48 protein-coding genes (1 of these 48 cut by a window edge) are annotated in these 57,671 nt (G+C 56.7%); 21 read left to right on the top strand and 27 right to left on the bottom strand.

Translation table 11 applies throughout. The features are described from left to right. The 13 genes from leuA to V1603_RS21675 all read right to left on the bottom strand — a co-directional run. Positions 1 to 464, bottom strand: partial view of a 2-isopropylmalate synthase gene (gene leuA / locus V1603_RS21735; protein WP_395313257.1) — the 5' end (the start) only. Its footprint begins 1,192 nt before the window's first position; the window shows 464 of its 1,656 coding nt (coding positions 1-464); its start codon is at positions 462 to 464; its stop codon lies off the left edge, out of view. Between the two features lie 96 nt (positions 465 to 560). Continuing rightward, entirely contained in the window at positions 561 to 2,108 is a 1,548-nt protein-coding gene (gene emrB, locus V1603_RS21730) for a multidrug efflux MFS transporter permease subunit EmrB (protein ID WP_163330118.1), read from the bottom strand. Between the two features lie 16 nt (positions 2,109 to 2,124). Further along, a complete protein-coding gene (emrA, locus tag V1603_RS21725) occupies positions 2,125 to 3,297 on the bottom strand; it encodes a multidrug efflux MFS transporter periplasmic adaptor subunit EmrA (protein ID WP_395313256.1) in 1,173 nt (390 codons plus the stop codon). A gap of 128 nt (positions 3,298 to 3,425) precedes the next feature. Then, positions 3,426 to 3,956 carry a transcriptional repressor MprA gene (gene mprA / locus V1603_RS21720; RefSeq protein ID WP_061099626.1) on the bottom strand — a complete coding sequence of 177 codons (531 nt, stop codon included), beginning with the start codon at positions 3,954 to 3,956 and terminating at the stop codon, positions 3,426 to 3,428. 315 nt (positions 3,957 to 4,271) lie between these two features. Beyond that, on the bottom strand, positions 4,272 to 5,456 hold the full coding sequence (locus V1603_RS21715) for an MFS transporter (RefSeq protein ID WP_192984389.1): 1,185 nt from the start codon (positions 5,454 to 5,456) through the stop codon (positions 4,272 to 4,274). Positions 5,457 to 5,633: 177 nt separating this feature from the next. Next, positions 5,634 to 6,629 carry a glycine betaine/L-proline ABC transporter substrate-binding protein ProX gene (proX, locus tag V1603_RS21710; protein WP_139784221.1) on the bottom strand — a complete coding sequence of 332 codons (996 nt, stop codon included), beginning with the start codon at positions 6,627 to 6,629 and terminating at the stop codon, positions 5,634 to 5,636. A gap of 9 nt (positions 6,630 to 6,638) precedes the next feature. After that, on the bottom strand, positions 6,639 to 7,703 hold the full coding sequence (gene proW, locus V1603_RS21705) for a glycine betaine/L-proline ABC transporter permease ProW (protein WP_119916181.1): 1,065 nt from the start codon (positions 7,701 to 7,703) through the stop codon (positions 6,639 to 6,641). Further along, a complete protein-coding gene (gene proV / locus V1603_RS21700; protein WP_395313255.1) occupies positions 7,687 to 8,898 on the bottom strand; it encodes a glycine betaine/L-proline ABC transporter ATP-binding protein ProV in 1,212 nt (403 codons plus the stop codon). Before proV ends, proW begins: the two co-directional genes overlap by 17 nt. A gap of 331 nt (positions 8,899 to 9,229) precedes the next feature. After that, positions 9,230 to 10,189, bottom strand: coding sequence for a class 1b ribonucleoside-diphosphate reductase subunit beta (gene nrdF, locus V1603_RS21695; protein ID WP_395313254.1), 960 nt, complete (start codon positions 10,187 to 10,189; stop codon positions 9,230 to 9,232). Positions 10,190 to 10,198: 9 nt separating this feature from the next. Beyond that, entirely contained in the window at positions 10,199 to 12,343 is a 2,145-nt protein-coding gene (gene nrdE / locus V1603_RS21690; protein WP_395313253.1) for a class 1b ribonucleoside-diphosphate reductase subunit alpha, read from the bottom strand. Next, positions 12,316 to 12,726 carry a class Ib ribonucleoside-diphosphate reductase assembly flavoprotein NrdI gene (gene nrdI, locus V1603_RS21685; RefSeq protein WP_116343825.1) on the bottom strand — a complete coding sequence of 137 codons (411 nt, stop codon included), beginning with the start codon at positions 12,724 to 12,726 and terminating at the stop codon, positions 12,316 to 12,318. The genes nrdE and nrdI overlap by 28 nt, the downstream gene beginning before the upstream one ends. Further along, positions 12,723 to 12,962, bottom strand: a complete 240-nt coding sequence (gene nrdH / locus V1603_RS21680; RefSeq protein ID WP_116343824.1) for a glutaredoxin-like protein NrdH — start codon at positions 12,960 to 12,962, stop codon at positions 12,723 to 12,725. Before nrdH ends, nrdI begins: the two co-directional genes overlap by 4 nt. Positions 12,963 to 13,205: 243 nt before the next feature. Then, positions 13,206 to 13,532: a DUF883 domain-containing protein gene (locus tag V1603_RS21675; RefSeq protein ID WP_032642961.1), complete on the bottom strand. Its 327-nt coding sequence runs from the start codon at positions 13,530 to 13,532 to the stop codon at positions 13,206 to 13,208. A 160-nt stretch (positions 13,533 to 13,692) separates the two neighbouring features. On the opposite strand from V1603_RS21675, the gene V1603_RS21670 reads away from it, so the two are divergent. Continuing rightward, a complete protein-coding gene (locus tag V1603_RS21670; protein ID WP_023308923.1) occupies positions 13,693 to 14,037 on the top strand; it encodes a DUF2002 family protein in 345 nt (114 codons plus the stop codon). Positions 14,038 to 14,069: 32 nt separating this feature from the next. Here the strand turns inward: V1603_RS21670 and alaE are convergent, their stop codons facing one another. Continuing rightward, complete coding sequence (gene alaE, locus V1603_RS21665) at positions 14,070 to 14,519, bottom strand: L-alanine exporter AlaE (RefSeq protein ID WP_116343823.1); 450 nt, start codon at positions 14,517 to 14,519, stop codon at positions 14,070 to 14,072. A gap of 494 nt (positions 14,520 to 15,013) precedes the next feature. On the opposite strand from alaE, the gene stpA reads away from it, so the two are divergent. Then, entirely contained in the window at positions 15,014 to 15,418 is a 405-nt protein-coding gene (stpA, locus tag V1603_RS21660; RefSeq protein WP_116343822.1) for a DNA-binding protein StpA, read from the top strand. Between the two features lie 38 nt (positions 15,419 to 15,456). Here the strand turns inward: stpA and V1603_RS21655 are convergent, their stop codons facing one another. Both V1603_RS21655 and V1603_RS21650 read right to left on the bottom strand, forming a co-directional pair. Further along, entirely contained in the window at positions 15,457 to 15,636 is a 180-nt protein-coding gene (locus V1603_RS21655) for a hypothetical protein (protein ID WP_116343821.1), read from the bottom strand. A 79-nt stretch (positions 15,637 to 15,715) separates the two neighbouring features. Continuing rightward, entirely contained in the window at positions 15,716 to 16,237 is a 522-nt protein-coding gene (locus V1603_RS21650) for a rhodanese family protein (protein ID WP_395313252.1), read from the bottom strand. A gap of 178 nt (positions 16,238 to 16,415) precedes the next feature. On the opposite strand from V1603_RS21650, the gene V1603_RS21645 reads away from it, so the two are divergent. After that, complete coding sequence (locus V1603_RS21645; protein WP_116343819.1) at positions 16,416 to 16,574, top strand: YqaE/Pmp3 family membrane protein; 159 nt, start codon at positions 16,416 to 16,418, stop codon at positions 16,572 to 16,574. Here the strand turns inward: V1603_RS21645 and V1603_RS21640 are convergent. Further along, positions 16,571 to 17,500, bottom strand: coding sequence for a LysR substrate-binding domain-containing protein (locus V1603_RS21640; protein ID WP_061097308.1), 930 nt, complete (start codon positions 17,498 to 17,500; stop codon positions 16,571 to 16,573). The two genes, V1603_RS21645 and V1603_RS21640, sit on opposite strands and share 4 nt — an antisense overlap. Positions 17,501 to 17,819: 319 nt before the next feature. Here V1603_RS21640 and V1603_RS21635 point away from each other — a divergent pair, with 319 nt between their 5' ends. From V1603_RS21635 to V1603_RS21610, 6 genes are all read left to right on the top strand, one after another. Next, entirely contained in the window at positions 17,820 to 18,425 is a 606-nt protein-coding gene (locus tag V1603_RS21635) for an ankyrin repeat domain-containing protein (protein ID WP_116343818.1), read from the top strand. Between the two features lie 108 nt (positions 18,426 to 18,533). Further along, positions 18,534 to 20,075, top strand: a complete 1,542-nt coding sequence (gene fdrA / locus V1603_RS21630) for an acyl-CoA synthetase FdrA (RefSeq protein WP_395313251.1) — start codon at positions 18,534 to 18,536, stop codon at positions 20,073 to 20,075. Continuing rightward, positions 20,075 to 21,490 carry a DUF1116 domain-containing protein gene (locus V1603_RS21625; protein WP_233003275.1) on the top strand — a complete coding sequence of 472 codons (1,416 nt, stop codon included), beginning with the start codon at positions 20,075 to 20,077 and terminating at the stop codon, positions 21,488 to 21,490. Before fdrA ends, V1603_RS21625 begins: the two co-directional genes overlap by 1 nt. 11 nt (positions 21,491 to 21,501) lie before the next feature. Beyond that, positions 21,502 to 23,046: a xanthine permease gene (locus tag V1603_RS21620; protein WP_320721095.1), complete on the top strand. Its 1,545-nt coding sequence runs from the start codon at positions 21,502 to 21,504 to the stop codon at positions 23,044 to 23,046. A 120-nt stretch (positions 23,047 to 23,166) separates the two neighbouring features. Next, entirely contained in the window at positions 23,167 to 24,123 is a 957-nt protein-coding gene (locus V1603_RS21615) for a carbamate kinase family protein (protein WP_395313250.1), read from the top strand. A 1-nt stretch (position 24,124) separates the two neighbouring features. After that, on the top strand, positions 24,125 to 25,504 hold the full coding sequence (locus V1603_RS21610) for an amidohydrolase family protein (RefSeq protein WP_395313249.1): 1,380 nt from the start codon (positions 24,125 to 24,127) through the stop codon (positions 25,502 to 25,504). A gap of 18 nt (positions 25,505 to 25,522) precedes the next feature. Here the strand turns inward: V1603_RS21610 and V1603_RS21605 are convergent, their stop codons facing one another. Continuing rightward, positions 25,523 to 26,443 carry a LysR substrate-binding domain-containing protein gene (locus V1603_RS21605; protein WP_023323646.1) on the bottom strand — a complete coding sequence of 307 codons (921 nt, stop codon included), beginning with the start codon at positions 26,441 to 26,443 and terminating at the stop codon, positions 25,523 to 25,525. Between the two features lie 215 nt (positions 26,444 to 26,658). On the opposite strand from V1603_RS21605, the gene V1603_RS21600 reads away from it, so the two are divergent. The 5 genes from V1603_RS21600 to V1603_RS21580 all read left to right on the top strand — a co-directional run bounded on the left by V1603_RS21600 (position 26,659) and on the right by V1603_RS21580 (position 31,441). Beyond that, positions 26,659 to 27,990 carry an MFS transporter gene (locus V1603_RS21600; protein WP_395313248.1) on the top strand — a complete coding sequence of 444 codons (1,332 nt, stop codon included), beginning with the start codon at positions 26,659 to 26,661 and terminating at the stop codon, positions 27,988 to 27,990. Positions 27,991 to 28,026: 36 nt separating this feature from the next. Next, on the top strand, positions 28,027 to 28,776 hold the full coding sequence (locus V1603_RS21595; protein ID WP_395313247.1) for an SDR family NAD(P)-dependent oxidoreductase: 750 nt from the start codon (positions 28,027 to 28,029) through the stop codon (positions 28,774 to 28,776). A 12-nt stretch (positions 28,777 to 28,788) separates the two neighbouring features. Then, on the top strand, positions 28,789 to 29,634 hold the full coding sequence (locus tag V1603_RS21590) for a transketolase (protein WP_233003280.1): 846 nt from the start codon (positions 28,789 to 28,791) through the stop codon (positions 29,632 to 29,634). Continuing rightward, positions 29,634 to 30,632 carry a transketolase family protein gene (locus V1603_RS21585; RefSeq protein WP_166712139.1) on the top strand — a complete coding sequence of 333 codons (999 nt, stop codon included), beginning with the start codon at positions 29,634 to 29,636 and terminating at the stop codon, positions 30,630 to 30,632. The genes V1603_RS21590 and V1603_RS21585 overlap by 1 nt, the downstream gene beginning before the upstream one ends. Before the next feature lie 74 nt (positions 30,633 to 30,706). Further along, complete coding sequence (locus V1603_RS21580) at positions 30,707 to 31,441, top strand: class I SAM-dependent methyltransferase (protein ID WP_395313246.1); 735 nt, start codon at positions 30,707 to 30,709, stop codon at positions 31,439 to 31,441. Here the strand turns inward: V1603_RS21580 and V1603_RS21575 are convergent. Continuing rightward, positions 31,435 to 32,037: a short chain dehydrogenase gene (locus V1603_RS21575; RefSeq protein WP_116343812.1), complete on the bottom strand. Its 603-nt coding sequence runs from the start codon at positions 32,035 to 32,037 to the stop codon at positions 31,435 to 31,437. The genes V1603_RS21580 and V1603_RS21575 overlap by 7 nt on opposite strands. A gap of 97 nt (positions 32,038 to 32,134) precedes the next feature. Here V1603_RS21575 and V1603_RS21570 point away from each other — a divergent pair, with 97 nt between their 5' ends. Continuing rightward, complete coding sequence (locus V1603_RS21570) at positions 32,135 to 33,022, top strand: LysR family transcriptional regulator (RefSeq protein ID WP_116343811.1); 888 nt, start codon at positions 32,135 to 32,137, stop codon at positions 33,020 to 33,022. Positions 33,023 to 33,042: 20 nt separating this feature from the next. Then, positions 33,043 to 34,224 carry a PLP-dependent aminotransferase family protein gene (locus V1603_RS21565; protein WP_116343810.1) on the top strand — a complete coding sequence of 394 codons (1,182 nt, stop codon included), beginning with the start codon at positions 33,043 to 33,045 and terminating at the stop codon, positions 34,222 to 34,224. Positions 34,225 to 34,278: 54 nt separating this feature from the next. Here the strand turns inward: V1603_RS21565 and V1603_RS21560 are convergent, their stop codons facing one another. Further along, positions 34,279 to 34,698 carry a nuclear transport factor 2 family protein gene (locus V1603_RS21560; protein WP_395313245.1) on the bottom strand — a complete coding sequence of 140 codons (420 nt, stop codon included), beginning with the start codon at positions 34,696 to 34,698 and terminating at the stop codon, positions 34,279 to 34,281. 97 nt (positions 34,699 to 34,795) lie between these two features. On the opposite strand from V1603_RS21560, the gene V1603_RS21555 reads away from it, so the two are divergent. Then, a complete protein-coding gene (locus V1603_RS21555) occupies positions 34,796 to 35,527 on the top strand; it encodes a helix-turn-helix domain-containing protein (protein ID WP_233003284.1) in 732 nt (243 codons plus the stop codon). On the opposite strand, the gene nudI is transcribed toward V1603_RS21555, so the two are convergent. The 7 genes from nudI to V1603_RS21520 all read right to left on the bottom strand — a co-directional run bounded on the left by nudI (position 35,499) and on the right by V1603_RS21520 (position 53,026). Beyond that, a complete protein-coding gene (nudI, locus tag V1603_RS21550; RefSeq protein WP_395313244.1) occupies positions 35,499 to 35,924 on the bottom strand; it encodes a nucleoside triphosphatase NudI in 426 nt (141 codons plus the stop codon). The two genes, V1603_RS21555 and nudI, sit on opposite strands and share 29 nt — an antisense overlap. 257 nt (positions 35,925 to 36,181) lie before the next feature. Continuing rightward, the gene (locus V1603_RS21545; RefSeq protein ID WP_163330132.1) at positions 36,182 to 36,619 is read right to left on the bottom strand and encodes a hypothetical protein; all 438 of its coding nucleotides are present in this window, start codon (positions 36,617 to 36,619) and stop codon (positions 36,182 to 36,184) included. 323 nt (positions 36,620 to 36,942) lie between these two features. Next, entirely contained in the window at positions 36,943 to 38,112 is a 1,170-nt protein-coding gene (locus V1603_RS21540) for an HlyD family efflux transporter periplasmic adaptor subunit (protein WP_116343831.1), read from the bottom strand. A gap of 10 nt (positions 38,113 to 38,122) precedes the next feature. Beyond that, on the bottom strand, positions 38,123 to 40,318 hold the full coding sequence (locus V1603_RS21535; protein ID WP_116343805.1) for a type I secretion system permease/ATPase: 2,196 nt from the start codon (positions 40,316 to 40,318) through the stop codon (positions 38,123 to 38,125). Continuing rightward, positions 40,315 to 41,718, bottom strand: a complete 1,404-nt coding sequence (locus V1603_RS21530) for a TolC family outer membrane protein (RefSeq protein WP_126326363.1) — start codon at positions 41,716 to 41,718, stop codon at positions 40,315 to 40,317. Before V1603_RS21530 ends, V1603_RS21535 begins: the two co-directional genes overlap by 4 nt. A gap of 82 nt (positions 41,719 to 41,800) precedes the next feature. Further along, complete coding sequence (locus V1603_RS21525) at positions 41,801 to 51,904, bottom strand: BapA/Bap/LapF family large adhesin (RefSeq protein ID WP_395313243.1); 10,104 nt, start codon at positions 51,902 to 51,904, stop codon at positions 41,801 to 41,803. A gap of 765 nt (positions 51,905 to 52,669) precedes the next feature. Next, positions 52,670 to 53,026 (bottom strand): hypothetical protein, encoded by a 357-nt coding sequence (locus tag V1603_RS21520; RefSeq protein WP_395313242.1) that lies wholly within the window; start codon positions 53,024 to 53,026, stop codon positions 52,670 to 52,672. A gap of 485 nt (positions 53,027 to 53,511) precedes the next feature. Here V1603_RS21520 and V1603_RS21515 point away from each other — a divergent pair, with 485 nt between their 5' ends. The 4 genes from V1603_RS21515 to V1603_RS21500 all read left to right on the top strand — a co-directional run bounded on the left by V1603_RS21515 (position 53,512) and on the right by V1603_RS21500 (position 57,554). Next, positions 53,512 to 54,312: a nucleotidyltransferase domain-containing protein gene (locus V1603_RS21515; protein ID WP_395313241.1), complete on the top strand. Its 801-nt coding sequence runs from the start codon at positions 53,512 to 53,514 to the stop codon at positions 54,310 to 54,312. Between the two features lie 244 nt (positions 54,313 to 54,556). Beyond that, the gene (locus V1603_RS21510) at positions 54,557 to 55,072 is read left to right on the top strand and encodes a GNAT family N-acetyltransferase (protein WP_116343801.1); all 516 of its coding nucleotides are present in this window, start codon (positions 54,557 to 54,559) and stop codon (positions 55,070 to 55,072) included. A gap of 663 nt (positions 55,073 to 55,735) precedes the next feature. Further along, positions 55,736 to 56,890: an AAA family ATPase gene (locus V1603_RS21505; protein WP_166712119.1), complete on the top strand. Its 1,155-nt coding sequence runs from the start codon at positions 55,736 to 55,738 to the stop codon at positions 56,888 to 56,890. 1 nt (position 56,891) lies between these two features. After that, on the top strand, positions 56,892 to 57,554 hold the full coding sequence (locus V1603_RS21500; RefSeq protein ID WP_166712117.1) for an HNH endonuclease: 663 nt from the start codon (positions 56,892 to 56,894) through the stop codon (positions 57,552 to 57,554). Positions 57,555 to 57,671 lie beyond the last annotated feature (117 nt).

The following is a 57,671-nucleotide window of genomic DNA, read 5'->3' as shown; positions in this document are numbered from 1 at the left end:
GTGGCGCGCGTGGCCAGCTCGACGATCTGCGCTTTCTCCATGCCGAATACCAGGCGGCGGAACAGCGGGGCGGTGGCGTTATACAGGTGGATGGTCGCCTGCTTCGCGCCACGCAGGGATTCGAAAGTGCGATGAATGAGATCTTCCCGCGCCTGAGTTAACACCTGAATCGTGACGTCATCCGGGATGCGGTTCTCTTCGATCAGCTGGCGCACAAAGTTGAAGTCGGTCTGCGAGGCGGACGGGAAGGCCACCTCAATTTCTTTAAACCCGCAGCCCAGCAGCAGGTCCCAGAACTGCAGCTTGCGCGCGCTGTCCATCGGCTCGGCAAGCGCCTGGTTGCCGTCGCGTAAGTCGGTCGAGAGCCAGCGCGGCGCGCGAGTGATGCGTTGCTCCGGCCAGCGACGGTCGGGCAATGAAACGGTGGAATAGGGTTGGTATTTGTCGGCGGGTGTGTTCAGCATGATGCGCTCCTGTTGTCTTTTCACTATCGTGAATTGATTTCAGGAGCGCTGCTTTATCGAAACTGACAATCGCTGTCGCGTTCTGGACAACGCGAATTAGTGCGCGCCACCGCCGCCGCTACCGGCGCCAAACGGCGGTTTAGCAAACCACACCAGCCCCAGCAGGACGATGAAGATCCCCGCCGATATCCAGAAAATCTCGTTCGCCGAGATAATCAGCCCCTGGTTAGTGATCTGCTGGGCAATCCAGCCGGAGGCCTGCTGCTCCGTCATCCCCATACCCTCAAGCTGGCTGTACATCTGCTGAGCGTTAGGGTTGAACGGGTTCACCGCTTCGGTCAGCTGGGCATGGTGCATCGATTCACGGTTGGTCCACAGCGTGGTGGTGATCGACGTCCCGATAGAGCCCGCCAGCGTACGGGTGAAGTTCGACAGGCTCGATGCCGCCGCCATGCGCTCGGGCGGCAAGCCGGAGAGCGTAATGGTGGTCAGCGGCATAAAGAAGCACGCCACGGCAAAGCCCTGAATGAACTGCGGCCACGCGGAAGCGCCAAAGTCCATTCCCGGTTCGAACGTATACGCGCGCCAGTAGAAGCACACGGCGTACATAATGAAGCTGAACGTCACCAGCCTGCGCATATCGAGCTTATGGGCAAAGCGGCCAATAATCGGCGACAGCAGAACCGGTATTAACCCGACAGGTGCAGACGCCAGCCCCGCCCAGGTCGCGGTATAACCGTACACCTCCTGCAGTAGCTGCGGCAGCAGAACAATCGCGCCGAAGTAGAGCATATAGGCGAGGCTGATACACAGACAGCCGATGGTGAAGTTTCGCGATTTGAAGAGCGAGAGATCGACTATCGGGTTATCGTCCGTCAGCTCCCAGACAATCAGGAAGCTAATGGCGACCACGGCGACCACCGTCAGCACGATGATTTCCGTAGAGGCAAACCAGTCCAGCTCTTTACCGCGGTCGAGCATGATCTGCAGGCTACCGATGCCGACAACCAGCAGCGCCAGCCCGATGCCGTCAATGCGCCGCTGTTCGGTCCGCGTTTCGCGACCGCGCAGAGACTGCAGCGTCATCAGCACCACCAGCGCACCGATGGGCACGTTGATGAAGAAGATCCAGCCCCAGTGGTAGTTATCGCTGATATAGCCGCCGAGGATAGGCCCGCAAATCGGCGCGACAATCACGGTCATCGACCACAGCGCCAGCGCGATGGAGCGTTTGGCAGGCGGATAGTTGTTCAGCAGCAAACTCTGGGACAGCGGGATCAGCGGCCCGGCGACAATCCCCTGAATGACGCGGAAGAAGATCAGCATCGTCAGGCTGCTGGACATGCCGCACGCCCAGGAGGCCAGCACGAACAGGATTGTCGACCAGAGGAACAGCTTCACCTCACCGACGCGCTTCGCCAGCCAGCCGGTGATCGGAATGGAGATGGCGTTTGCCACCCCAAACGAGGTAATGACCCAGGTCCCCTGGCTCAGCGACGAGCCAAGGTTACCGGCGATCGTTGGGATCGCCACGTTTGCGATGGTGGAGTCCAGCACCTGCATGAATGTCGCCAGCGACAGCGCGATGGTCATAATGACCAGCTGCGCGCCTTCCAGCGGTTTTTGCGGCTTTTGCTGTTGCATAACGCTCACCTTCGGATTAACCGGCGTTTGCCTTCACGATGTCATCGATCAGCTTGTTGACCGGATCGAGGCTAATTTCACGGGCGTTACTTTCATAAGCCGGCGTGCTTCGCACCTGGCTTGCGAGGATTTGACCGTCGCGGTTGGCGGTATCGACCGTCACAAGCGTTGAGAGGCCGATACGCAGCGGGTGATCCGCCAGCTGTTTGGCATCCAGTTCGATACGCACGGGCAGACGCTGAACCACTTTGATCCAGTTACCGGTGGCGTTCTGCGCAGGCAGCAGGGAGAAGGCGCTGCCGGTCCCCATATCCAGGCCAACCACTTTCCCGGTGTACTTCACGTCATCGCCGTAGATGTCGCTGACGACCGTCGCGGTCTGGCCGATACGCATATGGGCAAGCTGCGTCTCTTTAAAGTTAGCGTCTACCCACAGGTTGTCTGCCGGCACGACCGCCATCAGCGGCGTGGTTGGGCTAATCTGCGCTCCTGGTTGAACGGAACGGCGGGAGACGTAACCGGTCATCGGGCTGACGATTTTAGTACGCTGCAGGGCAAGCCACGCGTTGCGCACTTCGGTCGCCGCCTGCTGCACGGCGGGCTGGTTTTCCAGGCTGGTGCCGAGCACCATCGCCTGGTTGGCGTTGTACTGCTGAATGGCCACGTCAAGCTGTGCCTGAGCGCTGGCAACCGCGTCGCGCGCGTGCTGCAGCTCTTCACGGCCAATCAGGTTGGCGGTGCCGAGCGGAACGCGGCGGTTCAGGTCGCTCTGCGCCTGCGCCAGCGCGGTTTTCTGCACGTCGATGTTGGCCTGCAGCTGCTTACTGTTGATCATCAGCTGGCGGGTCTGACGGACGCTGGAGGCCAGCGCGGTCTGGGCTTTCTCAAAGGTCTGCTGGGCATCGGTTGGATCGAGGGTCACCAACACATCGCCTTTTTGCACAAAGTCGGTATTGTCAGCCCAGACTTTCGTCACGCTGCCCGACACCTGCGCCATAATCTGTACCTGGTTCCCTGCCACGTATGCGTCGTCAGTCTCTTCTGCATGACGCAATACTAAAAACCAATAGATCCCATATGCCACGGCAATAATAATAAAGAGCAAGGTCAACAGAAGAAGGGCACTTTTACGTTTGCCTTTCTTGTTGGCCGGTTGCTGCGGGGTAGTGCTCTCCGCATTTGCGCTCATTGTTGTTCTCCACGATCTTCTTATTTTCACATCGGCTGAGCCGACCTGTTGTCAGAAAGGCCAGCAGTGTGACGTGCTGGCCTGTCGGTTTTCTTTTATAAATCTGGATTGTTGAGCGTGTCGTCGCGTTAGCGCAGCGCCTCAAGAACTGCGCCTTCTTCATCCATCTGGTCCAGACGGGTGAGCAGCTTGCGAGTGATGTGCTCAAGCTGGTCGCGCTCGGCGGTGCTGAGGGCAGACCAGAGTTTGTGCAGGCAATTGTGCTGAGGTGGCAGCACCTCACGCAGGAACTGGTGACCTTTATCGGTCAATTGCAGATGCAGGCAGCGGCGATCGTTATCGCTTTCACGGCGCTCAATCCAGCCGCGCTTTTCCAGTTCATCAGCAATACGGGTCGCATTGGTACGGGACGATCCCAGCGCGCAGCTCAGCTCAGAAGGCTGAATACTGTGGTTTTCCTGAGACTCCAGCGTAATCAACGCCATAAACAACGTCTCGTTAATCCCTTGAGCTTTCAGCATTTTATTACGATTTTCCAGCAGCTTACCCTGCATGTGCATGCACAGGCGGGTCAGCAGGATCTCCTGATACGGGAAGTCCTCATGACGACTGGCGCGGAATTTAAGCATTTGTTCAATGGGCGTAAACGAACTATCCATTTTGGGCATAACCTCATTAATTACAGCCGATATAGTAACGATGGTGACAAATAATGTAAATGGATTATTTGTGCGGTTATATCCGCCAAATGAATGCCACCATCAGAAAGCGCCGGGTAAGTCCGTGACCCGGTGAGCACAGAAAGCGTAGGGTATGAACCCGCTGAAGAGAGGATGTGAGGACGGGGGTCTGAACTATTCATGCCAATTGTAGATATGTCACCCACATTAAAATTTCTGGGATAAATGATTACGTTTACATTAACAGACTGCCGGGCCCCTTTACACCCTAAGAGGCCCAAAGCAATGTAAAACTTAGTGAATTGCTTCCTGACGATGGTAGCCGCGCCACCACACAACTAGGTTAAGCGCGGCGACGATTGCGCCAATTCCGCACACACCTGACCAGCCGGCGTGCTGCCATGCCGACGCCGAAATTAACGAACCTGCTGCCCCACCAATGAAGTAGCTGGTCATGTATCCGGCCGTGAGGCGGTTACGCGCCTCGGGCTTCACGCGGTAAATCACGGTCTGGTTGGTGATATGCACACCCTGTACGGTGAGATCCAGCACCAGAATACCGACGATCAGCGCCAGCACCGAGACGTGTCCATACCAGATAGCCGCCCAGGAGAGCAGGAGCAAAACCAGTCCGGCGGTCGTGGTGATATGCGATTTGCCTTTGTCGGCCAGCCCGCCTGCCGGGCGCGCGCCCAATGCACCGGCGGCACCGGCCAGGCCGAACAGACCAATCACCCCTTCTGAATAGTTAAACGGCGGTGCGGCGAGCAGAAATGCCATCGACGTCCAGAGAATGCTGAAGTTAGCGAAGGTTAGACACCCCAGCAGAGCGCGGGTGCGCAGCAGTTTATCCTGCGTGAACAGGCTAAACACGGAGGCCAGAAGCTGCGGGTAATTCAGGTGGTTCTCCTGCTTCACCTTCGGTAGCCCGCGCCACAGCGCCAGCGCCATCACCACCATCAATACGCTCGCCACCCAGTAAACGGTGCGCCAGCCGCCGAGGCTTGCCAGCAGCCCGGCAACGGTACGCGCCAGCAGGATCCCGAGCAGTAGGCCGCTCATAATGGTACCCACCACCTTGCCGCGTTTTTCCGGGGAGGCGAGGGTTGCTGCGAGGGGCACCAGAATTTGCGCGACGACGGAAAACAGTCCCGTTAGCGCGGTGCCGACGATCATCATCGTCAGCGACTGGCTGCTGGCGGTGATCAGCATGCCGCCTGCTGCCAGAAGCGTCATCGAAACAATCAGCATCCGGCGTTCAAACATATCGCCGAGCGGCACCAGGAACAGCAGCCCGGCGGCGTAGCCAAGCTGTGCGGCGGTGACGATAAAGCCTGCTGAGCTGGCGGAAAGGTCAAACGCGCGGGCGATAGTATCGAGCAGAGGCTGCGCGTAATAGTTGCTGGCGACTGCCAGACCCGTTGCCACGGACATTAAAAGGATGAGTGCGGGACTAAGCCCCTGAGATGTTTTTGTCATGGGTTTCAGGAATCGTTAGTTAAGTGATTATTTTTCCGGAAACTATAATAACCAATGATTGTGAATGTTGGGGGATTGTTATGTGTGTGTTTGTGCGGTTTGGGTTGGGTGCGGTTTGAGCCCCTCACCCCGGCCCTCTCCCCGAAGGGGAGAGGGTTAGGGTGAGGGGTGTTGTTTTTACTTCTGCGCTTCAAGCGCCTCTTTCACCCAGCCGTCAAACTGCTGCTGGTGAGCTTTGATCCAGCCGTCCACGTGGCCTTTCACATCCGCCTCAGAGGATTTGCCCGCGTGCATCATCGCATTCTGGGCGTTGATGTCCGCCAGCGGCAGCTTCATCACCGAGAACAGCTTCGCCGCCGCCGGGTTTTTCTCCGCCCAGGCTTTATTAGCCACGATATGCATGGTGTTCACCGGGAAGCCGTAGTTCATGCCGTTCGGCAGTTTGGTGTCGATATCTTTCTGCTCGCCCGGCAGGGAGGAGAACGGTACCTGCAGCCACACCACGTCTTTACCCGGCTTCAGCACGTCGCTCACCCAGTACGGTGTCCAGGTGTAGTAGATCACCGGTTTCCCCTCTTTAAAGCGGGCAATGGTGTCGGCCATCATCGCTGAATAGTTGCCGTGGCTCACGTCGACGGTTTTCGCCAGATCGAACGCTTTGTTCTGGTGGTTAATCACCGCTTCACAGCCCCAGCCCGGCGAGCAGCCCATCATGTCGGCCTTGCCGTCACCGTTGGTGTCGAACAGTCTGGCGATCTTCGGATCTTTCAGCTGTTCAATATTGGTGATGTGATACTTATCGGCGGTTTTCTTGTCGATCAGATAACCCTGCGCCGCACCCGTCACGAAGGTCCCTTCGCGATAGAATTTCTTGTCGCCACCGGCGGCAGCATACATGTCGTCGTGCAGCGGCTGCCAGTTCACCGCGGTAAAGGTGGCGTCACCGGAGGCAATCGAGGTGTAGCCCACGTTGTAATCCACTTCGCTCGGCGTGTTGACCGTATAGCCCAGCTTCTCCAGCGCGCGGCTGACGATCAGGGTCTGGAAGCTCTCTTCCGAAATGGTGCTCTGCACCGGCTGCACGGTAATGCCTTTACCCGGCAGGTCAGCCGCAAACGCGCTGGTGGAGACAAGGGTGGCAAACGCTGTAGCAAAAAGTACGCTCTGTCGCATCGTTGTTCCTTATTTTGTAAATGGGCGGGTCAGTAACCCGACGGGGCCGGTGGTATACCAGCGACGGTTGCCGCGACTGCGTGAATCACGACCGACGGCCTGAGTCAGGCGATCGAGAATAATGGCGAGGATCACAATCCCGACGCCGCCAACGGTGGCCAGCCCCATGTCGAGACGGCCAATGCCGCGCAGCACCATCTGGCCCAGTCCGCCAACGGCGATCATCGAGGCGATCACCACCATCGACAGGGCCAGCATCAGCGTCTGGTTAACGCCTGCCATGATGGTCGGCATCGCCAGCGGGAGCTGAACCTTAAACAGCATCTGGCGCGGGCTGGCACCGAACGAGCGCGAGGCCTCAATCAGATCCGCAGGTACCTGGTTAATCCCCAGGATGGTCAGACGAATAATCGGCGGCAGGGCGAAGATAATGGTCACCACCACGCCCGGCACGTTACCGATGCCGAACAGCATCACGATAGGCACCAGATAGACGAACGCCGGCGTGGTCTGCATTGCATCCAGCAGCGGACGAATAATCTTTGCGGCCCGCGGACTGCGCGCCAGCCAGATCCCCATCGGTAGCCCGATGACGATGCAGAAGAGCAGGGCGGTCAGCACCAGCGCCAGCGTGATCATTGCCTGCGACCACGCGCCAATCGCGCCGATGGCAATCAGCGAAATCAGCGTGGCGATGCCCATCCCCGCGCTGCCGAACTGCCAGGCAATCAGGGAGAACAGGATAATGGCCACCGGCGCAGGCATGCCCAGCATCAGCTGCTGGAAGCCGTTCAGGATGTAGTCCACCGGGACGCGGATCCCCTGGAACACCGGACGGAAGTGCGTGACCACCCAGTCGATCCCCTCCGTAACCCAGCTGTCCAGCGGGATCAGGGTTTTATGGAACGGATCCATGATGTTGAAGTGTTCTGGCGCAGGCGCGGGTGCGCTGTTCAGCCAGTCTGCCGCGCCGCCGCCGTCGGCAGGTGCAGGCGTGGAGCCCCATGCGTCGGCGGATTGCGCAGCGCTGTCCGCTGCCTCTGTGGTGCCCCAAGGGTTAGTTTGATCGGTCATTGTTTGCCCCCTCGCGATCTAAAGCCTGCAGCAGCATCCGTTTGGAGATGATGCCGACGTACTGTTGTTCCTCACCCACGACCGGCACGGCGCACGGCGCCTGGCCCACGTGAGAGAGCAACTCGCTGAGCGGCGTTTCGGCGTCCACGGCAAGCGGAGCGTCAATTAACGCCGTATCGATCCCCTGATTTTCGCTAAGCGCGGTTTTCAGAGAGTCGATGGAGACAACGCCGACAAATTTATTGCCGCGTTCAACCAGATACCCGTATTCACGGTCTTCGTCCTGCAGCAGCTTAAGGGCGGAGCGCGGGCCGAAGCCTGGCGTTTTACGGATAATGCCGTTCGGCGTTCGGCGCGCAATATCTTTAGCGCTAAATACCTGGCTAATATCCACGCCGCGGAAGAAGGTTCGCACGTAATCATTCGCCGGATTATTCAGAATTTCATCCGGCGTGCCGACCTGCACCACCTCTCCGTTTTGCATAATGGCAATTCGGTCGCCAATACGCATGGCTTCGTCTAAATCGTGGGAAATAAAGACAATAGTTCGCTGATGTCTGGCCTGTAATTTTACCAGCTCATCCTGCATCTCGGTGCGAATTAACGGATCGAGGGCGGAGAAGGCTTCATCCATTAATAATATGTCTGGATTAATGGCCAACGCGCGGGCTAATCCCACGCGCTGACGCATACCGCCGGAAAGTTCATCCGGATACGCGTGAGCATAATTCTCAAGCCCCACCTGACGTAGGGCATCAAGGGCTTTTTCCTGACGTTCCTGAGCGGGCGTGCCGGCTAATTCCATGCCGAAGGCGGTATTATCCAGCACCGTCATGTGCGGCATCAGCGCGAATGACTGAAACACCATTGCGATCTTCTTTCTGCGCACCTCACGAAGCTCGGCGTCTGATATTCTGGCGATATCCACGCCGTCAATCAGCACCTGCCCGCGGGTGGGTTCAATCAGGCGATTGAGAAGGCGAACCATAGTGGATTTACCCGAACCGGATAACCCCATGATGACAAAAATCTCGCCTTCTTCAATGGCCAGACTGGCGTCTTTAACGCCAAGCGATAGCCCGGTTTTTTCCAGAATTTGCTCTTTCGAAAGGCCTTTCTCAATATATTTGAATGCGCGCTGCGGGTGCTCGCCAAATACTTTATAAAGATTTTTCACTTCTAATTTAATTGCCATGCAATAGAGAGTGTCCTGTTATTTGTTTATGTCGATATGATTACCATGGTAAATTGTTAACGGGCATAACCCTAACATACTCAGAATCTGAGACAACCCTGGGTTTGCTTATGACGTGAATTTTCAGGTAAGCGAAGCGGCTGAATTTCCCATGAATAAAGGGCTGAGGGCAGTTTGAATTTTTCTCATTTTTTTGCTGCGGCATCAGGAAATTTCGCCTGAATCGGAATGATTCAGGCGAATATGACGGGGAAATTACAGTGTAGATGTTTTGTAAATATTAGAGAGAGAATTGTTGGGTTTATATTAAATTAACGAACGTTAGCGTTCATTAAAAATCCCAGTCTTCATCCTCGGTTTCCACCGCTTTACCCATCACGTACGACGAGCCGGACCCGGAGAAGAAGTCGTGGTTTTCATCGGCATTCGGCGACAGCGCCGCCAGAATCGCCGGGTTCACCTCCGTCATCTCCGGCGGGAACAGCGCGTCGTAACCAAGGTTCATCAGCGCTTTGTTCGCGTTGTAGCAGAGAAACGCTTTTACGTCCTCTTCCCAGCCCGTTCCGGCGTACAGTTCTTCGGTATAGCTCAGCTCGTTGTCGTACAGATCCATCAGCAAATCGAGCGCAAAACCTTTGAGCTCCTCGCGTTTCTCCGGACTGACTTTCTCCAGCCCTTTCTGGTATTTATAGCCGATGTAATACCCGTGAACCGCCTCGTCACGAATGATGAGCCGAATCAAATCGGCAGTGTTGGTGAGCTTGCCCCGGCTCGACCAGTACATGGGCAGCCAGAAGCCGGAATAGAAGAGGAAGGATTCCAGGAACACGCTGGCGATCTTCTTCTTCAGCGGCTCGTCGGCGCGGTAATATTTCAGCACCAGCTCCGCCTTTCGCTGCAACGACTCGCTCTCTTCACTCCAGGCGTAGGCCGCGTCCACGTCTTTGGTCTGGCACAGCGTGGAGAAAATCGAGCTGTAGGAGCGGGCATGTACCGCTTCCATAAAGCTGATGTTCGACATCACCGCCTCTTCGTGCGGCGTCAGCGCGTCGCTCATCAATGCGGGGGCACCCACGGTATTCTGAATGGTGTCCAGCAGCGTCAGGCCGGTAAAGACGCGGATCGTCAGCTGCTGTTCGGCGTGGCTCAGCGTCTGCCAGGCCGGAATATCGTTTGAGAGCGGCACCTTTTCCGGCAGCCAGAAGTTGCTGGTCAGGCGGTTCCACACCTCCAGGTCTTTATCATCCTGGATTTTATTCCAGTTAACGGCACTCACGCGTGACAGTTTCATCCTTTCTCCTTACAGCGCGCAGGACACGCAGCCTTCGATTTCGGTACCTTCCAGCGCAAGCTGGCGCAGGCGAATGTAGTAGAGCGTTTTGATGCCTTTCTTCCATGCGTAGATCTGCGCTCTGTTGATATCCCGCGTGGTGGCGGTGTCCGGGAAGAAGAGCGTCAGCGACAGCCCCTGATCCACGTGCTTTGTCGCCTCCGCGTAGGTATCGATGATTTTTTCCGGGCCGATCTCATACGCATCTTGGTAAAGCGCCAGGTTCTCGTTGGTCATAAACGGGGCAGGGTAGTAAACGCGTCCGGTTTTGCCTTCCTTACGAATTTCAATTTTCGACACGATCGGGTGAATGCTCGACGTGGCGTGGTTGATGTAGGAAATCGAACCGGTTGGTGGCACGGCCTGCAGGTTCTGGTTGTAGATGCCGTAGCGCATCACGTCGTCGCGCAGCTGCTGCCACATCTCGCGCGTTGGCAGGGTAATCCCCGCGCGGGCGAACAGTTCGCGCACTTTTTCGGTTTTTGGCTGCCAGTCGCCTTCCAGATACTGGCTGAAATACGCCCCGCTGGCATAGCGCGACTGCTCAAAGCCTGCGAACCGCTGGCTGCGCTCGCGCGCCAGCATCATCGAGGTGTGCAGCGCGTGCCAGGTGACGGTGTAGAAATAGAGGTTGGTGAAATCCAGCCCTTCCGGACTGCCGTAGGCGATACCTTCCCGCGCCAGATAACCGTGCAGGTTCATCTGCCCCAGGCCAATGGCATGCGATGCGGTGTTACCCGCCTCGATGGAGGGCACGCTGCGGATGTGGCTCATGTCTGAGACCGCCGTCAGCCCGCGAATGGCGGTCTCCACCGTGCGGCCAAAATCCGGCGAATCCATGGTGTGAGCAATATTGAGCGACCCGAGGTTACAGGAGATATCTTTGCCGATCTCCGCGTAGTCCAGGTTCTCGTCGTAGGCTGACGCGCTGTTGACCTGCAAGATCTCCGAGCACAGGTTGCTCATGTTGATACGTCCGGCGATCGGGTTCGCGCGGTTCACCGTGTCCTCAAACATGATGTACGGATAGCCGGACTCAAACTGAATTTCGGCCAGCGTCTGGAAGAAATCGCGGGCGTTGATGTATTTTTTACGAATGCGCTCGTCGGCCACCAGCTCGTCGTACAGCTCGCTGATGGCCACGTCGCCAAACGCTTTGCCGTAAATACGCTCAATATCATAGGGCGAGAAGAGCGCCATCTCGGCATTCTCTTTAGCCAGTTTAAAAGTAATATCCGGGATCACCACGCCGAGCGACAGGGTTTTGATGCGGATTTTTTCGTCGGCGTTTTCGCGTTTGGTATCGAGAAAACGCAGAATGTCCGGGTGATGCGCATGCAGGTAAACCGCCCCCGCGCCCTGACGTGCGCCAAGCTGGTTGGCATAGGAGAACGCGTCTTCCAGCATCTTCATCACCGGGATTACCCCGGAGGACTGGTTTTCGATGCGCTTGATCGGCGCACCCGCTTCACGCAGGTTCGAGAGCAGAAACGCCACGCCGCCGCCGCGTTTGGAAAGCTGCAGCGCCGAGTTCACCGCGCGACCAATCGACTCCATATTGTCCTCGATGCGCAGGAGGAAGCAGGAGACCAGCTCGCCGCGCTGGGCTTTACCGCAGTTGAGAAACGTCGGCGTGGCGGGCTGGAAGCGGCCGGAGAGGATCTCCTCCGTCAGCCTTTCAGCCAGCGCTTCGTCGCCCTGGGCCAGCGTCAGCGCCACCATCACGGTGCGATCTTCAAAGCTTTCCAGGTAGCGTTTGCCGTCGAAGGTTTTCAGGGTGTAGCTGGTGTAATACTTCCACGCGCCGAGGAAGGTCTGGAAACGAAAACCGCTGGCATGGGCGCGCTCAAACAGCTTCACCACGAAAGCGCGGTTATAGCGGGCCAGCACGCGCTCCTCGTAATAACCTTCGTTAACCAGGTAGTCGAGACGTTCCTGCTGGCTGCCAAAAGCGACGCTGTTCGGACGGACGTGGGCCGCGAAAAAGGCTTCTACCGCCTCGCGATCTTTGCCAAACTGAATGCGCCCCTCCCGGTCATAGAGGTTAAGCATCGCGTTTAATGCGTGGTAGTCCGGCGTTGCCTGAATTACCCGTTCTGCGGTTGTCGTTGCCAAAATTCGTTCACTCCTTTACGCACGTTTTCTACGTCCTGCTGTGTCCCCATCAGTTCGAAACGATAGAGATACGGCACGCCGCATTTTTGAGAGATGACATCCCCGGCGCGGCCATACGCATCGCCGAAATTACGATTACCTGCCGCGATCACGCCCCGAATCAGCTCCCGGTTATGAGGATCGTTCAGAAAGCGGATCACCTGGCGAGGCACCGCTCCCGCCGTACCGCCCCCGCCATAGCTGGGCACCACCAGAATGTAAGGTTCGTCTACCTGAATACGCTCCCGCTCGTTGAGCGGAATACGCACCGCAGGCAGCCCGAGGCGCTCAATAAAGCGGAGCGTGTTTTCCGAGCTGCTGGAAAAGAAGACCAGCCTGCTCATGCACGCGTGGCCTGAGCGCTCAGGCGGTTAATCATGTCCGGGCGAAAGCCAGACCAGCTGGTGTCACCGGCAACCACCACCGGAAGCTGACGAAATCCCTGCGCGCGCAGGGTATCGGCGGCCTCGGGCTGCTGGTCGATATTCACCATCTCAAACGCCACGCCGCGGCTCTCCATCGCCCGTTTGGTGGCGTGGCACTGAACACAGTCATTACGAGTGTAAATAATAATGCTCATGATTCGTATTTCCATTTAGAATGAGGAAAGGGCGCGAGTTAACGCGTCAGGTAGTGTGTGTCTTTCTAAAGGGAATACTAGATGTAGTTGAGATAAGATTCAACCATACAAGATATGGGAAATTCAGATTGATGTTGCCCTGATGATGAGCACAGCGGGGCAGGGCTGGCTGTACGGGTTTTTCGGGTGTGAAGGCAAAGAAAAGCCCCGGCACCAGAGGCTACCGGGGCGGATAAGTCAGACTTACTTACGCAGGCTGAGCAGGGCACCGACAAAGATGCCGACCGCCGCGACGGTTCCCAGCGTACAAAGTGGTTTTTCACGTACGAAGGTCGTAGCGCAGCTTGCCATGTCGCAGGCCGCCTGTGTGGCGCGTGAACGTCCGTTCATGCGGGCGCGGGTTTCACGGAGCAGAGACTGAGCCTTACGTTTTGCGGCATCCGCTTCGTCCTTCGCGTCAGTACCCCAGGACTTCAGCACCTCTTCCAGCGTGTCCGCTAATTGGCTGACATCATTACGAATATCCTGAGCGTCGTCGTTAATATCGTTTCGGTTCGGTCTGTTAAACATACGATCCTCCGTAATTTTGTGTTCCTGATGAGTTTAGTTCAGAAATTTAATATCTGAAGCGCATCACGCGTTATCCGGCAGTTTATGGACTATTCTGAAAGCCCTGCTAATGCTGAATACTGTAAGGTTGCCGGGCAGGAAAAGATAACGAGGAAAAGATATGTATTTACGACCTGACGAGGTGGCACGCGTTCTTGAAAAAGAGGGATTCACCATGGATGAGGTGACGCCAAAAGCGTATGGATATCGCCGAGGCGAGAATTATGTGTATGTTAATCGTGAAGCCAGGATGGGACGTACCGCACTCATTATTCACCCGACGCTGAAAGACAGAAGTCTGTCATTTGCTGAACCTGCCTCGGATATTAAAACCTGCGATCATTATCAGCAATTTCCGCTCTATTTAGGCGGTGAACGGCATGAGCATTATGGTATTCCGCACGGTTTCAGCTCGCGTATGGCGCTGGAGCGGTTTCTTAAGGGACTGTTTGGCGACGTACAGTAAATCTGCGACTGGCATTCGCCAGTCGCTTCACATTACGCTTTTACCTGGCTGTACTGGCTGACTTTGAACAGACGGCGGCAGTAGTCGAGAAAATAGCCGTATACCGCACCCATCAGCATTGATACCACGATATTCGAACTGACCGCTGCGGCGATCTGGTGCCAGTCCGCGCCCACCGTCAGCAAAATAGCCACGTAGACCGGAGACTGGAACGTGACGTAAGCCAGTACGTCGGCAAGGTTTTTCATCCAGCCCGCCGGGCTGATACGACGCGAGAAGCGCATGACGGCATCGCGGTATAGCCCGTAAGGCCATGCGATAATAATATTGACCGGGATCGCCACCAGGCGAGAAGAAAGTGACTGCTCGAAGGTCATTCCGGAGAGGAATATTTCGATCAGCATGTTCACGACGGAACAGTAAACAACCATCGCGAAAGTATCCGCCACCGCGTGGCGCAGGCGAGATTGCGGCGAGAACATGTCTGAACTCCTTGAGAAGAACACAGTGGAAACGATTTTCCTGCAGCGGTTAGTGCTTTAGGTTGGTTTGCTTGAGGTGTATAGAGTATATCTCTGACTTTGAACTAACAACTAGTGATTAATTTTTATTTAATCACCTTTTGTCCACAAAATTCTCTAAAATTGTGTGATTTTTACTCTGTTCGTTATAATCTGTCTCGTTTGATAATTTTTATAATGTAATCAATCTGTTAGTTTTAATGTTGGTGAGGGTGAAAATCACCGTTATGGTAGCGGCGCAATATGCTGTGATTCGGATTAAAGTTGACCATTTATATGGATGCAGTGATTAGATTCGCCTCTGCCCTGACTGCATCCTGTTCTAATATTAACAGCGTGATTTAGTTATATTTACAATTATGCCCATACGGTCCTTTGGGTAGATATTTCAACTCAAATGAATTATTCTGTCGGCGATTTATCTATTTACCCCAAAGAAAAGGTTTTCAAATAATATGTCTTTGACGTTACAGAATCTTAATAATATCCGAACCCTGCGTGCGATGGCGCGTGAATTATCCCTGGACGTTCTTGAGGAAATGCTGGAAAAGGTCAGGGTCGTTACTGAAGAGAAACGCAGCGAGCTGGCAGAATTAGAGCAGCAGCGTGCCGAGCAGCAGGAAAAAATTAATGCCCTGCTTGAGCTGATGAAAGCCGATGGTATTTCCCCCTCCGATCTGCTGGGTTCAGAACTGGCGCAGGCGGGTAAACCGGCTAAAAAGCGTAAACCGCGTGAAGCGAAATATCGCTTTATTGACCAGAACGGTGAAGAGAAAACGTGGACCGGCCAGGGCCGCACGCCGAAGCCTATTGCCAGCGCGCTGGCAGAGGGTAAATCACTGGATGATTTTCTGATCTAATACGTGGACCGGGCGGAACAAGCCGCCCGGTTGTCTGTTCAGCAGACGCCGAAATCACCTTCCTCGGTATACGGCGCCAGCTCGGCCGCTTTCAGCGTATATTTTTCACCTTGTTCATTGCTGGCCTGTACCGCTACAACGCTTTCACCGTTCACTTCGAGCACCTTCAGTTTCGGGCCGCCTTTAAGCGGTTGCACATAATCACCGACAGAAAACATATAACCTCCTCATCGTTTTAGCGATCTTCACCTTAGCCCACGTCCGGCACCGGGTACAGCGTAATTCATTGATTACTGCTTATGGGGTACGACGGTTCCACGGCATTACCTTCAGCAGCCGCGCCATGCCGCAAAAGCCCGTCACACCGGCGAAAAGCAGCCCGGCGCCGACAAAACCGCTCAGCAGGAAAAAGCCGCTGGAGACGCTATAGCCCAGCACCACGCCGCAGAGGATCAGCAGTCCGGCGGCAATTTGTACCTGCCGCATCAGCGGAAGCGGCTGGGATTTATCTTCAACGGTCAGCAGCCCGGCCTGCTTCCAGCCCTGAATGCCCCCCTCAACCACGAAGGCCTGAGCCGAAGACGCTGCCTGCGCAAGTCGCGCAGCATTGTTTGATGTCCGTGCCCCGGACTGACAGTGAAAAATCACCGTTTCACCAGGGGATGCATTAAGCCCGCCGGGTAAAGAATCCAGCGGTATGGAGTGCGCTGCCGGAATATGCTCGCGGGCATACTCGTCGGGATCGCGAATATCAACCAGTTTTGCGCCTTCTTTAACAAGCGCGTTTGCCTGCTGAGGCGAAATAAGAGAAAGAGACATGGTGTTTCCTTACGGTCAATTTCTGAGTAGTAGAACATTTAAGGAAGGGCTTAAGCCAGTGTAAAGAGGGTAAAGGCAGGTAAAAGCGCGAGAGACGAATGGCGGTAACCCGTAAACTGTCTATGCTTAGAGAGTGTCTCTTTTTAATTTTCAATTGGTTAGCTTGCACGGAGTGATTATGGGTTTTTGGCGCGTTGTTTTTACGATTATTCTCCCGCCGCTGGGCGTGCTGCTTGGCAAGGGACTGGGCTGGGCGTTTATTCTGAACATCCTTCTGACCCTTCTGGGCTACTTCCCGGGTCTTATCCACGCGTTTTGGGTACAAACGAAAAACTAAGTGCGCCACAGTAAGTCACTGTAGATGCCGGTCAATACGCCCTCCGGGCCAAACTGCTGTTTGATCCAGCGCGTCACCTGGCCGGTCGCTGCATGCTGCGTGGCGAGCAGCATGCGCGAATCCTGACGCGGGTTATTAATGCGCCGCGTGATGAGCAGCCCATCTTCCACCGCCTCTCTTGCCATGTATTCCGGCAAAAAGCCAATCCCTTCCCCCAGAATCTGACACTGGCACTTGGTGTTGAAATCCGGCACCAGAATCGCCTCCTGGCCGTGCAGCAGCCAGCCGACCTTCTTGTTGATGGTATGCGCGGTATCTTCCACCATGATGTTGGGATACAGACGCAGCTGGCTCTCCGCTATTGGTTCGGGAACAAAGGCGAGGGGATGTTCCGGCGCGATGGCAAACACCCAGCGGATGGCGCCAATTTCGGTGTAATCAATCCCGCCTCCGTCCAGCAGGGTGTCCGGTGCGCCGATGGCGATGTTGGCCTGGTTGTTGATGATGGAATCCCAGACGCCGTTGTACACCTCGGTGGTGACGGTGATCTGACAGGTGGGAAACTGCTTTTTCAGCACCTGCAGCAGCCGCGCGGTGTGGCGCGGCGTATACAAGAGCTGATTAATGCAGATACGCACCCGCGCCTCAATGCCCTGAGAGATGGTATCTATCCCGCGCTTGATGGCGTGAAAATCGTTCAGCAGGTCAGTGGCCTTACGGTAAAAGTAAAACCCGGATTCGGTCAGCTCGATGCTGCGCGTATTGCGCACAAACAGCACCACGTCCAGCCCGGTCTCCATGCGTTTGATGGTGTAGCTGATGGCGGAGGTCGTCACGCCCAGCTCGGCGGCGGCTTTGCTGAAGCTGCCGAAGCGTGCCGCAGTGGTGAAGGCCAGCAGATTCTCTTCGGTAAAGATGGAATTCATATCACAGCATCCTCAGCCATCAGTTTTGAACATATTTTAACAGCGCCGTTACATCACATTTGAAGTGGGTCACAGTTCTGACTATTTACGCGGAGCCGCGTCATGTAAGGCTTTTACAACCATAAGGATAATGCTGTCTGAGGCGATAAAAAGCGGTAAGCCATAAGAAAAAGGTTGCACAGACGCACGTTTTAGCCTGACTGTTGAATTTAACTCAATAATGAATTGCGTGTCGATGAATCATTTTTAAGCGGATTCTTTTGTGACCAGGCTGTTGCTATTCTCAGGTCATCAGAAGTGAAACATTGGGAGACTGAATATGTCTGCAAACGCACTCGTTACGGAATTTCTGCTGGCGGCAGAAGAGGGCAACATCGACGCGCTAAAAGCCTGCCTGGATAACGGCGTGGATATTAACGCCACCAACCGCCAGAACAGAACCGCCATTATTATTGCCAGCCTGAAAAAGCATTACGCCTGTGTGGAATATTTAATTGCTGCCGGCGCGGATATTGATAAACAGGATCAGACCTGTTTTAACCCCTTCCTGATAAGCTGCCTGACCAATGATTTAACCCTGCTGCGCATTGTCCTTCCGGCGAATCCGGATCTTGACCGCCTGACGCGCTTCGGCGGCGTGGGCATTACCCCTGCCAGTGAAAAAGGCCACGTTGAAATCGTGCGCGAGCTGCTGGCAAAAACCGATATTAACGTCAACCACACCAATTTTGTCGGCTGGACGCCGCTGCTGGAAGCCATTGTGCTGAACGACGGTGGCGCAAAGCAGCAGGAGATTGTGAAGCTGCTGCTGGATCACGGCGCGAACCCGCACATGACCGATAAATACGGTAAAACCCCGCTCGAACTGGCGCGGGAAAAAGGCTTCGATGCAATAGCCGACCTGCTGCTGGCGGCAGGCGCATAACGCATTCGGCCAGCCACTTCAGGCTGGCCGTTAATTCAAAAAAGCATTTTTACCGACGTGCATTCTGCACGACGGCGGCCCCCTTTTATCCGTATTCAGGAGAAAACAATGCCAACCAAAATCGTTATAAAAAAGAACACGTATTTTGATTCGGTTTCACTGATGTCCGTTTCCACCAAAGCCAATAAATTACCGGGCGTCGAGCAGGCGTTTGTGGCCATGGCGACGGAAATGAACAAAGGCGTATTAAAAAACCTCGGGCTGTTAACGCCGGAATTAGCCGACGCCAAAAACGGCGACCTGATGATCGTGATTAAAGGCGCCGCGGCGAATGATGAAACCCTGGCCGCTATTGAGGCGTTATTCACGCGTAAAGAGAGCGGAGGCACCCATGAAGCACGCTACGCGACGATTGCCAGCGCCAAAACCCATCGCCCGGACAGCAACCTTGCGGTGATTTCCGTTAATGGCACCTTCGCCGCACGCGAAGCGCGCCAGGCGCTGGAAAACGATCTTAACGTCATGCTCTTTTCCGATAACGTATCCCTCGACGACGAGCTGGCGCTGAAGCAGCTGGCGCATCAGAAAGGGCTGCTGATGATGGGGCCGGACTGCGGCACCGCCATTATCAACGGCGCGGGGCTGTGCTTCGCCAACGCGGTACGCCGTGGGCTGATTGGCATCGTCGGTGCCTCCGGCACCGGCAGCCAGGAGCTGAGTGTGCGCATTCATGAATTCGGCGGCGGCGTGTCGCAGCTGATCGGCACCGGCGGGCGCGATCTCAGCGAGAAAATCGGCGGCCTGATGATGCTCGACGCCATCGACATGCTCGAAGCCGACGAGGGCACCCGGGTCATTGCGCTCATCTCCAAGCCGCCCGCACCTGCGGTGGCGGAGAAAGTGCTGGCGCGCGCGCGGGCATGCCGCAAGCCTGTCATCGTGTGCTTCCTTGGCCGCAGCGAACCGCCCGCCGATGAAGACGGCCTGCAGTTTGCCCGCGGCACCAAAGAGGCGGCGCTGAAGGCGGTACTGCTCACCGGCATTAAAAAAGAGTCCCTGGATTTACACCCGCTCAACTGGCCGCTGATTGAAGAGGTTCGCGCCCGCCTGACCCCGCAGCAGAAATACATTCGCGGCCTGTTCTGCGGCGGCACCCTGTGCGATGAGGCGATGTTCGCGGCGCTTGCGAAATTCGACGACGTTTACAGCAACATCCAGCCGGATCCAGCTAAGCGCCTGAAAGACATCAGCGTCAGCCAGGCCCACACCTTCCTCGACTTTGGCGACGACGATTTCACCAACGGCAAGCCGCACCCGATGATCGACCCGACCAACCGCATCAGCCGCCTGCTGCAAGAGGCGCGCGATCCGGAGGTGGGCGTTATCGTGATGGACTTCGTGCTCGGCTTTGGCGCGCACGAGGATCCGGTCGGCGTGATGATCGACGCCATCAAGGAGGCGCAGGCGATCGCGAAGGCCGATAACCGTCCGCTGGAGATCCTCGGCTACGTGCTCGGCACCGACCAGGATCCGCAGTCGCTGGCGCAGCAGTGCCAGCTGCTGACCGATGCAGGCGTCATCTGGGCCAGCAGCAGCACCAATACCGGATTATTGGCTCGCGAATTTGTCTGCAAAGGGGAGAAAGCATAATGACGACCTTATTCAACCAGCCGCTGAACGTCATCAACGTCGGCATTGCGATGTTCAGCAACGATCTCAAAAAACAGCACGTCCCCGTCACTCAACTGGACTGGACGCCCCCGGGGCAGGGCAATATGCAGGTGGTGGAGGCGCTCGACCAGCTGGCGGAAAAACCGCTGGCGGAGAAGATCGCCGCCGCGAATAAAATCGCTCTTGAGCGCATTATTCAGTCCCATCCGGTGCTGGTGGGTTTCGAGCAGGCCATTAATGTTGTGCCGGGCATGACCCGCACCACCATTCTGCACGCCGGTCCGCCTGTCGCATGGGAAAACATGTGCGGGGCGATGAAGGGCGCAGTCACCGGGGCGCTGGTGTTTGAAGGGCTGGCGACGGATCTGGAGGATGCCGCAAGGCTCGCCGCTTCAGGCGACATCACCTTCTCGCCGTGCCACGAGCACGACTGCGTGGGTTCGATGGCGGGCGTCACCTCCGCATCAATGTTTATGCACATCGTTGAGAACAAAACCTACGGCAACCGCGCGTTCACCAACCTCAGCGAGCAGATGGCGAAGATCCTGCGCATGGGCGCCAACGACCAGAGCGTGATTGACCGTCTGAACTGGATGCGCGACGTGCTCGGCCCGATGCTGCGCGACGCGATGAAGATCGTCGGCGAAATCGACCTGCGCCTGATGCTGGCCCAGGCGCTGCATATGGGCGACGAGTGCCATAACCGCAACAACGCGGGCACTACGCTGCTGATCCAGGCGCTGACCCCGGGACTGATTCAGGCGGGCTATCCGGTGGAGCAGCAGCGCGAGGTGTTCGAGTTTGTCGCCAGCAGCGACTACTTCTCCGGCCCAACGTGGATGGCGATGTGTAAAGCCGCGCTGGACGCCGCCCACGGCATTGAGTACAGCACCGTCGTCACCACCATGGCGCGCAACGGCTACGAGTTCGGCCTGCGCGTCTCCGGCCTGCCGGGGCAGTGGTTCACCGGCCCGGCGCAGCAGGTGATTGGCCCGATGTTTGCGGGCTATAAGCCGGAAGACTCCGGGCTGGACATCGGCGACAGCGCCATCACCGAAACCTACGGCATCGGCGGCTTTGCGATGGCGACGGCCCCGGCCATCGTTGCGCTGGTGGGCGGCACGGTGGAGGAAGCCATCGACTTCTCCCGCCAGATGCGCGAGATCACCCTCGGCGAAAACCCGAACGTCACCATTCCGCTGCTCTCGTTTATGGGTATCCCGACCGCCATCGACATCACCAGAGTCGCGGGCAGCGGCATTTTGCCGGTCATTAATACCGCCATTGCCCATAAGGACGCGGGCATCGGCATGATTGGGGCGGGCATCGTTCACCCGCCGTTTAGCTGTTTTGAAAAGGCGCTGTTGACCTTCCGCGATCGCTACTTTTTATAAGGCAAGCATCCATGAAAAACATGAAACTGGAGTGGAAAAGAGGTGACTGGGCGGCTTATTTCGGGTTGATGACCAACAACCTGACCAATTTGCTGACCATGATGGGGTTGCTCATTTTTGTCGTCGGCATCCCGAAGGAGATTGTTTATGGACGCATCGCGCCAGCCTTCGGGCTGGCGGTGCTGGTGGCGAGTATTTGCTACGCCTGGTTTGGCCTGCAGATGGCGCGCGCCACCGGGCGTACGGACGTCACCGCGCTGCCGTCTGGCCCGAGCGCGCCGTCGATTTTTACCGTCACCTTCCTCGTACTGATGCCGGTTTATCAGCAAACGGGCGATGCAGATTTCGCAATCCAGATCGGCCTGGTGTGGTGCTTCGTGGAAGCGATGATCCTCGCGGGCGGCTCGTTCCTGGGAGAGACCATCCGCAAGATGATCCCGCGCACCGTGCTGCTGTCGTGCCTGTCCGGACTGGGACTGCTGCTGCTGGCGATGAACCCGATGCTGCAGGCGTTCGAAGCGCCTACCGTGTCGTTCATCGTTCTGCTGCTGATCTTCATCAACTGGTTCGGTAAAAAGCCGATTTTCGCCAAAATCCCGACAGGTCTGCTGTTGCTGATTGCCGGTACGGCATTAGCGTGGATCTCCGGCCTGCAAAGCCCGGAAGCGATCAAAGCGTCCATGTCCTCCTTCGGCTTTAACCCGCCGGAGGTGCACGTGGACAGCTTTATGCAGGGGCTGCCGCACGCGCTGCCGTATCTTGCATCCGCCGTGCCGCTGGGGCTGGCGAACTATATCTTTGACCTGGAGAACATCGAAAGCGCCCATGCGGCGGGGGATGAATACCCTACCCGCAAGGTGATGCTGGCGAACGGCCTGGCGTCGATGCTCGGCTGCCTGATGGGCAACCCGTTCCCGGTGACGGTCTATGTCGGCCACCCTGGCTGGAAAGCGATGGGCGCCAGCATCGGCTACACGCTCGCCTCCGGGGTGACCATGTTCATCGTACCGCTGTTCGGACTGGGGGCGTTTATGCTCGCCATCATTCCGATGACCGCCATCGTGCCGATTCTGGTGTTTATCGGCGTCGTCACCGCCAACCAGGTGGTGAGGGAAACGCCGAAAGTGGAGGTGCCGGTGATCTTTATCTGCCTGTTCCCGTGGATCGCCAACTGGGCGCTGACCATGATGAACAGCGTGATGGGTGCGGCAGGCACCAGCGCGGCGAAAATCGGCACCGATGTGCTGCACAGCAAGGGGATTTACTACGAGGGCCTGGTGCATCTCGGCAACGGTGCGCCGCTCGCCAGCATGCTGTGGGGCTGTATCGCCATTTTCGCCATCATTAACAAACCGCTGCGCGGTGCCGTGGCTGCGGCGGGTGGGGCGTTGCTGGCGCTGTTCGGGGTGATCCATGCCCCGGTAGTGGGCTTTGCCGAAGGCAGTTCGCTGATGTTCGTCACGGCCTACCTGATGATGGGCGGCATGTTTGTGGTGAAGCATTTCCTCGATAGCCGGGAAGTTGCGAGCGCTGCTGCACCAGTATCTGAAGCTTAAGGCATTGCCCCCTCACCCTAACCCTCTCCCCAAAGGGGAGAGGGGACGTTAGCTCCCTCGCCCCTTTGGGGAGAGGGCCGGGGTGAGGGGAACATACTGCACCGTTGCGAAGGAAAACGTATGAAAGAGCTTATGGTCGTCGCCATTGGCGGCAACAGCATTATCAAAGACAACGCCAGCCAGTCGGTTGAACATCAGGCGCAGGCGGTTAAAGCGGTGGCAGACTCCGTGCTCGAAATGCTGGCCTCCGACTATGACATCGTGCTTACCCACGGTAACGGCCCCCAGGTGGGGCTGGATCTGCGCCGCGCTGAGATTGCCCACGAGCGAGAGGGGCTTCCCCTGACCCCGCTGGCGAACTGCGTGGCGGACACCCAGGGCGGCATCGGCTACCTGATCCAGCAGGCGCTCAATAACCGCCTGGCCGCGCGCGGCGAGCAAAAAGCGGTCACGGTCGTCACCCAGGTGGAGGTGGATAAAAACGATCCCGGCTTTACGCACCCGACGAAACCGATCGGTGCGTTTTTCAGCGAGACACAGCGCGACGAGCTGCAGCGCGCGCACCCGGACTGGCATTTTGTTGAGGACTCCGGCCGTGGCTACCGTCGCGTGGTGGCTTCGCCGCAGCCGCTGCGGATTGTTGAGGCCGATGCGATCAAGACATTGACGCAAAAGGGCTTCGTGGTGATCGGCGCGGGCGGCGGCGGTATTCCCGTGGTGCGCTCGGCGCAGGGCGATTACCAGAGCGTCGACGCGGTGATTGATAAAGATCTCTCCACCGCGCTGCTGGCGCGCGAGATCCGCGCCGACGTGCTGGTGATTACCACCGGCGTGGAAAAGGTGTGCGTCAACTTCGGCAAGCCGAACCAGCAGGCGCTGGACACCGTCAGCGTGGCGCAAATGACGCGCTACATGGACGAAGGCCACTTCCCGGCGGGCAGCATGCTGCCCAAAATCGTCGCGTCGCTGGAGTTTTTACGCCACGGTGGCAGGCGCGTGATTATCACCTCGCCGGACTGCCTGCCCGCCGCTCTGCGTGGTGAAACCGGTACCCATATTGTGAATGAAGGAAGATAAGATGAATGAGAATAAAAGCCGCCGTGAGTTTATCAGCCAGAGCGGCAAAATGGTCACCGCCTGCGCGCTGTTTGGCGCAACCGGCTCCGTCGCGTATGCTGCCGACTCTGCAAAACCAACCAGCGAGACGGGCAAGCCGATGAACATCACCGCGAAGCATTACTATCTGGACAACGTGCTGCTCGAAGCCGGGTTTAATTTCGACGGCAGCGTGGCGACGAGCACCCGCACCGAGCTGAAAACGCTGGAGATCAAAGACGGGAAGATTGTCGCCCTGCGCGACAACGGCAGCCACGCCGACGCGACCCTGCCGCGCTACGATGCGGGTAAAAAGCTGATGCTTCCGGCAATGCGCGACATGCACATTCATCTGGATAAAACCTTCTACGGCGGCCCGTGGCGCTCCCTGAACCGCCCTGCAGGCACCACGATTCAGGACATGATCCGCCTTGAGCAGAAGCTGCTGCCGGAACTGCAGCCCTATACCCAGGAACGCGCGGAGGCGCTTATCGACCTTATCCAGTCGAAAGGCTCCACTATCGCCCGCAGTCACTGCAACATTGAGCCGGTCTCCGGCCTGAAAAATCTGGAAAATTTACAGGCGGTCTTATCGCGCCGTAAACCCGGCTTTGACTGCGAAATCGTCGCCTTCCCGCAGCACGGCCTGCTGCTCTCCAACTCTGAAAAACTGATGCGCGAGGCGATGCAGGCCGGGGCGCACTACGTGGGCGGGCTGGACCCGACGAACGTTGACGGTGCCATGGAGAAATCCCTCGATCTGATGTTCCAGATTGCGCTGGACTACGACAAAGGGGTGGATATTCACCTGCATGAAACCAGCCCGGCGGGCGTGGCGGCGGTGAACTATATGGTGGAAACCGTGGAGAGAACGCCGGAGCTGAAGGGCAAGCTGACCATCAGCCACGCCTTCGCGCTGGCGACGCTCAACGAGCAGCAGGTGGATGAGATTGCCACCCGCATGGCAGCGCAGCAGGTGACCATCGCCTCCACCGTGCCGATTGGCACCCTGCACATGCCGCTGAAGCAGCTGCGCGACAAGGGTGTGTTCGTGATGACGGGCACCGACAGCGTAATCGACCACTGGTCGCCGTATGGCCTGGGTGACATGCTGGAGAAGGCGAATCTCTACGCCCAGCTCTACATTCGCCCGAACGAGCAGACGCTCTCCCGCGCGCTCGGTATCGCCACCGGCGACGTGCTGCCGCTGAACGACAAAGGCGAACGGGTGTGGCCAAAAGCGCAGGACGACGCCAGCTTTGTGCTGGTGGATGCCTCCTGCTCCGCCGAAGCGGTGGCGCGCATTTCGCCGCGCACCGCGACGTTCCACAAGGGGGATCTGGTCTGGGGCACGGTCGCCTGACGCCACGTTGGGGTATCGCTACAGGTGATACCCCGACAATCGCAACTCACGGTCAATCCACTCGACGAACTGCTGGATCTTCCACGCGCGTTCGTTCATGTGCGGCATCACCAGATGGTGCGCGTTGATGGCGATACCCATTTCATCAGGCAGCACCTGCACCAGCGAGCCATCCTTCAGGTGATCGGTAGCCATCATTTTGCTCTCCAGAATAAACCCAAGCCCCATGCGCGCCGCTTCAAAGCTCATGTAGGAGCGGTCGAAGCTGAGGCTGAAATTAAGCCAGGGCCTGTCGATATTGTGCCAGGCGAACCATTTTTCCCAGTTCACCAGGGTGCTGGTGGACGAGATAAGCGACTGTTGCAGCAGATCGGCGGGCGTGCTGATGGGATGCTCTTCTGCATAGTCCGGCGAGGCCAATACCACCAGCGTGTCGTTTTTAATGGTCATCACCCGGTAGGCGTCCCAGTCCGGAATACCGTGACGGATATCAATGTCGATATTATCTCTGGCGAACTGCAGGTTCTCATAGGAGCAGGTGAGATTGATGGTGATATCAGGATATTCGGCGCGGAATCTGCCCAGACGGCGCAACAGCCAGGACAGCCCGAAGGTGGGGGAAGAGTGCACGCGAAGCACAGCATTATCTTTTTCTTTCACGATCTGATCGGTGGCGCGCCCGATGGCGCTCATCGCCGCCGAGACCTCCCGCAGATATTTTTCTCCCGTCGGGGTGAGTTGAACCCCTTTGCCGCTGCGGATGAATAACTTCTTGCCCAGCCACGATTCCAGCGACGCGATCTGGTGGCTTACCGCTGACGGCGTGACGTTGAGCTGTTCCGCCGCCTGATGGATGCTCAGGGCGTTAGCAACGGCGATAAACGCCTGCAAATTTCTGAGCGAGGGTAGCGATAACGTCTGGCGATCCTGCGCGGACATGGCCTACTCCTTACACGATAATTGATAAAAAACATAACATTGAGACTGCGCGCGGGCAATTTTATCCCGATGTTATTTTTTTGAGCTGTATCGCGAATCAAATTTATCTCAGCAATAAATGAGCTTTATTGAATGGCGTTTCATGGGTGAGCCGATATATTGACGTTGAACGCAATAATAAAACGACTCACGGTGTTCGAATAATGAGGTAAGTTATGTCTCGTATAGAACAAGCTGTCCCCTACATAAAGACTAAAAAAACCAATTACCGTTTCGTTGTGCTGGCATTAATTTTTATTGTTTATGCCATTAATTATGCTGACCGAACAAATATTGGTGCGGTACTGCCGTTTATCATTGACGAATTTCATATCAATAATTTCGAAGCCGGTGCCATCGCCAGCATGTTTTTTTTGGGATACGCCCTGAGCCAAATTCCTGCGGGCTTTTTTATTGCCAAAAAGGGAATTCGCGGCATGGTGGCACTGTCGATATTCGGCTTCTCTGCCTTTACCTGGCTGATGGGCACCGCAACCTCGGTTCTGGGCCTGAAGTGTATCCGCCTGGGGCTGGGGTTAACAGAGGGGCCGTGCCCGGTCGGGCTGGCCTCCACCATCAATAACTGGTTTCCGCCAAAGGAGAAGGCCACGGCCACGGGCGTCTACATCGCCGCCACCATGTTCGCGCCCATCCTCGTGCCGCCGCTGGCAGTGTGGATCGCCATGACCTGGGGCTGGCGCTGGGTCTTCTTCTCCTTTGCGATCCCCGGTCTGGTCATTGCCGTCCTGTGGTATCTGCTGGTACGCACCAAGCCGTCCGAGAGCGCATTCGTCTCGAAAGCGGAGCTGGAGACCATTACCGCCGGTCAGGAGATCCCGGACGCCAGACGGGAAAACATCGTGATTTCACCGGGCTTTGCACGCCTTGACCGGCTGATCCGCGTGCGGGAATTAGCCCCGGTAAGCACGGTGAAAGGGCTGTTTACGTCAAAGAATATTCTCGGTGACTGCCTGGCCTATTTTATGATGGTCAGCGTGCTGTACGGACTGTTGACGTGGATCCCGCTCTATCTGGTGAAAGAGAAAGGCTTTACGTTTATGAGCATGGGGCTGGTCGCCAGCATGCCGTGCATCGGCGGATTTATCGGTGCGATTTTTGGCGGTTACGTCTCTGATAAGCTGCTCGGCCGCCGACGTAAGCCGACCATGATGTTTACCGCCATCAGCACCGTTTTAATGATGGTCATTATGCTGAATATTCCGCAAAGCACCGTGGCGGTTTGCGTCGGGTTATTTTTTGTCGGCCTCTGTCTGAATATCGGCTGGCCCGCTTTTACGGCTTATGGGATGGCTGTTGCGGACAGTAAAACCTATCCCATTGCCGCGTCCATTATCAATAGCGGCGGTAATCTCGGCGGATTTGTTTCCCCAATGCTGGCAGGTTATCTGCTGGATAAAACAGGCAGTTTTAACTCCGTGTTTATTTATTTCGGTATTTGCGCAGCCATTGGCTTAATTATGATTATGCTGCTGGAAGAGCCGAAGTAAAACATTAAACCCCTCTTGTCCGAATGGAGTAAATATATGCTACTGAAAGATAAAGTCGCCGTTATTACCGGCGCGGCTTCCGTACGCGGTTTGGGTTTCGCTACGGCGAAATTATATGCCGAACAGGGTGCGAAAGTGGTGATTATCGATTTAAACGCTGAAGCCAGCCGGGCTGCCGCCGCGAGCCTGGGCGACCAGCATCTGGGCCTTGCGGCGAACGTCTGCAATGAATTACAGGTTAATGCCGCCATTGAGCAGGTGCTGGGGAAATACGGGCGCATCGATATTCTGGTGAATAACGCCGGCATTACTCAGCCGATCAAGCTGATGGATATCAAACGCGAAAATTACGATGCGGTGCTTGACGTCAGCCTGCGCGGCACGCTGCTAATGTCCCAGGCGGTTATTCCCACTATGCGCGCGCAAAAGTCGGGCAGCATCGTCTGCATTTCATCGGTATCGGCCCAGCGCGGCGGCGGCATCTTCGGCGGCCCACACTACAGCGCTGCAAAAGCGGGCGTGCTGGGACTGGCAAAAGCCATGGCGCGTGAGCTGGGGCCCGACAATGTGCGCGTAAACTGCATCACGCCGGGTCTTATCCAGACGGACATCACCGCAGGCAAGCTGAGCGATGAGATGAAAACGTCCATTCTGGCGGGCATTCCGCTTAACCGCCTCGGAGACGCGCAGGATATTGCCCGCGCCGCGCTGTTTCTCGGAAGCGACCTCTCTTCTTACTCCACCGGTATCACGCTCGACGTGAACGGCGGGATGCTGATCCATTAAGGAGACACGACGATGACGGATACCACAGTTCAACAGGTTGCCGCCGCGGCCTGGCGCATTCGCCGCTACGCGCTGCGCATGGGCGAAGTGCAGGGGCAGGGCTACATCGGGCAGGCGCTGGGCTATGCCGATGTGCTGGCCACCGCGTTTGCCCACGGGATGAACCTTAAGCCGGGCGAGCCGGAATGGGAGGGGCGTGACCGTTTTTTGCTCTCTCACGGCCACTACGCCATTGCCTGTTACGCCGCCCTGATTGAAGCGGGGATCGTTCCTGAAGAGGAGCTGGAGACCTACGGCGCGGACGACAGCCGCCTGCCGATGTCCGGCATGGCAACCTACACGCCGGGCATGGAGATCTCCGGTGGTTCGCTGGGGCAGGGCTTAAGCATTGGCGTTGGCATGGCGCTGGGGCTGAAGCGCAAGCAGAGCGCGGCATGGGTCGTTAACTCCATGTCGGACGGCGAGCTGGACGAAGGGTCAACCTGGGAAGCGGCGATGTCGGCGGCACATCACGGCCTGTCGAACCTGATCGTGCTGGTGGACATTAACCGCCAGCAGGCGGATGGCAACTCGCACGCGATCCTCGGCTTTGAGCCGCTGGAGGATAAATGGACCTCCTTCGGCTGGTACGTGCAGCGCGTCAACGGCAACGATGTCCCTTCACTGGTAACGGCGTTTGATAACGCCAAATGCTACCCGGAAAACCAGCCGCGCGTCATTTTGTGCGACACGCTGATGGGCAAGGGCGTGCCGTTCCTCGAAAAGCGTGACAAGAACCATTTTATTCGCGTGGATGCTGACGAGTGGCAAAAGGCACTCGCCGTGCTGGATGCCAACAAACCTGAAGGAGTGCTGTAATGAGCCAGACCACGGAGAAAAAACCGCGTTTAACCACGTCGGCGATGATTGCCTCTATCGCGGAAGAGGGCCAGGAGACGCGAGCCGCACCGTTCGGCCACGCGCTGGTGAAGCTGGCGGAACAGCGACCGGAGGTCGTCGGCATGACGGCGGATCTGTCGAAGTACACCGATCTGCATATTTTCGCTCAGGCCTACCCGGAACGCTTCTTTCAGATGGGCATGGCCGAGCAGCTGTTAATGGGGGCCGCGGGCGGCATGGCGAAAGAGGGTTTTATTCCTTTCGCCACCACCTATGCCGTCTTCGCCACCCGCCGCGCCTACGATTTTATCCATCAGGTGATCGCTGAAGAGCACCTGAACGTGAAGATCTGCGCGGCGCTGCCGGGGCTAACCACCGGTTACGGGCCGAGCCACCAGGCGACGGAAGATATTGCGATTATGCGCGGTATTCCGGGCATGACGATTATCGATCCCTGTGACGCAATCGACACCGAACAGGCGGTGCCGGCGATGGCAGCGCACGATGGCCCGGTGTATATGCGACTGCTGCGTGGCAAGGTGCCAGTGGTGCTGGACCAGTACAACTACCAGTTTAAGATTGGCAAAGCCGTGCTGCTGGAAGAAGGGCGCGACGTCCTGATCATCGCCTCTGGGCTGATGACCATGCGCGCGCTGGAGGCGGCGAAGCAGCTGCGTAAAGATAACGTCAGTGTGGCGGTGCTGCACTCGCCCACCATTAAGCCGCTGGACGAAGAGACGATCCTGGCACAGGCTGCGAAGCCGGGACGGCTGGTGATTGTGGCGGAAAACCACAGCAGCGTGGGCGGGCTTTGCGAGGCTGTCGCGTCTCTGTTGATGCGCAACCGCGTTAACGTGGATTTCGATACCGTCGCGCTGCCGGACGCGTTCCTGGATGCGGGCGCGCTGCCCACCCTCCATGACCGCTACGGGATCTCAGCCACAGCTATGGTGGAGAAAATCCGTCGCAGGCTGTGATTTATCAGACGGATACGTTGTCAACGGGCGAGGGGTGCTTTACCCTCGCCACTGTTGCGATAAAGGAGTCCGTCATGGCACAAAACATCTACGACAACCCGGCATTTTTTGAAGGCTATGCCCAGCTTCCGCGCTCGGTTCAGGGCCTGGACGGCGCGCCGGAGTGGCCCGCGCTCAAGGCAATGCTGCCAGATTTAACCGGTAAATCGGTTGTCGATCTCGGCTGCGGCTACGGATGGTTCTGTCGCGCAGCGCGCGAGCTGGGCGCGTCTGACGTCACGGGTGTTGATATTTCAGAAAAAATGCTCGCCCGCGCGGCTGAACTGACTGATGACAACCGGATTCACTATCAGCGTAGCGATCTGGAATCTCTGGCGCTGAAAGCGAATAGCCTCGATCTGGTCTACAGCTCGCTGGCGCTGCACTACCTGCCGGAGCTGGACACGCTATTCGCCAACGTTCAGCGCGCGCTCAAACCCGGCGGTAGCCTGGTCTTTTCGATGGAGCACCCGATATACACCTGCGCTACCCGTCAGGGCTGGCTGACCGACGACCGCGGCGAGCGGTTCTGGGGGGTGAACCGCTATCAGGACGAGAGCCAGCGCGTCAGCAACTGGCTGGCGGACGGGGTGATTAAATACCACCGCACGCTGGGCACCACGCTTAACGCACTGATCAAAGCGGGGTTAACGATAAGCGAAGTTAATGAGTGGGGGCCAACGCAGGCGCAGATTGACGCCTGGCCTGCATTGGCCGAAGTGGCGGAGCGCCCGATGCTGGTGCTGATCGCCGCCGGTAAGGATCAATAACCGACTTTATACACCCGCCCGCTCTGCACCCCTTCCACGCTGCGGCGGTAGGCCTGCGCCACGGTCGCGGCGGGAACGCTTTCAAAGCCGGGGAAGAACCCGTCATACGCTTCGGCTGACTCCGTCAGTACCGTTGGGCTAATCAGGTTGATGCGGATCCCGCGCGGCAGTTCGCAGGCTGCGGCGCGGACAAACCCTTCCAGCGCCGCGTTCACCGTGGTGGCATTCACGCCCTGCGCAATCGGCTCGTGCGCCACAATCCCGCTTATCAGCGTAATCGAGCCGCCTTCGTTCAAATAATGCTGGCCGGTCAGCGCCAGACGCACCTGCCCCAGCAGCTTATCCTGCAGGCCCTGGTTGAAGTCGCTGTCTTTCATGGTCGCGAGCGGGCCAAAGTAGAGGCCACCGCTTGCGGAGACAATCGCATCCACCGGGCCGATTTTCTCAAACAGCGCCTGTACACTCGCCTGCGAGGTGATATTCACCTGATAGTCGCCCTGCGTGCGACCGACGCGGATGACCTCGTGACGACGGCTTAATTCTTCGGTTACGGCACGCCCGACAGTACCGCTGGCACCAATAATGACGATTTTCATAGCAGACTCCTTATGTTGTGAGCCCTCATTCTTTAATAAATAAAAAGTCAGATAAACTGGGCTAAAGTTAGATGATTGCTAACCAGAGGTTCGGAATATGGATAAGCTTCGCGGGATGGAGACGTTCATTGCGGTAGTGGAAAGCGGCAGCTTTACCGGGGCGGCGTCCCGGCTGGAGATGTCGGCGGTCATGGTGGGGAAGTATATTGCGCTGCTGGAATCGCAGCTCGGTACGCGGCTGCTGGAGCGCAATACCCGTCGCCAGAGCCTGACCGACGCCGGACGCGTTTATTTCGAAGAGGCCAGGCGGGTGCTGGAGCAGGTCTCGATTGCCGAAAGCGCGGTTGAACGGCTGCGCGCCACACCCGCCGGAACCCTGCGCGTCACGGCACCCACGTCGTTTGGCGGCTGCGTTGTCGCGCCTTTGACCGCCACATTTTTGCAGCGCTACCCGGAGGTGCGCATCGAACTGGATCTCACCAATCGAATGGTCGATCTGGTAGAGGAGGGGGTCGATCTGGCCATCCGCATTGGCGACATCCGCAATGACGATCTGGTGGCGAAATACCTGTGCCCCTACAACATGGTGATCTGCGCCGCGCCGGACTATTTAGCGCGTCACGGCACGCCGCAGACGCCTGCCGATCTGGTGGATCATCTTTGTCTGTCGCACACGGTGTGGACCGCGCGCAACGAGTGGCGGCTGCCGGGCGTGGAAGGGGAGGTGCGCTGGAAGCGGGATGCCATCTTACGGTGTAACGACGGCTACGGGCTACGCATGGCGGCGCGAGCCGGGGCGGGGCTGCTGCTGCAACCGGAGGTGCTGGTGGCGGAAGAGCTGGCAAGCGGCAGGCTGATACGGGTGCTGGAGCCGTTCACGCCCGCGCCGAGACCGGTGCATTTACTGTGGCGTCAGGATTTACGCCCCCTGCCTAAGCTAACGGAATTTATTGCTCATATTCTGCTAAGATTGGGCACAATATAAAAAAAGAAGGTAATCAAAGAATGTCTGCAAACAAACTCGCCAGCAGCGCGCAGGGCCTGCAATCATCCGCCATCCGTGAATTATTAAAACATAGCAAAATGGCGGGCGTGATTTCGCTGGGCGGCGGTATTCCCAACCCGGACCTGTTCGATCGCGAAGGACTTAAAATCGCCGCCGATGCCGTGTTGTCGCAGAATTTTGGCGAGGCGTTCCAGTATGGCCTGACGGAAGGCGTACCGGGGCTGCGCGAAGAAATTAAACGCATCTGCGAAGGGCGCGGCATCGCCTGTAAGGCCGATGACGTGGTCATTACTTCCGGCTCTCAACAATCTCTGGACGTGCTGGCGCGTGCGTTGATCAATCCTGGCGATACGGTTGTCGTTGAACGTCCAACCTATCTCGCCGCGCTGCAGGTCTTTGGCCTGGCGCAGGCCAGTTTTGAATCCGTAGGTACCGACGGCGACGGCATGAAGGTCGATGAGCTTGAAGCACTGGTGGCAAAGAAAACCATCAAGGCGGTTTATATCGTTCCAACTTTTGGTAACCCTGGCGGCGTAACGCTTTCTGAAGCGCGTCGCAAACAGCTGGTGGAACTCTCGAAGCGCTATGATTTCGTGATTATCGAAGACGATCCGTACAGCGAAATTAATTACACCGACGACGTATTCCGCCCGCTGATTGCCCATGCGAAAGATATCGGCAATGAAGATAACGTGGTGTACACCTCAACCTTCTCCAAAATCCTCGCGCCGGGCACCCGCGTGGGCTGGGTACTGGTGCCGGAGTGGCTGAAGCGCGCGGTGGTGAACCTGAAGCAAACCACCGATCTGCACACCAGCACGCTGTCGCAGCTGATGACCTACGAGTACCTGAAAACCGGGCGTCTGGCGAACCAGATTAAAATGATCCGCGAGGCCTATCGCCAGAAATACCAGACGTTCGCAACGGAACTGGAAGCCGAGCTGGGCGATGTGATGTCGTTCCACAAGCCGAAGGGCGGCATGTTCCTGTGGGCGAAAATGAACAACGGCATGAATACGACGAAATGGCTGGAAAAAACCTTGAGCAACGGTGTGGTGTTTGTACCGGGTGAGTTCTTCTACTGCAACGAACCGGACCAGACAACGCTGCGCATGTCATTCGTCACCCCAACGGATGAGCAGTTGAAAGAAGCGGTTCGACGCCTGAAGATCTCGCTGTAAGAGGAGGCGCATAACGGCAGAGGCTGTTATGCGCCGTTCGCGTTTAGGGTGAGCTTATTGCGTGGCGTGGGCGAGTGCGCGGTCTGATGCCTCTGCGCCAATCACCAGCGTGACCTCATGGATACGACAAATTTTTCCTTCTCGCAGTGCGGCAAACATATACACCTCAATCTCTGCCTGCCGACCATCCGGATACGTCACGGTAACCCAGTGCCGGTCTGCCAAAAGACCATCGTGACAGGCGAACTCCTCTACCCTGAATGCTATCTCGCGGATCTGCGATCGAACGTGGTTCAGGTGCTGCACAAAACCCTGATAATCAAGCGCGTGACCGTCCGTAAATTGCTGGTAATCGGGCGTAAAAAGCTCTGCCGGATCGACATCGCCTTTGAATAAGTTGGTTAACAGGCTAGCCATTTCCTTGCGCTGCGCGGTGTTGTCAGAGTGGGATACCAGGGATGTGATAATGCTCATGCAGGCTCCTTAAGTGGTTGAATCAACATTATCCTTGACAGCTGAAGACGCAGTTTCTGTAATACGCCGATGAATAACGATTTTCGGTCAAAATGGTATGATCAGTATTGAAGCGCTCCTTCATCCTGGCGGGTACCGAACGCCCTGGCACAGTCATCGCACCGGCCAGTTGTGGCGCATTGCAACGGGGCTGCTGGTCATTGAGACGCAGCAGGCGCGCTCGGTCGTGCCGGCAAAACATATCGGCTGGATCCCGCCGGGCCAGGAGCACGCCGCCTTCTCTGAAAGCGCGATTGAAGGCTGCGCTATCTATCTTGACCCTGCTTGCTGTGCAATGCTTCCCGATGCTCCCGCGCTGTTCGAGCCGGACGATCTCACCCATGCACTGTTTTCCCGTGTATGTGGTGCAGGGAGCGAGTACGATCCGCGAAAGCTGACTTTACTGCTGGATGAGCTTGCCATGACGCCCCAGGTTCACTTTTCTCTGCCCGTGCCGACGGATCCGCGTCTGAAGAACGTGGTCAGCCGCTTGCTGCAGTTTGTCGATGATAATCAGACGGTCGAGAGTCATGCCAGCCATGCCGGGATGAGCGTACGTACGTTTAACCGTCGGTTTAGCGCCCAGACGGGAATGAACTTTGTCAACTGGCGGCAGCTGGCGCGCGTCATGCAGGCAATGGAGTGGCTGGCGGCGGGGAAGCCGGTGGGATGGATTGCGCTGTCATGCGGCTACAGCAGCGTCAGCGCATTTATTGAGGTTTTCAGAGCATGGACCGGTAAAACGCCGGGGCAGTGGGCAATTAAAGAAGGCCCTTTTGGGCGAAGGTAATGCGCGTGGCTTCGTTGAGATCAAGCTCTTTTAACGATTCCGGATTAACCCAGGCGATCTCCTGAAACTCTTCATTAAACGTGACTGCCCGGTTGGCACTGATGCAGTCGAAGATCAGATAGATCATGTAAATCTCCTCAGTGGTGCCATCGGCGTAGGTTTTCACTCTGATGTCATCGCGAAAAGCCCATGGCGTGATCGAAGCGATCTCCAGCGCTTCGCCCAGCTCTTCGCGGATCTCACGGCGCAACGCCTGTTCCATGGTTTCGCCCGGCTCCATTCCGCCGCCGGAGAGAGCCCACTGGCCGGGGAACACGCCGCGATCGTTGGCCATTTTGCACAGCAGATAGGCACCGTTGTTCTGGATGATGGGGCAGACAATGGTTCGTTGGCGCATGATTTCTTCCTGAAAAATGAGTTTGGGCTACTTTAGCAGATTGGGGGATGATTATGTTAGAGGTGCTCGATTCTCGCTCCTTGGTTTTCTGCGTTTTGCTGCAGATTCAGCCAGAATTCAATACTTCGCCTGGTGTGGTTGAGATGCGTAGTTTTTCCTGGTTATTCATAATTAACGTCCTGTTTATAAATATAAAATGAGTGCGGTTTGATGCCCTCACCCCGACCCTCTCCCACAGGGAGAGGGAGAAAACCATGTCAACCCAGCAACGCGACGCCAGCCTCTGTTCTCAGCCAGCGCGGGGCTTTTAGCTGGTCAGCAAAATATCCCGTCAGTTCAAAGAGTAAATCTCCCATCACACGAGCGGATTCAGGGGCGAGCGCGCCCCCCAGCAACAGTTGCGTAATTTCCTCGCAGTAGCGACAGAGCTGATCGGATTCAGCGTTGAATGCAGGTTCACATTCGGGGAACACATTGACGGTAAGACGTTCCTGTAAGTGCTCAGGGAGCGGCTCCAGCAGCATCGGGCGAAGCAGGGCGAGGGTCGATGCAAGACGACCGCAGAGCGCTATTTTTCTTGCAGGATCGGTCTCTTCCACCAATGCTTCGCAATAGCGTTGGCAGTTGTCGGCAAGTTCAGTGAAGTCGGTATTGTGGCCGAAGGGGGTCGTGAAAAGTGCGTTACTGGTAGTCATAATTTTTCTCCAATCAGGTAATTAACCCGACCGCGGAAATGCCAATTTCCGGGTGGCAGGTCTGAACGGAGTTGGCATTACCGGCTTGGAGTGTACCGGCGCGTCTTGCGACGCCCCCGTCCAGCCCACCATTGGAATGTAGCCAGACGTACAGCGTAACAAGAACTTACGCCGTCTCCAATCATAACCGGGATGCCAATCCCGACGCCAGATTTTGCTGGCGTGGAAGGAACATACGCCCGATTAACCCTAATAAAAAGCAGGCTACCCAGAAGAAGTTAAATCCTGCGAGGCGGCTTCAGAAAATGATGTAAGGCGTTTCATCACCGCTCCCTAAGCGCCTCTTTCGCCCGATTAAACGGCTTGATCAGATAATCCAGCACCGTTTTCTCCCCGGTCTTAATGTCCACCGTCGCAATCATCCCCGGCACGATTGAGAAGTGCCTGCCCGCCTTATTCACCAGGTAATCCTGGCTGGTGCGGATAAATACGCGGTAATAGAACACCTCCGGCTTGGCCTCGTCCTGGATGGTGTCCGGCGAAATGGTCTCCACCACCCCGTGCAGCCCGCCGTAGATGGCGTAATCGTAGGCGGTGATCTTCACCAGCGCCTCCTGGTTCGGGTGGATAAAGGCGATATCGCGCGGCGAGAGCCGGGTTTCAATCAGCAGGTGATCGTCTACCGGCACAATCTCCATCAGCTCGCCGTTGGGCGGGATCACCCCGCCGATGGTGGTGACTTTAATGTTTTTCACGATCCCGCGCACCGGGGATTTTACCGTCAGGCGGGTGACGGAATCCTCGCGGCCTTTCAGGATCGCCGAGACCATATCCACCTCCGCGTTGGCCTTGGATAACGCCTCGCGCGCCTGAACGTAATACTGGGAACGCACGTCGGTGAGCTTCAGCTCCAGGTCGCTTTTCTGCCGCTGCAGGCGCAGCACTTCCACGTGGCTGGCGGCGCCGGTTTTTACCAGCCGCTGGGTGATCGCCAGCTCTTTGTTTGCGAGATCTAATGCTGAACGCAGTTCACGCTGCGTGTCCTCCAGCTGCGCGCGGCGCGAGTTGTAGAGCCGCGTTTCGGCGGCGGTCAGTTCGGTCCATTTCTCCAGCGAAGGCGGGAACTTCAGCGGCAGATCGTTTACCTCGGCGTACAGACGGGCGCTGGAGGCCAGCGACGCACGGTAGCGCGCAGCGCTTTCGCCGACGTTCGATTCGGAACGCGTCGGATCCAGCCGCGCCAGCACCTGTCCGGCCTGCACCTGATCGCCCTCGTGAACGTTCAGCTCGGTGAGGATCCCCCCATCCAGCGACTGCAACACCTGCTCGCGCGAGCTGGGGATCACTTTTCCGGTTCCCGTTGAGACTTCATCCAGCATCCCAAACCACGCCCAGACGCCCAGCGCCACAAACATCAGCAGCGAGAAGATCACGATCCGCCGCGCGCCGGAATAGCCGCTTTCGGAGTCGAGCGCATTATCCAGATCGTCCATCGCGGCCACGTCACGCTGACTGATTTTCATTTTTCCACTCCCGTCCGGTTGCTGCCTGCTGCTGTTGCTGCATGCGGCTGTTGTTCAGCGCCTGTGCCTTTGGCGCGTCCATGACCAGCATCCCATCTTTCAGCACGACCACGCGCTCCACCAGCTCCAGCACCGGCACGCGGTGGGTGGCGACGACCAGCGTCCGGTTGCCGAGCCATGCTCCCAGGCGCTGGATAAATTCCCGCTCGGTGTGTTCATCAAGGGAGGCGGTCGGCTCGTCCATCAGCACAATATTCGGATCGCGCAGCAGCATCCGCGCCAGCAGAATCGACTGCCGCTGCCCGCCGGACAGCCCCACGCCGTTCTCCATAATCGGGTAGTCCAGCCCCTTCGGCAGCTTCAGCACAAAGCTGGCCGCACCGCACATCTCCAGCACCTCGAAAATCTCTTCGTCGGTGGCGCGCGGCATGCCGAGGGTGATGTTCTCGCGCAGGGTGCCGTAAAACAGCCGCGCGTTCTGGGTCATAAAGCCGACGTTGCGCCGCACGTCCGCCACGTCGAGATGCGGCAGGCTGAGGTTGTCGAGCCGCAGTTCGCCGCCTGCCAGATCCATTCCGCCCGCCATCGCCTGCAGCAGGGTGGATTTGCCCGCGCCGTTGCGCCCGAGGATCGCGACTTTCTCGCCCGGCCTGATCTCCAGGCGGTTAATGCGCAGCGCCATGCGCGGATCTTCCGGGTGGTAGCGGAACTGCGCCTGCTCGAAGAGATAGTGTCCGCGCAGCACGTCCTGGCGGATCGGCGTCTCTTCGCGCTGGTTTTCGGTCGGCAGCTGCATAATGCTGTCCAGCCCCTCTTTGGCGGCCTTTACCTGCTGCCAGCGTGCCAGCACCCCACACAGCGTCGCCATCGGCGCGATCATCCGCGAGGCCAGCATTGAGGCAGCCACCACCGAACCGGTGGTTAAGGTGCCGTCGATCACCATCGGCGCGCCGACCACGATCACGGCGGCGTAGACCAGGCTCTGGACGGTCATTCCCCAGCTGATCAGGTTCTGCGTCAGCTCGCGGGTGCGCAGGCCGGATTCCGCGGTAATCTGGATATAGCTGTTCCACTGCTGCAAAAAGCGGTTCTCCGCCTGCATCAGCTTGATGTCCTCCAGCCCCTGCACGCTCTCCACCAGCACCGCGTTGCGCAGGGTCGATTCATGGGCCGACTGCTTCGCCAGCTCCGCCAGCTTCTTTTGCAGCAGCAGGCCGGGCAGGACCATGATCACAGCCGCCACCGGGGCGATCCACGCCAGCTGCGGCGCGATAATCGCCAGTACTACCACAAACAGGAAGAAGAAGGGCAGATCGACAATCGTCGAGATGGTGGAGGAGGTGACCATCTCGCGGATCTGCTCCAGCTCGCGCAGCTGGGAGATAAAGCTGCCGGTGGAGCGCGGAATGGCGCTGTGGCGCAGCCGCAGGGCGTGACCAAACACGCGATCCGAGACGCGCAGATCCGATCGCTTGCCCAGCAGATCCATAATGTGCCCGCGCGCGACGCGCAGCACAAAGCCAAACAGGGTGGCGATCAGCACCCCGATGGTCAGCACGTAGAGCGTCGGATAGGACTGGGCGGGGATCACCCGGTCATACACCTGCATGGAAAAGACAATGCCAGAGAGGGAGAGCACGTTGATAAACAGCGCCGCCAGCATCACCCAGCTGTAGGGGCGCAGGTCGCGCATCACCAGCCGGTAGAGCCAGTCCGGGCGGTATTTTGAGATGTAGGCGTCCACGCGGCTGTCCTTCAGCGCCGCCAGCGGACGCAGGGCGATAACGTGGCGGATGGCGGGTAACATCGCGCTCATCGACAGGCGGTTGGTGTACGTCTTGTCGTCGAAAAAGCTGACCTCAAGCGTGTCCTCACCGTCGAAATTCTCGATCACGCCGATTTTTCCGTCGCTCAGCGCCACCACCACCGGCAGACGCCAGCTGTTGATCGACTGCTGATCGGCCGTTAGCAGCTGGAACGTTAGCCCGGCTTCACGGGCAAGCTGAGTCAGCGCGGGCACCATCGGTTTGCCTTTCAGCCACGGTGCGCCTGCGATCAGCGCGCCGGGCGAACAGGCGACGCGGTAGCGCGTGGCAACAAAGCCAAACGCCTGCGCCCACTGCGCCAGGGCCTCATCCGTCATCGTTTCCCCCTGAGGGATGTCGCGTTGCTTCATGGCTGGATCTCCACGGTCTGGATGGTGCGGTTATCAAGATCGAACGCATGACGCAATTGCCCGGTGTTATAGAGGCAGTTGAGCTGCAGCTGGTGCAGCTGACCGAGGGTCTGCTGCTGGGTAAAGCGTGCCTGATAGACCTCCTGCTCGGCGTTAAGCACGTCCAGCAGGGGGCGCGAGCCGAGATCGAGATACTGTTGCTGATAGAGCTCGCGGGTGCGGGCGCTGAGTGCCTCCTGGCGGCCCTGAATTTGCAGCGTGCTTTGCAGGCTCATCACCTGACTGCGGGCCTCCAGCAGCTTCTGGCGCACATCGAGGCGCGTACGCTGAATGGTCGACTGCGCCGCCTCCACCGCGTGTCCGGCGGCGTTACGTCGGGCGGTGAGCCCGCCGCCCTGATAGAGCGGCATCTGGACTTTCACCCAGGCGGAATACTGGGTGCGATCCCGCGTTTCGTTACCCGCGTAGCGATCGTTCAGGTAATGACGGACCTCCGGCTCCAGCGAGACGGTTGGCGTCATCTGCGCGTCGGCGTAGTCGAGGTTAGCCTGGGCGACGTTCGCCTGTGCCCAGGCGGCGAGGACCGCAGGCACCAGGCGATCGTCCGGCTCGGCGATATCGCAGCTGCGGGCCAGCTTCTGTGGAAAATCATTGCTGATATCATTCAGGCTGTTCCAGCCGAGAAAGCTCATCAGCGTGGCGCGGGCGCTGTCGAGGCTGGCCTGATACTGCATCAGCTGGGCGCGTGCCCCTTCAATGCGCGCGTCGGTCTGCACCACGTCAGAGAGCGAGGTGGCCCCTTCGTCGTTACGCAGGCGGGTCAGCTTGCCGATTGAGGAGAGGGCGTCGAGCTGCTCTTTGGCGGTGTCGACCATCTGCTGCAGAGTTTGCACCTGCACCATGGCGATGGCGGTATCGTGAGCGATGGTGTCGATGCTGACCAGCACGTTGGCCTGCTGCTGGGCGACTCCGGCGTTTTCGGCCCGCACCTGGCTGGCCACTTTGCCGAAGTCGTAGAGCATTTGCGAAAGAGAGAGCACCAGCGACGGCGTAAAGCCGTTCTGATCGCCGTCGTGGGAATACCCGTTGTCCATGCCAGCGTTAATCTGCGGATAGTATTTCGATTTGGCGACGTCGACCTCTTCGTTCTGCTCGTAAAGTTTGCCCACGGCTTCAGCGATTGCCGGATGCCAGGTGACGGCGCGATTAACGGCTTCGCCAAGCTGTAGTGAACCAGGAGCGGCTTTGCCTGCCACCGGGGCGACGCGGCCATTCAGTGAGGGGAGTTCCTGCGTTTCGCGGAGTTGTCCGGTATTGATGGTTGCCGCCGGGTTTGCCGCGATGGCGGGTACAGATATCAGGCAGCACGAGAGCCACCAGTAAGGCATCTTTATTCCCATGTCTTGTCCCTAATAAAAAAGTACAGCTTTATTATTTATGCCCGGGCGCTGTGCGCGCCCAGGTCATCTCGTGCAGGTGCTATCAGGTAATGATGTGTTGCTGGTTCACAAGCTCTTCATACGTGGTCTGCACGTTATCAAGCGTAACGAGTGCAGTATTAGTGTAGGTGCTCCCTGCGCCGTCACGGTCGATGGAGATCACAGTGTTGCTACCGCTTTGCGTGACATTGATATAACTCCCCAGCGAGGCGGTATTACCGTCCCAGCCCACCAGCAGGTCGCCAATGTCGATCTTGTCTCCCTGTGCCAGGGAGAAGTTCGTCCAGTGGTCGCCGCCGGCGCTGGTGATGTTGCCCCCCGTCGCGTTGCCCGCCGTGCTGTTCAGCACCTGATAAATCAGCGTGTCGCCGTAGGCCGTACCGCTAATCACATCGTTATGCTCCGAACTGATAAATTTCGGCGCCATGTCGATGGTCAGTGACGCGGTGTCCGTGGTGCCGTTGGCATCGGTCAGGGTGTAGTTAAAGACCTCCTTCGTGGTAATGGTAGAGAGCGATATCCCCGGGTTGAGCGTATAGGTGTAACTGCCGTCTGCGGCAATCGCCAGCGTGCCGTAGTGACCCGTGATGCTCGACAGCGTGCTGCCGGTGTAGGGATCCAGCGTAGTGGTAACGCCGTCGTAGCCGGTAATGCTCACGCGGGTATCCACCGAGTGCAGCTGGTCCATCGTCCCTGCGGAACCGGTGCCGTCGAAAATATTGCCGTCAACGGTGTGGGTGCCCGTGGCGTCGAACTGCGACAGCGAGTAGCTGGTGCCGGTGACGTTTGGGGTGATGGTGATATTTCCTACTCCCAGCGGCCCCATTCTGCCGGTATAGCTCAGGGTGTAGGTCCCCGCCTCCAGGTCGAGACCCGTCAGGTTGACCGTTGCCGTGCCGCCCAGCAGCAGCCCGCCGTTGAACGAGCCGGTTCTGACGGTGGTGGCGCCGTTGGTCAGCGTCCAGTCAACCGTCAACCCTGTCAGCGTCAGCAATGAGTCGACGTTAAACGACAGCACCACGTTGTGCAGCGCGGTATTGGCATCCACCACGAAGGTGCCAGAGCCGGAGCCCTGGGTTGAAGTGAGCAGCGCGGCGTTCCAGCTCGCCGACCCGACGGTTGTATCCGAGTACGCGGCGGTGTGGTGTACCGACGTCACGTCCATCGCGGTGCTGACATCATTCACCGCATCCATCGGCTGCGCGGTTGGGGTGATGTTGAGCGAAGCCGTGTCTTTCGTGCCGTCCGGCGCGGTAATGGTGTAGACGAAGGTATCCGGGGTGCTGATGTGGTCAACGCCAACGCCGCTATTCAGGGTGTAGGTGTACTCCCCGGCCGCGTTGATGCTCAGCGTACCGTACTCGCCGGTAATGTTCGTCAGACCGCTGCTGTTCACCGCTACGCCGTTAACCTCCGTCACCAGCGTGCCGACTGGCGCAATATCATCCGACAGAACGTCCCCGGTAGTGCTCGCGCTGACGCTCGCCACGCTGTAGACATGATCCTGCAGCACGTCCAGCGTGTAGGCCGTCAGGGCGGTGATCCCCGCAGCCGTATTCAGCAGGAACAGGTACTCACCGGCCGGCAGCTGCAGCGTCAGCTGAGGCGAGGTGCCGCCCAGCAGCGGCGCGCGCAGCCAGCCTGGTTCAACGCGCATCTGCTCGAAGGTCTGCGTCGCGTTGTTGAACTTGTAGATGTACAGGTCGAACACCGATGCCAGGGCCACGCCGCCAACGGAAGCCTGGATGGTCATGGTGCGGGTAGTGCCTTCCTCCACGTTATAGATGATGGGGTTGGTCATATCGTCCAGCAGGTTCAGCCCCAGCGTGTTGCCGAGATTGATCCCCACCAGGGTAAAGCCGCCCTGGGACGACGTACCGTTGTCAATCGCGTTGACGGTGGTATCGAAGGTCAGCGAGTTCGTATCGTCAACCGCGACAATACCGCTGGTGGCGGTACCGCTGCCCAGCGACAGCACCAGATTCGCCGACGCGCTGACGCCGTTATGGGTGATGGTGTAGCTGAAGCTCTCCGTCCGGCCAATCACCGATGCGCTGGTGTTGGTCAGATCGTAGGTGTAACTGCCGTCGCGGTTAATGGTCAGCGTACCGTACTGACCCTGGATCACCGTGCCGTCGGCAGTGACGCTGGTGGTGACACCCTGGGCGTTAGTGACGGCCGTGACCGTTGCCCCTGCCGGAGCGTTGTCGCTGCCTGCGGTTGGGTCAACGTCGGTGATCACGTTACCGCCGAGGCTGGTGTCGCCCGTAACGGTGCCCGGCCCGGTCTCTTTCACAGCCACGTCGAGGCTGGTGTAGGAGCCGGTTGCCAGCAGGTTGGTGTTATAGCTCAGCACGCGGTAGTTGCCGTCCGCCAGCCCGGTCAGGTTCAGCGAAACGCCTGTTGCCCCCAGGGTCAGCAGGTCGGCAAACTGCGGCTGTCCGGTATCGACTACGGTAGTCCAGGTGTTGTTAACGGTGTCAAAGCGCTGTACCACCAGCTCAAGGGTGTTGAGCAGAGAGAGCACGGCCCCCGTGGCGTTGGCGTTCACGACGATGTCCGCGCTGCCGCCGCTGCCCACGGTGAAGTTCACCTGAGCGGAGTCATTACCGAGCAGCGTCAGGACGTTGCCCACGGCGCCAACAAGCAGGAAGCCGTAGTCGCTGTACTGGCTGTTGGTGACGGTGGCCGTGGTGCTGAGCTCCAGCTCTTCGACGTTATTGCTGGCGGAGAGCGGCACCACCGGCGCGAGCGCCGAGCCGGGCTGCGAGACGTTGCCCGCCGCGTCGGTGGCGGTGATTTGCAGCGTCTGGCCTTCTGTCTGCTTGTTAACGAAGGTGTAGCTGTACGTGCCGTTGCTGCCCGCTGTGGTCGTTACCGTTGAACCGTCCGGGAGACGGATCGTGACGGTACTGCCTGCTTCAGCATTCCCGGTTAATACGCTACCGTCGGCGTTAAAGGTCCCTGTCGGGGCCGTTGGGGCGGTAAGATCGACGATCACCGTCGTCACGGCCGATGCCGGGCTGGTATTGCCTGCGGCATCGGTGGCCGTGGCGGTGAAGTTATGGGTGCCTTGCGTCAGCGTGGTGGTTTCTGGCAGCGTCCAGTTGCCGTTGGCATCGGCGGTGACGGTGCCCACCAGCGTGATGCCATCGTAGATCCGCACCGTCGCGTTCGCTTCGGCGGTCCCGCTCAGCGTTGGGCGCGTATCGTTGGTCGGAGTGGTGCCGGTTACCGGTCCGATGACGCTGCCCACATCATCAACTACCGAGCTAATGACCGGCGCGGCCGGAGCAAGGGTATCAACGTTAATGTTATACCCGGCGGTTGGCGCGCTGGCGTTGCCTGCGGCATCGGTGGCGGTAAAGGTCAAATTGTGCGAGCCGTTGCCCAGCGCCGGGGAAGGCGTAAAGCTCCATGCCCCGCCGGTGGCCGTTACGCTGCCAATCTGCACGCCGTTATCGAAGATTTTCACCGTAGAACCCGCTTCTGCCGTACCGCTGAGGGTTGGCTGCGCGTCGTTGGTTGTTCCACCGTCTGCTATCGGCGTTGCCGCATTGCCGACATCATCGAGGATGCTGGTGAGCACCGGCAGCGCTGGCGGCGTGGTATCAATCGTCAGGCTGAAGCTGGCTGACGACGCGCTGGTGTTGCCTGCGGCATCCGTGGCCTGCGCGGTGAAGCTGTGCGCACCTTCTGTCAGCGTGGTATTGAGTAAGATACTCCAGCTGCCGCTGCCGTCTGCGGTGCCCGTTCCGACCAGCGTGGTTCCCTCATAGATATTCACGGTGGCAAACGGTTCGCTGGTACCAACCAGCCGCGGTACGGTGTCGTCGGTCGTCTGCCCGGATGTGATTGGACCGGTAATGGTCCCCACATCGTCAATCGCCTGGCCGATAACCGGCGCGGTGGGTACCGTGGTATCGACAACCAGCGTGAAGCCCGGCGAGGCGGGGCTAACGTTCCCGGCGGCATCGGTCACCGTGGCGGTCCAGGTGTGGCTGCCAGCGGCCAGCGGTGCGGACGGCGTAAAGCTCCATGCGCCGGTACCGTCTGCCAGTGCAGTGCCGACCGGCTGACCGTTTTCATAGACAGTGACCGTGGCGTTGGCCGTCGCGGTGCCGCTCAGCGTTGGCGTGGTGTCGTCGGTGCTCTGCCCGGAAGTGAGCGGGGTTTGAATACTGCCCACGTTATCTGCCGCGGCTGAAATGACCGGCGCAGACGGCACGCCCGTATCCACCGTCAGGTTAAACGGTGCCGTTGCCGTACCCGCGTTGCCCGCCGCGTCGGTGGCATTGAAGGTGATGGCATGCGGTCCGTCGGGCAGATCGGTACCCGGTGTGAAGGTCCAGTTGCCCTGGGCGTTGACCACGGCGGTGCCAATTTCGTTGCCATCAACAATCACGTGCACTGTAGAACCTACGTCGGCCGTGCCGTTGAAGGTCGGACGCGCGTCGTTGGTGCTGTTACCCGACGTGAGCGTTCCCGTGGTCGGTGCGACATCGTCAATCACGCTGGTCACCAGCGGCACACCGGGGCCTGCGGTATCGACGGTGAAGGCGAAGACCGACGAGTTAGCCGAGGCGTTGCCCGCGGCATCCGTTGCGTACGCGCGCAGGGAGTAGCTGCCGTCGTCCAGCGGCGCGGTCGGGGTGAAGGACCAGTTACCGGTTCCGTCGACGGTCGCCGTACCAATCTGCGTACCGTTATTCAGGATGTGGATAGTGCTGCCTGCCTGTCCGGTGCCGCTAATCGTTGGGGTGTTGTCGTTGGTTGCCTGCCCGCTGGTGAGGTTGCCCGTGACGCCGCCAGGGACGTTATCACTCACCGTATCCAGCGTTGGAACCGTCGGCGCCGTTAGGTCAACCACCACGCTCCATGGGGCTGAGGCTTCGCTGACGTTGCCCTGCGGGTCGGTCGCCAGGACGGTGAAGCTGTGCGAGCCTTCGACGAGTGCGGTCTCTGGCGTAAAGCTCCACGCGCCGGTGCCATCCGCCGTAACCACGCCAATCTGGGTAGCGCCATCGAAAATGGTCACCACGCTGTTCGCGTCCGCGGTCCCTGTAAGAGTTGGCGTGGCGTCGTTCGTTTCGCTGCCGCTGACTATCGGGGTGGCATCATTGCCCACATTATCCGTTACGCTGGTGATGACCGGCGTAGTGGAAAGGGTATCCACCACGAGGGTGAAGTCCGCCGAAGGACCGCTCTGATTTCCTGCCGGATCGGTCTCGCGGATGGTCAGAACATTACTGCCTTCCGGCAGGACGGGCGTGGTGTAGCTCCAGGTGCCGGTATTACCGACCATCACGCTGTCCAGCAGCACGCCGTTGTTGTAGATGGAGATGGTATCACCCACCGCGCCGGTGCCGGTGAGGGTCGGCTGGTTGTCGTTAGTGGTCTGGCCGCTGGTCAGCGGACCGGTGACAGGACCCACGTCGTCAATGACCGAGCCAATGGTTGGCGTGCCCGGGGCGGTAAGATCGATGGTCACGCTGGCCGCCGGAGAGCGGCCGCTGGTGGCACCGTTGAGGGTCGCGGTCACCTCGAAGGTGTGCAGCCCTTCGCCAAGCGCGGCTGGCGTATAGCTCCAGTTGCCGCTGCCGTCGGCGGTCACCGTTGTCAATGGCGTCGTGCTACCGTCCTGGTAGATGGTAATCACGCTGCCCGCTTCGGCCGTACCGGTAAGCGTAGGCGTGGTATCGTTGGTGGTTTTGCCTTTCACATCGCCGGTGACCGGGTCCGCGTCATCGACGATTGCCGTGATGACGGGCACCTGCGGCAGCTCAAGCGGCGAGTCGGTGACGATAAAAGGCACATCGGCGCTTGGATTGCCTGCGGCGTCCGTGGCGGTCACGGTCAGCGTGGTTGGATCCAGCTGCGCCGGGCTCAGCGCAATCGAGAAGCTGCCGTCGCTGCCGACAACGCCGGTACCAATGATCGTGCCACCACTGTCCTTAACGGTAATGGTACTTCCCTCTTCGCCGGTACCGGTCAGCGGTGTGCCTGTCTCAGGCAGGCTCATGTTGCCCGGATTGGCCGGGGCGACGGTATCGACCGTCACGCTCAGCGGCGCTGAACTGCCTGAGAGGTTACCCGCCGGATCGCTGGAAGCGACAGTGAAGACGTATGTATCATCCAGCAGCGTCGCGTCGGCAGTCCAGCTCCAGGTGCCATCCGACTGCACGGTTACCTGCGCTCCCGATGGCGTGCCGTCTACGGAGACGATAACTGTGGTGCCCGGTTCACCGGTGCCGGTAAGGGTCGGCGTGCCGTCCTTCGTATACAGCACGTTGTTGGAAAGCTGGCTGTCAACAACGGCGTTAATGACGGGGATCTCAGGCGCAACGGTATCGAGCGTGACGGTAAAGACCGGGCTCAGCGCGCTGACGTTACCCGCTGCGTCAACGCCCGCCACGGTAATATTCAGCGGGCCGTCCGTCTGTGTTGGGAGAGTAAGGCTCCATTCTCCGTTAACCACAACCACGCGCCCCAGCTCGACGCCGTTGTTGTAGACGATCACCGTATCGCCAGTCGTGCCGGTTCCTCCGACGGTTGGTGTTGCATCAGTGATATAGCCATCGTCCGGCGCGCCGCCAATGGCGCCAATCGCCGGGACATCCGGTGCAACGGTATCCACGGTAATCGTAATCGCCGGCGAAGCGTCAGAGACGTTGCCCGCCTCATCGGTGGCGGTGGCGGTGTAGACGTGGGTACCTTCCCCAATATTACTGTCAGGACGCCAGCTCCAGTTGCCGTTGCTGTCTACCGTGACGGTGCCCACGACGGTCGGAGTGCCGTTGACGGTGTCAGTAATGTTAATAACATCGTTCGCCGTACCGGTGCCGCTGAGGACCGGGCGCGGATCGTTGGTGGTTCCACCATCGGGAACGGGGCCGGTTATCTGGCTGACGCTGTCGGTAATCACCGGTGCTGCAGGTGCGACTGGCGCATCGGTGTCAATGGTGATGGTGACCGGCTGGGACGGGGCGCTTTCGTTGCCCGTGCCGTCCATGTTGGTGACGGTCAGGGTAATGTCATAGGTGCCGTTAGGCAGCGGGGTGGCTGGCGTCCAGGTCCAGTTGCCGGTGCCGTCCACGAGCACATCATCAAGCTTAACGCCGCCGTTGTAGATCGTCACGGTATCGCCCGGGTTGCCGGAACCGCTCAGGGTCGGCGTGGTGTCGCGGGTGGTTTCTCCCGGGTTCAGCGGCGTTTCTGTGCCGTCAGGATTGACGGTGATTGCCGGGATATCCGGTGTGGAAGGCGCGACGGTATCCACCGTCAGTTCAAACGGCGTTGAGATGGTGGTATTGCCCGCGGCATCCGTGGCATGCACCGTCAGCGTGTGCGGGCCGTCGGTAAGCGGGATAACGGGGGTAAAGCTCCAGCCGCCGCTGCCGTCGAGGGTCGCGGTGCCGAGCAGGGTGGTGCCGTCATAGACGGTGATTACCGTATCTGCCGGCGCGGTGCCCTGCAGCTGCGGCTGGGTGTCGTCGGTGGTGTCGCCGCTGGTAAGCGGCCCGTTAACGCCGCCGACGTCATCGGTAACGGTGGCGATAGTAGCCGCCGCTGGCGGCGTGGTATCGACGGTCAGGGTAAAGCCACCTGACGCCGGGCTGGTATTACCCGCTCCGTCGGTGGTAACAGCGGTAAAGGTATACGTGCCGTTGCCAAGCGGCGTGGCGGGGGTAAAGGACCACGTGCCATTGCTGTCGACCGGGACAGTGATGAGATCGACGCCGTCCTGGCGAATGGTGACGGTTGAGCCCGGCTCAGCGGTGCCGTTGATGGTCGGCGTGGTGTCGTTGGTGCTGTCGCCAGGATTGAGCGCGCCGAGGCGCTCTGGCACATCATCCACTACCAGGGTAATGACCGGCGCATCCGGGGCCACGCTGTCAATGGTGATGCCCCAGCTGTTGGAAACGTCGCTAATGTTGCCTGCCGCGTCGGTCGCGACGGCGGTCAGGGTATGGGGACCCTCGGCGATGGGGATGTCCGGAGTAAAGCTCCACGCGCCGAGGCCATCGGCGACGGTCGTACCAATATCAACCCCGTCCACGCGAATGGTCACCGTGGCATTTGCTGCGGCGGTACCGCTGAGCGTCGGGGTTGAATCATTGGTGGTCTCATTGAGGTCGAGCGAGCCGGTACGTTCGGGAACATCGTCAACCACCTGCGTAATGACCGGAGCGGCTGGCGCCGTCCCGTCGACGATAATGGTCCACGCGTTCGATTGTCCGCTCGGGTTACCGGCGGCATCCGTCGCCGTTGCCGTCAGCACGTACGTACCATCGGCCAGCGGTGAGGGCGGCGTAAAGCTCCACAGGCCGGATGAGGGGACGTCCACCGTGCCGATGATATCGCTGCCGTTGAAAATCGTGATGGTCGAACCGGGTTCGCCCGTGCCGTTCAGGGTCGGCGCCCGGTCGTTGGTCAGCCCATTCTGCTCCACGGGTCCGGTTGTGTTCAGTACGTCGTCAATCACCGACACGATAACCGGCGCCTGCGGTGGGGTGACATCCGGCGCCGCTGCGGAGGTTGCTGGCCCCGTGTTGCCCGCAGCGTCGGTGGCGTCTGCGGTCAGGATTTCGCCGTTGAGCTTAGGCGGGGTCAGCGTCAGGCTAAAGTTGCCCTCGCTGTCGGCCACCGGGGTGCCAAGGATAGCGTCGCCTTCACGGATGGTTACCGTGCTGCCAGGTTCCGCGGTGCCGGTGATGGTGCCGCCATCATTCGAAACGACGAGGTCACCGGGGGCCAGCGGCGGCGTGGTGTCCACGGTGAAGATGATAGGCTCCGAGGCCGCACTCTGGTTTCCGGCTGCATCGGTTTCAACGACGGTTATCGTGTGCGTCCCGTCCGGGAGCGGGCCGCTCGGCGTGACGCTCCAGGTGCCGTTCGGCAGTACCGTCGTGGTTCCAATCGCCACACCGTTATCGTAGATAGTGATTGTTCCACCGGGCTCGCCCGTTCCCGCCAGAATCGGCTTTGAAGCGTCGGTAGGCGTGCCAGCGGTTATGGTTCCTCTGATCGCACCCGTGTCGTCGGTCAGCACAATCGCGGTTGGCGTGGTCGGCGGGGTAAAATCAACGGTGAGGGTAAATACCGGTGAGGCCGGTCCGAGGTTGCCGGCGGCGTCGGTTGCCCGCACGGTAATCTGGTGGGTGCTTTCAGTCAGGTCAGCTGACGGGGTATATGTCCAGGTGCCGTTGCTGGCGACGAGCGCCGTGCCAATCGCGACTCCGCCATCATAGATGGTCACGGTGGAGCCCGCCTCCGCGGTGCCGCTGAGCTGCGGACGTGGATCGTTGGTGCTGCCGCCGTTCGTCACCGAGCCCGTTAGTGGGGCGACATCGTCCGTCACGCTGCCGATGGTCGGGGCATCGGGTGCTGTGAGATCCGGCGCCATAATCGTTGTGCCCTGGCTGGTATTCCCGGCCGCATCCGTCGCGGTGGCAGTCACCTGTTCGCCGTTGGTCAGCGGAGTGCCGAGAGACACGGTAAAGTTGCCGTCACTGCCGGTTTGCCCGGTGCCAATGACGTTGCCGTTCGCGTCTTTCAGCGTGATAGTACTGCCGGGCTCGGCGGTACCGGTGACGCTTTTACCGTCCGACGAGAACTGAAGGCTGGATGGCGCGTTCGGCGGTGTTGTATCCGGGTTGGTTGGATCGACCGGCGAGCCGGGGGTAGGGCTGCTGTTACCTCCATCGTCGTCGTCTCCCCCTCCGCCACCGCCGGAGCTTGCTGCCGCAGCGATACCGCCTGCTGCAACAATGCCGCCCAGTGCCCATGGCCAGATGGCGGCTCCACCGGCATCGCTTCCGGATGCGGCCAGCAACGCGTCCGTAGAGGCGATGGATTCGTACGTGGCGGCTCCGGTTGGATCTTCAATCCACCATAGCGCACCGTCACTCTCCTGGAGCACCAGCTGGCTCACGCCTTGCGCGTCGGTGACGTAGAAGTTTTTAAGGGTGATCACTTCCCCTGAGTGCAGGGTCACCACCAGATCGTTACCACTTCGCGCGAAGTGGGAGACATCGGCTCGCTCTACATGAAGCTCAACGATAGAGGAATGGCTCAGCGTAACCTGTGTGCCTTCCGTAGTCGTTTCCACGCCAGTGAGTTTTGATATAACAGAGATTTGGCTCATTTAGGTATTACTCCAGCAGAGTTATCGTGAACGACGAGCAAGACGAGCCATCTCTGGAGAAGGTAAAGGGCGCCCCCGGCGGAGTTACTGTTTATTAAACAGCACTCACCGTCTTTTTTAGAGCGAACGATGCCCGCCAGGATTCAGAGTGGCAACATCAGAGCGAATGTAATTACTTATCAGACAGAATGTTTGCTATGCGTATTTTCGCCTTATAAAACCCTGTAATTAATAGAGGAATTGGTTTTGAGGATATAAAAATGATATAGCCAGAAAACGGTGAATGTGCAAATTAAGCTTTCGTAAATAAAGGGGTAAGTCGTGAAGAGGGCATTAATTTATTGATGTGGATTATGTGTTTGTTTTCTTATTGGGTTGTTTTTATTGGTTTTTTTATTTTTAATTTGTGTGTTTTATTTGTGCTTTAGGTGTAATTCAATAATTGGTAGTGACGTTTTTGAATGTAATTAAAAATGTTATTATTTAAATCTGCTTAATTTGTGTTTAAGTTAGGGTAACATTTTTGATGTAGGATATATTATATTAATTAGAATTTAAAATATATTCTTATAAGGTGTGGGAATTCTGCTATTGCGAGCGGAAATATAATAACCTGCTTTATTTTCAATACGGTTCATCCATTAGCCTGATACTAAGGTCGAAAAAATATGACCACGGGGATGGGCAGTCGGACGTTTGCATTACTACCCTCTGTTCGAAGCAATAAAAAGGGCCGCTAACGCGGCCCTGAGGTGAGTGTGTCGGTTATTCAGTGACTTTCTTTTCCAGCTCGCTGGCACCTTCTTTGGTTTTGTTCCAGCCTTTCTCAGCGCCTTCTTTAGTGGCATCCCACCCTTTCTCGGTGCTTTCTTTGGTTTTATGCCAGGCTTTCTGGGAATCTTCGCTGACTTTGCTGCCAAAGCTTTCGCTCTTACCTTCCGCAGCATGCTGCTGTTTCAGCTTCAGCTCTTCACCTTTGTTCTGCGCTTCGTGCAGCTTTTGCTTCGCTTCGTTGGCGTTTGCGTTCGCCGCAGCGACGGTATCGTCAGTTGCATGTGTGGTCGCAGCAAAAACTGGGGAAGCCAGCAGAACGGCAGATAATGCGATAATTGTTTTTTTCATAATATCCTCATTTAACGTTATCGGTTATGAGCGTGATTCAGCATGGCACAGACGAAGCGGGGTGGCTTTAGGAAAAAACTGTAATGAGATCAATGTGCCTTAATGATGGGGAGTTCGCCTGAGGATTATCCAAAGGATAAAAAGCCTATTTCAGCAAGGGCGGCGAGTGTCAGGAGAATGAAGAGAATGATGGTTATGGGTCTGTACATTGTGGGGTTCCTTCCGGGTTGGGGCGGCTAATCCGTAGCGCTGGGTGGTGTTTTTTTATTCTGCATAAGGGGAGGGGGAGGCGTCGTTGATATTGGTCAAAGGGATGGAGCGCATTCCCTTGAGAAGGTGTAGTCCTTTGCATAATTCAACGCAGCCATACGTTACGGTACTGCCTTGTTAAGCTGCTGTGGGAGCCCACATTGAAAATATCTGGCCTGTATATGAACAGCACGATATTCTGTAATGCTTTGTATTTTTTGTGAACAGGAAAAAGTATGCTTAGTACGTTACCCGATTTACACAGAAGTTTTGCAGAGCAACTCAAGCTTAAATTTCAGGCTGATTCGCGTATTCACTCCCTTCTCGCTGGCGGTTCGATTGTTCATGGCGGGTTTGATAAATACTCCGATCTCGATTTTGTCGTTGTCGTAGAGCCTCTCTACTATGACGAAGTTATGGCGCAGCGTCGGTTGCTTGCCGGAACATCAGGCCATCTGCTCCATGCTTTCACCGGGGAACATGTCGGAGAGCCTCGCCTGCTTATATGCCTGTATGGCCCCGAACTCCTTCACGTCGATCTGAAATTTGTCACTCTGGAAATGCTCACTCAACGCGTTGAGGAGCCAGCAGTGTTATTTACCCGTGATAACACTGCTCTGGAGCGACAGCTGGCAACGTTTAGTGCTCACTGGCCTGACATGACACCGGAGTGGTTTGAGTCCCGAGCCTGGATCTGGCTTCATTATGCAGTGGTTAAACTGGGGAGGGGCGAGCTCTTCGAAGCGATTGGTATGCTGTCATTCTTCCGGGAGCAGGTGCTGGGACCTATGCTGTACCGTCGCGCAAATCTTCCGCAACGTGGGGTTCGCCGTATTGAATTCCACGGCATAGATCCTGATGGCCTGCTGACTTCCACGCTGGCGACGCACGATCGTAACTCCGTCAGTATGGCTATCAGGAAGGCTGTTGATGCTTATATCAATCTTCGAGCTGATGTTCTGCCAGAAAATATTGCAGACGATGAGGCGCGTTGGGCGGTTCTTGCCATGCTGAACGCGTATTCTGAGAAAGGTTAAATCCATATTTCCGGTCGCTTACGCGGCCGGAGCAAAAGCATCATTGCCGTTGCAGCCAATCTCAAAATCCCGTTATGGACATCTCGGTTTAGTTACTGTAATCGATGCTAAAGCCAGGCTCCGATGTTCGGGAAAAGGAAAATTTCGGCGGAGTGCCTTAAGCAGACGTTTCTTACATTGTGTTATGTTGAGTTATTGGGATAAGTTCTTCTAATGTAATACTTTCAAGTAAGAGGAATCGCAGATGGAGTTAGAAACGCCCCGTTTAAAGCTTGAACCCTATAATGACTCTCATTATGAAGGCTTAAGGGTAATGGATAGTGATTCCGGTGTGATGCGTTATATCACCGGGGGTATCGTAAAAACGCCTGAAGAAACCTGGGAAGGTATCAGAAGAGTCCAGGCTCGTTGGGATAAGTACAATTTCTCATGGTGGGCAATCAAAGAGAAGACCTCTGGCGCGATCGTTGGCGCTGCTTGCCTCCAGCACCTGGCAAATGTGGATGGCGCACCATTAGAGATTGGCTGGCGTCTCGTCCCGGAACACAATGGCAAAGGCTACGCAACAGAGGCAGCCAAAGCGATCATTGATTACGCGGTGGAACGGATAGGCGCAACTTATCTGGTTGCGGTTGCCGATCCTGAAAATATCCCCTCGCAGCGTGTGATGCAGAGGTTAGGTATGACTTTCAAAGCAATTGAGCAGCATTACGATGTTCCCTGTGTTGTATATGAGCTTAACATTCGCAGGCCTGTTTAAGTGTTGACTATCCCGTGCAATCGAGGGCATCAGTAAAGACGTAAAGTTCCGGGCTACAAACAACCGGAACTTGAAATACTCATTGTCCAGTAATCGAATTTCTTTTTCTGCTGTTCGCTCAAAGCGGATCTTCGCATTTGTCCGTTAAGTGCCAGAAGCGGCTATTGCTCCTTAAACATGTATCGATAAGAAGTCATCCGTTAAATTTACAGTCTGGCATACCAAAAGAAATTTAAATGTTGACTGTGTGAGGCCGAGAGACATCGTCTAAGGCTCAGGCGTTGATGTAGTGCATTGGAGAAATGCAGTTGCCATATATCAGGCATAACGTGATGCCAAAGGCTTAAGATTCATACAGAGAGCATGAGTGCATATGCAATGAAAATAATTCAACTTGTTGAATTTAGAGTGTTTTTATTCCTGGTGTTGCATCAGAGCTGGCGTCCTTGTAATTGGTGGGGGAGGTGGTTGAGTTTGTTGGGGATTTTGATTTTTTGCGGGGAAGGGAAGGCGCAAAAAATGGGGGGCGATAGTGTTGATATGAAAGGGGGCTAACTTTATTTGACTTAAACTGCGCCGACTCTTTAACAGGCGACAACAAAAATATATAATAGATAAGAATCATAATTCTACTTTTTATGAATAGATAGGATGGATATGACAATGAAAAATATAACTATAATATTAGGTGAAAATGGGAAGGGGAAAACAAGGTATTTATTGAAAGTATTTGAAAGTAAAAAAAATAACAGTTCAATTGCAGTGATATCAAATTCATTAATCAATAAATTCCCAAAGATAGAGTCAAGAAAAATAACCCAGTACTTAATATCCAGCACCCATGCGCAAACAAATAGCTATGAGTCATTTTTATACGGTGAATTCAATAAGATAATAACGCCATTGAATATTAATAGTGCGTTGGATATTCTTGAATATATCGGGTTTGAGCCTTTTTTAAATATAGTTCAAAAGCCGAATTATAAAATAAAAACAAACAATGATAACAAAAATACAATACATAAAATATCAATAGAAGGATCTATAGGTGCGGAATTTAATCAAAAAACAATAACTAAAACAGCAAATAGTGACTATTCTGAGTATATACAAAGAGAGCATTTTTTTAAAATAAACAAAGAAAATATGGATGGTATAAATGAATACAGTAGGCATTTAACAAAAAATGAAATAGTGAAGGAAAAAGTGAACATAGAGGATGATCTTTTTAGTACAAGTTTTTTTTTAATGAAGAAAGGAGTCGAATTCCCTTTGTCACAAGCTAGTTCAGGAGAGCTATACATGCTTGGGATTGGCCTTTTCATTATCAAGTTCATCACTGGGTTTGATAATAATAAGGATGAAGCAATAATATTAATAGATGAACCTGAAAATAGTTTACACCCAAAGTGGCAAAGGGAATATATACAGAATATTATAAATTTTATTGGGAAAAAGTCAGTTGATGTTTATATTGCTACACACTCGCCATTCATAGCAATCCCAAATAATATAGATAATGCAAATATTAGGGTGGCCACAGTTAGCGAAGGAGAGTTAGTGTATGAAAACCCTGGTATTGGATTGAATATTGAAGAAATATACTATGATTACTTTGGAGTCCTTACTCCAAAAAATCGTTATTTATCTGAGTGTTGCGAGACTTTGTTAAAGAAATATACTTTAGGAATAATATCATTTCATGAAGCAAACTCCACGCTGGAAGACATGAAAAATGCATCTACTGATACTCTCCAGATCAGTTTTATAGAAAGTGTAATAGAGCTTCTTTTTAAATTACAAGAAAAGAGATTGTAAGATGCTTTATTTTAGTTGTGCAGACAATAAGATTATAATTGAATGCCTTAAGAAAGGGCATTCATCATGGAATGATAAAAAAATAACCGTATTAAAAGCAAAAATAAAAGAAGCATTAAAAAAAAGACAAAGAAATGTTTGCTGCTATTGCCTGAGAAGCTTTCATGGTGAATTTAATTTTGTTATAGATATCGAACATATACTTCCAAAACACAAATTTGTCTATAAAATGTTTGACTTGAGGAACTTGGCCGCTTCATGCAAAAGATGTAATATGAAAATAAAGGGAAGGCGTCTTGATTTTTTATCAGAAAATTTTCATGATGAAATAACACCTTATAACAAAGAAAGCTATTTGTTTATACATCCAAACGTTGATGTGTTTGAAGAACATATATCCTATACGCATAACCAAAAAGGAAGAGATATCATAATAAAATACGAAGTTTTAGATAATAGCGATAAAGGAAATTTTAGTTATAATTTTTTTAAATTACAAAAGCTAGAAGTTCACACTTATAATCAAGCGCAAGGGATTTATAGTGATGAGGATCAATGGTTAGGAGATCCTGATTTTGATGATGATGATGAAAATATTGCTGAAGCATTTAATGAAATCGAAAATAGCATTGAGTTTTTTGATTCAATATTCAACCAAAAATAGCCAGTCATGATGGCTGGCTAATGTTCATAATTGGACTTTTGGGTTCATATATAGTTATTTTTATAATTCTTCAATGTGAGCAGATTAAATTAAGGTGCGAGAATAGTGCATGACATG

Source organism: Enterobacter sp. ECC-219, from assembly GCF_043966805.1.
GTDB lineage: Bacteria > Pseudomonadota > Gammaproteobacteria > Enterobacterales > Enterobacteriaceae > Enterobacter > Enterobacter cloacae_N.
This window is presented reverse-complemented; position numbering and strand designations above follow the sequence as displayed.

Excerpts from the sequence above, each read along its gene's own strand:
- emrB (WP_163330118.1), bottom strand. The coding sequence starts at position 2,108 with ATGCAACAGCAAAAGCCGCAAAAACCGCTGGAAGGCGCGCAGCTGGTC.
- V1603_RS21520 (WP_395313242.1), bottom strand. The coding sequence starts at position 53,026 with ATGAAAAAAACAATTATCGCATTATCTGCCGTTCTGCTGGCTTCCCCA.
- V1603_RS21590 (WP_233003280.1), top strand. The coding sequence starts at position 28,789 with ATGACGGATACCACAGTTCAACAGGTTGCCGCCGCGGCCTGGCGCATT.
- V1603_RS21595 (WP_395313247.1), top strand. The coding sequence starts at position 28,027 with ATGCTACTGAAAGATAAAGTCGCCGTTATTACCGGCGCGGCTTCCGTA.
- V1603_RS21635 (WP_116343818.1), top strand. The coding sequence starts at position 17,820 with ATGTCTGCAAACGCACTCGTTACGGAATTTCTGCTGGCGGCAGAAGAG.
- proW (WP_119916181.1), bottom strand. The coding sequence starts at position 7,703 with ATGACCGATCAAACTAACCCTTGGGGCACCACAGAGGCAGCGGACAGC.
- V1603_RS21620 (WP_320721095.1), top strand. The coding sequence starts at position 21,502 with ATGAAAAACATGAAACTGGAGTGGAAAAGAGGTGACTGGGCGGCTTAT.
- V1603_RS21650 (WP_395313252.1), bottom strand. The coding sequence starts at position 16,237 with ATGTCTCTTTCTCTTATTTCGCCTCAGCAGGCAAACGCGCTTGTTAAA.
- V1603_RS21580 (WP_395313246.1), top strand. The coding sequence starts at position 30,707 with ATGGCACAAAACATCTACGACAACCCGGCATTTTTTGAAGGCTATGCC.
- V1603_RS21535 (WP_116343805.1), bottom strand. The coding sequence starts at position 40,318 with ATGAAGCAACGCGACATCCCTCAGGGGGAAACGATGACGGATGAGGCC.
- V1603_RS21555 (WP_233003284.1), top strand. The coding sequence starts at position 34,796 with ATGATCAGTATTGAAGCGCTCCTTCATCCTGGCGGGTACCGAACGCCC.
- V1603_RS21505 (WP_166712119.1), top strand. The coding sequence starts at position 55,736 with ATGAAAAATATAACTATAATATTAGGTGAAAATGGGAAGGGGAAAACA.
- V1603_RS21640 (WP_061097308.1), bottom strand. The coding sequence starts at position 17,500 with ATGAATTCCATCTTTACCGAAGAGAATCTGCTGGCCTTCACCACTGCG.
- V1603_RS21675 (WP_032642961.1), bottom strand. The coding sequence starts at position 13,532 with ATGTTTAACAGACCGAACCGAAACGATATTAACGACGACGCTCAGGAT.
- V1603_RS21625 (WP_233003275.1), top strand. The coding sequence starts at position 20,075 with ATGACGACCTTATTCAACCAGCCGCTGAACGTCATCAACGTCGGCATT.
- V1603_RS21500 (WP_166712117.1), top strand. The coding sequence starts at position 56,892 with ATGCTTTATTTTAGTTGTGCAGACAATAAGATTATAATTGAATGCCTT.
- V1603_RS21610 (WP_395313249.1), top strand. The coding sequence starts at position 24,125 with ATGAATGAGAATAAAAGCCGCCGTGAGTTTATCAGCCAGAGCGGCAAA.
- proV (WP_395313255.1), bottom strand. The coding sequence starts at position 8,898 with ATGGCAATTAAATTAGAAGTGAAAAATCTTTATAAAGTATTTGGCGAG.
- nrdI (WP_116343825.1), bottom strand. The coding sequence starts at position 12,726 with ATGAGCAGGCTGGTCTTCTTTTCCAGCAGCTCGGAAAACACGCTCCGC.
- alaE (WP_116343823.1), bottom strand. The coding sequence starts at position 14,519 with ATGTTCTCGCCGCAATCTCGCCTGCGCCACGCGGTGGCGGATACTTTC.
- V1603_RS21670 (WP_023308923.1), top strand. The coding sequence starts at position 13,693 with ATGTATTTACGACCTGACGAGGTGGCACGCGTTCTTGAAAAAGAGGGA.
- V1603_RS21565 (WP_116343810.1), top strand. The coding sequence starts at position 33,043 with ATGTCTGCAAACAAACTCGCCAGCAGCGCGCAGGGCCTGCAATCATCC.
- V1603_RS21655 (WP_116343821.1), bottom strand. The coding sequence starts at position 15,636 with ATGTTTTCTGTCGGTGATTATGTGCAACCGCTTAAAGGCGGCCCGAAA.
- V1603_RS21570 (WP_116343811.1), top strand. The coding sequence starts at position 32,135 with ATGGATAAGCTTCGCGGGATGGAGACGTTCATTGCGGTAGTGGAAAGC.
- mprA (WP_061099626.1), bottom strand. The coding sequence starts at position 3,956 with ATGGATAGTTCGTTTACGCCCATTGAACAAATGCTTAAATTCCGCGCC.
- emrA (WP_395313256.1), bottom strand. The coding sequence starts at position 3,297 with ATGAGCGCAAATGCGGAGAGCACTACCCCGCAGCAACCGGCCAACAAG.
- V1603_RS21515 (WP_395313241.1), top strand. The coding sequence starts at position 53,512 with ATGCTTAGTACGTTACCCGATTTACACAGAAGTTTTGCAGAGCAACTC.
- V1603_RS21600 (WP_395313248.1), top strand. The coding sequence starts at position 26,659 with ATGTCTCGTATAGAACAAGCTGTCCCCTACATAAAGACTAAAAAAACC.
- nrdH (WP_116343824.1), bottom strand. The coding sequence starts at position 12,962 with ATGAGCATTATTATTTACACTCGTAATGACTGTGTTCAGTGCCACGCC.
- V1603_RS21510 (WP_116343801.1), top strand. The coding sequence starts at position 54,557 with ATGGAGTTAGAAACGCCCCGTTTAAAGCTTGAACCCTATAATGACTCT.
- V1603_RS21645 (WP_116343819.1), top strand. The coding sequence starts at position 16,416 with ATGGGTTTTTGGCGCGTTGTTTTTACGATTATTCTCCCGCCGCTGGGC.
- V1603_RS21530 (WP_126326363.1), bottom strand. The coding sequence starts at position 41,718 with ATGGGAATAAAGATGCCTTACTGGTGGCTCTCGTGCTGCCTGATATCT.
- V1603_RS21545 (WP_163330132.1), bottom strand. The coding sequence starts at position 36,619 with ATGACTACCAGTAACGCACTTTTCACGACCCCCTTCGGCCACAATACC.
- V1603_RS21540 (WP_116343831.1), bottom strand. The coding sequence starts at position 38,112 with ATGGACGATCTGGATAATGCGCTCGACTCCGAAAGCGGCTATTCCGGC.
- V1603_RS21605 (WP_023323646.1), bottom strand. The coding sequence starts at position 26,443 with ATGTCCGCGCAGGATCGCCAGACGTTATCGCTACCCTCGCTCAGAAAT.
- proX (WP_139784221.1), bottom strand. The coding sequence starts at position 6,629 with ATGCGACAGAGCGTACTTTTTGCTACAGCGTTTGCCACCCTTGTCTCC.
- fdrA (WP_395313251.1), top strand. The coding sequence starts at position 18,534 with ATGCCAACCAAAATCGTTATAAAAAAGAACACGTATTTTGATTCGGTT.
- V1603_RS21585 (WP_166712139.1), top strand. The coding sequence starts at position 29,634 with ATGAGCCAGACCACGGAGAAAAAACCGCGTTTAACCACGTCGGCGATG.
- nudI (WP_395313244.1), bottom strand. The coding sequence starts at position 35,924 with ATGCGCCAACGAACCATTGTCTGCCCCATCATCCAGAACAACGGTGCC.
- V1603_RS21575 (WP_116343812.1), bottom strand. The coding sequence starts at position 32,037 with ATGAAAATCGTCATTATTGGTGCCAGCGGTACTGTCGGGCGTGCCGTA.
- V1603_RS21715 (WP_192984389.1), bottom strand. The coding sequence starts at position 5,456 with ATGACAAAAACATCTCAGGGGCTTAGTCCCGCACTCATCCTTTTAATG.
- stpA (WP_116343822.1), top strand. The coding sequence starts at position 15,014 with ATGTCTTTGACGTTACAGAATCTTAATAATATCCGAACCCTGCGTGCG.
- V1603_RS21560 (WP_395313245.1), bottom strand. The coding sequence starts at position 34,698 with ATGAGCATTATCACATCCCTGGTATCCCACTCTGACAACACCGCGCAG.
- V1603_RS21525 (WP_395313243.1), bottom strand. The coding sequence starts at position 51,904 with ATGAGCCAAATCTCTGTTATATCAAAACTCACTGGCGTGGAAACGACT.
- V1603_RS21615 (WP_395313250.1), top strand. The coding sequence starts at position 23,167 with ATGAAAGAGCTTATGGTCGTCGCCATTGGCGGCAACAGCATTATCAAA.
- nrdF (WP_395313254.1), bottom strand. The coding sequence starts at position 10,189 with ATGAAACTGTCACGCGTGAGTGCCGTTAACTGGAATAAAATCCAGGAT.